The 48,593-nt window shown below is 43.4% G+C and carries 51 protein-coding genes and 2 tRNA genes; 27 read left to right on the forward strand and 26 right to left on the reverse strand.

What is annotated here, in order from left to right; genetic code table 11:
- Positions 1-1,698 (reverse strand): glycosyl hydrolase (locus NZ952_07000; GenBank protein MCS7120926.1); only part of this gene is annotated, 1,698 nt, incomplete at its 3' end.
- A 136-nt stretch (positions 1,699-1,834) separates the two neighbouring features.
- On the opposite strand from NZ952_07000, the gene pheA reads away from it, so the two are divergent.
- Positions 1,835-2,713 (forward strand): prephenate dehydratase, encoded by an 879-nt coding sequence (gene pheA, locus NZ952_07005; GenBank protein MCS7120927.1) that lies wholly within the window; start codon positions 1,835-1,837, stop codon positions 2,711-2,713.
- Positions 2,714-2,725: 12 nt separating this feature from the next.
- Here pheA and NZ952_07010 read toward each other — a convergent pair whose 3' ends face one another.
- The 3 genes from NZ952_07010 to NZ952_07020 all read right to left on the reverse strand — a co-directional run bounded on the left by NZ952_07010 (position 2,726) and on the right by NZ952_07020 (position 5,402).
- The gene (locus NZ952_07010; GenBank protein ID MCS7120928.1) at positions 2,726-3,439 is read right to left on the reverse strand and encodes a UPF0280 family protein; all 714 of its coding nucleotides are present in this window, start codon (positions 3,437-3,439) and stop codon (positions 2,726-2,728) included.
- Between the two features lie 69 nt (positions 3,440-3,508).
- Complete coding sequence (locus NZ952_07015) at positions 3,509-3,901, reverse strand: 4Fe-4S binding protein (GenBank protein ID MCS7120929.1); 393 nt, start codon at positions 3,899-3,901, stop codon at positions 3,509-3,511.
- Positions 3,891-5,402 carry a homocysteine biosynthesis protein gene (locus NZ952_07020; protein ID MCS7120930.1) on the reverse strand — a complete coding sequence of 504 codons (1,512 nt, stop codon included), beginning with the start codon at positions 5,400-5,402 and terminating at the stop codon, positions 3,891-3,893. Before NZ952_07020 ends, NZ952_07015 begins: the two co-directional genes overlap by 11 nt.
- Positions 5,403-5,573: 171 nt before the next feature.
- Here NZ952_07020 and NZ952_07025 point away from each other — a divergent pair, with 171 nt between their 5' ends.
- Together NZ952_07025 and NZ952_07030 are read left to right on the forward strand one after the other, a co-directional pair.
- Positions 5,574-6,191 (forward strand): MarC family protein, encoded by a 618-nt coding sequence (locus NZ952_07025; protein MCS7120931.1) that lies wholly within the window; start codon positions 5,574-5,576, stop codon positions 6,189-6,191.
- Positions 6,192-6,309: 118 nt separating this feature from the next.
- Positions 6,310-7,647 carry a serine hydroxymethyltransferase gene (locus NZ952_07030; protein MCS7120932.1) on the forward strand — a complete coding sequence of 446 codons (1,338 nt, stop codon included), beginning with the start codon at positions 6,310-6,312 and terminating at the stop codon, positions 7,645-7,647.
- A gap of 16 nt (positions 7,648-7,663) precedes the next feature.
- On the opposite strand, the gene aroC is transcribed toward NZ952_07030, so the two are convergent.
- From aroC to NZ952_07060, 6 genes are read right to left on the reverse strand one after another with little or no spacing between them, the layout of a single operon-like run.
- Positions 7,664-8,764, reverse strand: a complete 1,101-nt coding sequence (gene aroC, locus NZ952_07035; GenBank protein MCS7120933.1) for a chorismate synthase — start codon at positions 8,762-8,764, stop codon at positions 7,664-7,666.
- A complete protein-coding gene (aroA, locus tag NZ952_07040) occupies positions 8,754-10,049 on the reverse strand; it encodes a 3-phosphoshikimate 1-carboxyvinyltransferase (GenBank protein ID MCS7120934.1) in 1,296 nt (431 codons plus the stop codon). The genes aroC and aroA overlap by 11 nt, the downstream gene beginning before the upstream one ends.
- Positions 10,050-10,055: 6 nt before the next feature.
- Positions 10,056-10,925, reverse strand: coding sequence for a shikimate kinase (locus NZ952_07045; GenBank protein MCS7120935.1), 870 nt, complete (start codon positions 10,923-10,925; stop codon positions 10,056-10,058).
- Positions 10,922-11,797 (reverse strand): shikimate dehydrogenase, encoded by an 876-nt coding sequence (locus NZ952_07050; protein ID MCS7120936.1) that lies wholly within the window; start codon positions 11,795-11,797, stop codon positions 10,922-10,924. The genes NZ952_07045 and NZ952_07050 overlap by 4 nt, the downstream gene beginning before the upstream one ends.
- Positions 11,797-12,498, reverse strand: coding sequence for a type I 3-dehydroquinate dehydratase (gene aroD, locus NZ952_07055; protein MCS7120937.1), 702 nt, complete (start codon positions 12,496-12,498; stop codon positions 11,797-11,799). The genes NZ952_07050 and aroD overlap by 1 nt, the downstream gene beginning before the upstream one ends.
- A complete protein-coding gene (locus NZ952_07060) occupies positions 12,495-13,589 on the reverse strand; it encodes a 3-dehydroquinate synthase II (GenBank protein MCS7120938.1) in 1,095 nt (364 codons plus the stop codon). Before NZ952_07060 ends, aroD begins: the two co-directional genes overlap by 4 nt.
- A 355-nt stretch (positions 13,590-13,944) precedes the next feature.
- Between NZ952_07060 and NZ952_07065 the strand changes: the two genes are divergently transcribed.
- From NZ952_07065 to NZ952_07110, 10 genes are all read left to right on the forward strand, one after another.
- Positions 13,945-14,745, forward strand: a complete 801-nt coding sequence (locus tag NZ952_07065) for a 2-amino-3,7-dideoxy-D-threo-hept-6-ulosonate synthase (protein ID MCS7120939.1) — start codon at positions 13,945-13,947, stop codon at positions 14,743-14,745.
- Between the two features lie 250 nt (positions 14,746-14,995).
- Positions 14,996-15,973, forward strand: coding sequence for an ATP phosphoribosyltransferase (gene hisG / locus NZ952_07070; protein MCS7120940.1), 978 nt, complete (start codon positions 14,996-14,998; stop codon positions 15,971-15,973).
- Position 15,974: 1 nt separating this feature from the next.
- On the forward strand, positions 15,975-17,282 hold the full coding sequence (gene hisD, locus NZ952_07075) for a histidinol dehydrogenase (GenBank protein MCS7120941.1): 1,308 nt from the start codon (positions 15,975-15,977) through the stop codon (positions 17,280-17,282).
- Positions 17,275-18,405 carry a histidinol-phosphate transaminase gene (gene hisC, locus NZ952_07080; GenBank protein ID MCS7120942.1) on the forward strand — a complete coding sequence of 377 codons (1,131 nt, stop codon included), beginning with the start codon at positions 17,275-17,277 and terminating at the stop codon, positions 18,403-18,405. Before hisD ends, hisC begins: the two co-directional genes overlap by 8 nt.
- Positions 18,398-19,591 (forward strand): hypothetical protein, encoded by a 1,194-nt coding sequence (locus NZ952_07085; protein ID MCS7120943.1) that lies wholly within the window; start codon positions 18,398-18,400, stop codon positions 19,589-19,591. The genes hisC and NZ952_07085 overlap by 8 nt, the downstream gene beginning before the upstream one ends.
- Complete coding sequence (hisB, locus tag NZ952_07090) at positions 19,588-20,163, forward strand: imidazoleglycerol-phosphate dehydratase HisB (protein ID MCS7120944.1); 576 nt, start codon at positions 19,588-19,590, stop codon at positions 20,161-20,163. The genes NZ952_07085 and hisB overlap by 4 nt, the downstream gene beginning before the upstream one ends.
- A 20-nt stretch (positions 20,164-20,183) precedes the next feature.
- Positions 20,184-20,774, forward strand: a complete 591-nt coding sequence (gene hisH / locus NZ952_07095; protein ID MCS7120945.1) for an imidazole glycerol phosphate synthase subunit HisH — start codon at positions 20,184-20,186, stop codon at positions 20,772-20,774.
- Between the two features lie 18 nt (positions 20,775-20,792).
- The gene (gene hisA, locus NZ952_07100) at positions 20,793-21,512 is read left to right on the forward strand and encodes a 1-(5-phosphoribosyl)-5-[(5-phosphoribosylamino)methylideneamino]imidazole-4-carboxamide isomerase (GenBank protein MCS7120946.1); all 720 of its coding nucleotides are present in this window, start codon (positions 20,793-20,795) and stop codon (positions 21,510-21,512) included.
- Positions 21,513-21,536: 24 nt separating this feature from the next.
- On the forward strand, positions 21,537-22,340 hold the full coding sequence (gene hisF / locus NZ952_07105) for an imidazole glycerol phosphate synthase subunit HisF (GenBank protein ID MCS7120947.1): 804 nt from the start codon (positions 21,537-21,539) through the stop codon (positions 22,338-22,340).
- A complete protein-coding gene (locus NZ952_07110; GenBank protein ID MCS7120948.1) occupies positions 22,337-22,699 on the forward strand; it encodes a phosphoribosyl-AMP cyclohydrolase in 363 nt (120 codons plus the stop codon). The genes hisF and NZ952_07110 overlap by 4 nt, the downstream gene beginning before the upstream one ends.
- A 39-nt stretch (positions 22,700-22,738) precedes the next feature.
- Here NZ952_07110 and NZ952_07115 read toward each other — a convergent pair whose 3' ends face one another.
- On the reverse strand, positions 22,739-23,446 hold the full coding sequence (locus NZ952_07115) for a hypothetical protein (GenBank protein ID MCS7120949.1): 708 nt from the start codon (positions 23,444-23,446) through the stop codon (positions 22,739-22,741).
- A gap of 126 nt (positions 23,447-23,572) precedes the next feature.
- Between NZ952_07115 and NZ952_07120 the strand changes: the two genes are divergently transcribed.
- A complete protein-coding gene (locus tag NZ952_07120; GenBank protein MCS7120950.1) occupies positions 23,573-23,908 on the forward strand; it encodes a hypothetical protein in 336 nt (111 codons plus the stop codon).
- A gap of 14 nt (positions 23,909-23,922) precedes the next feature.
- On the opposite strand, the gene NZ952_07125 is transcribed toward NZ952_07120, so the two are convergent.
- Positions 23,923-24,768 carry a deoxyribonuclease IV gene (locus tag NZ952_07125; GenBank protein MCS7120951.1) on the reverse strand — a complete coding sequence of 282 codons (846 nt, stop codon included), beginning with the start codon at positions 24,766-24,768 and terminating at the stop codon, positions 23,923-23,925.
- A gap of 92 nt (positions 24,769-24,860) precedes the next feature.
- On the opposite strand from NZ952_07125, the gene NZ952_07130 reads away from it, so the two are divergent.
- Complete coding sequence (locus NZ952_07130; GenBank protein MCS7120952.1) at positions 24,861-25,805, forward strand: LLM class flavin-dependent oxidoreductase; 945 nt, start codon at positions 24,861-24,863, stop codon at positions 25,803-25,805.
- Between the two features lie 28 nt (positions 25,806-25,833).
- On the opposite strand, the gene NZ952_07135 is transcribed toward NZ952_07130, so the two are convergent.
- From NZ952_07135 to dph5, 3 genes are read right to left on the reverse strand one after another with little or no spacing between them, the layout of a single operon-like run.
- On the reverse strand, positions 25,834-26,295 hold the full coding sequence (locus NZ952_07135; GenBank protein MCS7120953.1) for an FAD synthase: 462 nt from the start codon (positions 26,293-26,295) through the stop codon (positions 25,834-25,836).
- Between the two features lie 16 nt (positions 26,296-26,311).
- Complete coding sequence (locus tag NZ952_07140) at positions 26,312-26,569, reverse strand: DUF357 domain-containing protein (protein ID MCS7120954.1); 258 nt, start codon at positions 26,567-26,569, stop codon at positions 26,312-26,314.
- Positions 26,566-27,372, reverse strand: coding sequence for a diphthine synthase (gene dph5, locus NZ952_07145; GenBank protein ID MCS7120955.1), 807 nt, complete (start codon positions 27,370-27,372; stop codon positions 26,566-26,568). The genes NZ952_07140 and dph5 overlap by 4 nt, the downstream gene beginning before the upstream one ends.
- A gap of 72 nt (positions 27,373-27,444) precedes the next feature.
- On the opposite strand from dph5, the gene NZ952_07150 reads away from it, so the two are divergent.
- Together NZ952_07150 and NZ952_07155 are read left to right on the forward strand one after the other, a co-directional pair.
- Positions 27,445-27,602: transfer RNA gene (locus NZ952_07150), tRNA-Lys, on the forward strand.
- Positions 27,603-27,780: 178 nt separating this feature from the next.
- Positions 27,781-28,443 carry a GDSL-type esterase/lipase family protein gene (locus tag NZ952_07155; GenBank protein ID MCS7120956.1) on the forward strand — a complete coding sequence of 221 codons (663 nt, stop codon included), beginning with the start codon at positions 27,781-27,783 and terminating at the stop codon, positions 28,441-28,443.
- A gap of 183 nt (positions 28,444-28,626) precedes the next feature.
- Here the strand turns inward: NZ952_07155 and NZ952_07160 are convergent, their stop codons facing one another.
- The gene (locus NZ952_07160; protein MCS7120957.1) at positions 28,627-29,619 is read right to left on the reverse strand and encodes a D-glycerate dehydrogenase; all 993 of its coding nucleotides are present in this window, start codon (positions 29,617-29,619) and stop codon (positions 28,627-28,629) included.
- A 189-nt stretch (positions 29,620-29,808) separates the two neighbouring features.
- Here NZ952_07160 and NZ952_07165 point away from each other — a divergent pair, with 189 nt between their 5' ends.
- Positions 29,809-30,702, forward strand: coding sequence for an NAD-dependent epimerase/dehydratase family protein (locus tag NZ952_07165; GenBank protein ID MCS7120958.1), 894 nt, complete (start codon positions 29,809-29,811; stop codon positions 30,700-30,702).
- Between the two features lie 15 nt (positions 30,703-30,717).
- Here the strand turns inward: NZ952_07165 and NZ952_07170 are convergent, their stop codons facing one another.
- Positions 30,718-32,022 (reverse strand): ABC transporter permease, encoded by a 1,305-nt coding sequence (locus tag NZ952_07170; protein MCS7120959.1) that lies wholly within the window; start codon positions 32,020-32,022, stop codon positions 30,718-30,720.
- The gene (locus NZ952_07175) at positions 32,015-32,752 is read right to left on the reverse strand and encodes an ABC transporter ATP-binding protein (protein MCS7120960.1); all 738 of its coding nucleotides are present in this window, start codon (positions 32,750-32,752) and stop codon (positions 32,015-32,017) included. Before NZ952_07175 ends, NZ952_07170 begins: the two co-directional genes overlap by 8 nt.
- A 256-nt stretch (positions 32,753-33,008) precedes the next feature.
- Between NZ952_07175 and NZ952_07180 the strand changes: the two genes are divergently transcribed.
- Positions 33,009-34,064 carry a class I SAM-dependent methyltransferase family protein gene (locus NZ952_07180; protein MCS7120961.1) on the forward strand — a complete coding sequence of 352 codons (1,056 nt, stop codon included), beginning with the start codon at positions 33,009-33,011 and terminating at the stop codon, positions 34,062-34,064.
- Here NZ952_07180 and NZ952_07185 read toward each other — a convergent pair.
- Entirely contained in the window at positions 34,061-34,492 is a 432-nt protein-coding gene (locus NZ952_07185; protein MCS7120962.1) for a DUF371 domain-containing protein, read from the reverse strand. The genes NZ952_07180 and NZ952_07185 overlap by 4 nt on opposite strands.
- 79 nt (positions 34,493-34,571) lie before the next feature.
- Here NZ952_07185 and NZ952_07190 point away from each other — a divergent pair, with 79 nt between their 5' ends.
- A complete protein-coding gene (locus tag NZ952_07190) occupies positions 34,572-35,936 on the forward strand; it encodes a phosphomannomutase/phosphoglucomutase (protein ID MCS7120963.1) in 1,365 nt (454 codons plus the stop codon).
- Here the strand turns inward: NZ952_07190 and NZ952_07195 are convergent, their stop codons facing one another.
- Positions 35,937-37,022 (reverse strand): mRNA surveillance protein pelota, encoded by a 1,086-nt coding sequence (locus NZ952_07195; GenBank protein ID MCS7120964.1) that lies wholly within the window; start codon positions 37,020-37,022, stop codon positions 35,937-35,939.
- A 303-nt stretch (positions 37,023-37,325) separates the two neighbouring features.
- Here NZ952_07195 and NZ952_07200 point away from each other — a divergent pair, with 303 nt between their 5' ends.
- Positions 37,326-37,658, forward strand: a complete 333-nt coding sequence (locus tag NZ952_07200; GenBank protein ID MCS7120965.1) for a hypothetical protein — start codon at positions 37,326-37,328, stop codon at positions 37,656-37,658.
- Positions 37,659-37,856: 198 nt separating this feature from the next.
- On the opposite strand, the gene NZ952_07205 is transcribed toward NZ952_07200, so the two are convergent.
- Both NZ952_07205 and NZ952_07210 read right to left on the reverse strand, forming a co-directional pair.
- On the reverse strand, positions 37,857-38,399 hold the full coding sequence (locus NZ952_07205) for a hypothetical protein (GenBank protein ID MCS7120966.1): 543 nt from the start codon (positions 38,397-38,399) through the stop codon (positions 37,857-37,859).
- Positions 38,383-39,246, reverse strand: coding sequence for an NAD(+)/NADH kinase (locus NZ952_07210; GenBank protein ID MCS7120967.1), 864 nt, complete (start codon positions 39,244-39,246; stop codon positions 38,383-38,385). Before NZ952_07210 ends, NZ952_07205 begins: the two co-directional genes overlap by 17 nt.
- A gap of 99 nt (positions 39,247-39,345) precedes the next feature.
- Between NZ952_07210 and NZ952_07215 the strand changes: the two genes are divergently transcribed.
- On the forward strand, positions 39,346-39,738 hold the full coding sequence (locus tag NZ952_07215; GenBank protein MCS7120968.1) for a translation initiation factor IF-5A: 393 nt from the start codon (positions 39,346-39,348) through the stop codon (positions 39,736-39,738).
- Positions 39,739-39,759: 21 nt separating this feature from the next.
- Here the strand turns inward: NZ952_07215 and NZ952_07220 are convergent, their stop codons facing one another.
- Positions 39,760-40,824: an aminotransferase class I/II-fold pyridoxal phosphate-dependent enzyme gene (locus tag NZ952_07220; protein ID MCS7120969.1), complete on the reverse strand. Its 1,065-nt coding sequence runs from the start codon at positions 40,822-40,824 to the stop codon at positions 39,760-39,762.
- Positions 40,825-40,976: 152 nt separating this feature from the next.
- On the opposite strand from NZ952_07220, the gene NZ952_07225 reads away from it, so the two are divergent.
- The gene (locus tag NZ952_07225) at positions 40,977-42,299 is read left to right on the forward strand and encodes a signal recognition particle protein Srp54 (GenBank protein MCS7120970.1); all 1,323 of its coding nucleotides are present in this window, start codon (positions 40,977-40,979) and stop codon (positions 42,297-42,299) included.
- Positions 42,300-42,422: 123 nt separating this feature from the next.
- Positions 42,423-43,613: an MFS transporter gene (locus tag NZ952_07230; protein ID MCS7120971.1), complete on the forward strand. Its 1,191-nt coding sequence runs from the start codon at positions 42,423-42,425 to the stop codon at positions 43,611-43,613.
- A 29-nt stretch (positions 43,614-43,642) separates the two neighbouring features.
- Here NZ952_07230 and NZ952_07235 read toward each other — a convergent pair whose 3' ends face one another.
- Entirely contained in the window at positions 43,643-45,478 is a 1,836-nt protein-coding gene (locus NZ952_07235) for a hypothetical protein (GenBank protein MCS7120972.1), read from the reverse strand.
- A gap of 194 nt (positions 45,479-45,672) precedes the next feature.
- Between NZ952_07235 and NZ952_07240 the strand changes: the two genes are divergently transcribed.
- Positions 45,673-46,035: a hypothetical protein gene (locus NZ952_07240; protein MCS7120973.1), complete on the forward strand. Its 363-nt coding sequence runs from the start codon at positions 45,673-45,675 to the stop codon at positions 46,033-46,035.
- On the opposite strand, the gene NZ952_07245 is transcribed toward NZ952_07240, so the two are convergent.
- On the reverse strand, positions 46,027-46,752 hold the full coding sequence (locus NZ952_07245) for a 16S rRNA methyltransferase (protein MCS7120974.1): 726 nt from the start codon (positions 46,750-46,752) through the stop codon (positions 46,027-46,029). The two genes, NZ952_07240 and NZ952_07245, sit on opposite strands and share 9 nt — an antisense overlap.
- A 68-nt stretch (positions 46,753-46,820) precedes the next feature.
- Between NZ952_07245 and NZ952_07250 the strand changes: the two genes are divergently transcribed.
- Entirely contained in the window at positions 46,821-47,483 is a 663-nt protein-coding gene (locus NZ952_07250) for an HAD family hydrolase (GenBank protein MCS7120975.1), read from the forward strand.
- A gap of 1 nt (position 47,484) precedes the next feature.
- Here NZ952_07250 and psmB read toward each other — a convergent pair whose 3' ends face one another.
- Positions 47,485-48,135, reverse strand: a complete 651-nt coding sequence (psmB, locus tag NZ952_07255) for an archaeal proteasome endopeptidase complex subunit beta (protein MCS7120976.1) — start codon at positions 48,133-48,135, stop codon at positions 47,485-47,487.
- Between the two features lie 125 nt (positions 48,136-48,260).
- Here psmB and NZ952_07260 point away from each other — a divergent pair.
- Positions 48,261-48,338: transfer RNA gene (locus tag NZ952_07260), tRNA-Ile, on the forward strand.
- Positions 48,339-48,593 lie beyond the last annotated feature (255 nt).

A 48,593-nucleotide genomic window follows, 5' to 3' on the forward strand; every position in this document is an offset into this window, starting at 1 on the left:
CGAAGAAGCCTCGAGGAAAGATTTGTTAACAATAATATTAGGCTTTTTCCCTAAGAATATTACGCGACCACCTGATTTCGAAAATGTTTTTAGCCGATTTAATGCCGCTTTCGAAATCGCCGTGGACGATGGCACAATAACTGCTCTATAGGCCTGACCACTGAGATTGCGAAAGCATCCTTTCTCAAGTCTTAGTATAGAAGCAAGCGTGTAATCGTCGACGAAATCAAAATCTATCTGATGCTCAAGAAGTTGTTTAGAAATATGCCAAACGCTTTTGTTCGCCTTCTCATCACCCAGCCATAGACTCATCGTCGGAAAATAAACAGCAATTTGAGCAGCTGGTTTTCCTAGAGAGAGTAAATAGGACACGCGGTTTACATACTTAATCAAGGTGGGCAAATAAATGAATTGGGGATGGCTTCTTTTTCCACCATTAAAGAAGCCTGACATGATAAGGTTAACTCCTCGAACAAACTGATAATCAATTACCCATTTAGCTTGCTCTAGCGATAAGCCATGCCCATATACGGCGAAACTCTCAGTAAAAACTCGTTTTCTTCCAAAAAGATGCGCAACTGAAGAGGCAAGTTTCGGAAAATCTGAAACCTTATCCATCCATATCTGACGCCAAATAGCATCGATGGCTGGAACATGCACATGGCGCATGCATTTAAAAAAGTCGCCCTCAGATCTGACGAGGAGCATCATCTGATCTTCATGGTTAAGATGCACCACATACCGAAGTCTATTCTTTTCGCACCACTCTGCTTGTATCTTGAAAAAGTTATCCCCAAAAAGGTCGGACCAAACATCCCAATAGTCAGCTTTCGCTCTGCGAGCTTCCTCTGGCATTGATCGAGAAAAGAACCAAGGTATATAGAGCTTAGGGTCATAACCTTTTCGACGTCTAAATTCTTCCAAGATTTTATCAGTATAAGGAATGCCCTGGATAGAATAGTCTGGTTCATCTCCAAAAAATCCTATCACGGTCTTGCCGAACTCATGGCCAATATATTTCTTGTATTCTTCATGCACATACTTTATGAATGTCATAGTAGCCTCCGGATTTAGATAATCGCAGAGAGAATAAGTAGTATCTTTGACTTTCATTGGATGATGCACATATCTTGTGGGTGAGGTTCGAAAGTCGGCTTTAATGAGCCATATCTGCCAGTTTCCTTCAGGAGCGATCCAATTCAAAGTGCCTGAACGTGTATCTAGATTTATACTATCTCCCGTGGAGATGTCTACTGCGAGCGCACCTAGAGTATCCCCAGGAAGTCTCATTGAAATGACTTGTCCTGACTGAACATCTATCCGCTCTCCAACGACTAAGGCCTTCATTCTAAGTTCAGGACTGTCGCTGTTGAACTTGCCACCTGCAAATCCGCTTGGATAAGTACCTTCATCCGCAATCCAGACATAAATATTTCTTTGCCTCGCTTGCTCAATTGCGAAACGAATCCTCTCAAACCAGCCAGCAGAAAGATATTGTGGATTTACATCATATCCAGCGCCTATGAGAACATTAAATATTCCAAGTGAAACAAACTCCTCAAGTTCCCTTATTATTCTATCTTCTGACATCTCCCCAGACCAGCTCCACCATAAAACTACACCATACTCGGTTGGCGGTGTTAGAAAATTATTTGAGATCTCTAATATACTGGGTTGCTCTATTCTTATTTTTATCATTCTTCAGCCCGTAAATAGATCATGAGAACTTGCTGAATATAACTTTCTTGCCCGCTGGGCTTTCGCACTCCACTAACCAAAAAATATTAATGTGACAAGGCATATGGGAAGAACCCGGATTAAAGGAGCTACTTTAATGCTAAACAAAGAAAACCAAGGATCCGGTGAAATATCAAAGAAAAAAGTGAGGGTAGCGTTTCAAGGCGAGCCGGGAGCATATAGTGAGAGCGCAGTCTACTCTTACTTTGGGCAGTCATGCCAACCCGTTCCATGCGTCGGGTTCTCCGACGTCTTTAGAAGCGTAGAGATTGGTGAGGCTGAATTTGGAGTTGTTCCAATAGAGAACTCCATAGAAGGAAGCGTTAATCAGGTTTATGATCTTTTTCTAATGTATGACCATAAAGTCTGCGGCGAAGTGATCCTTAAGATTTCCCATTGTCTTATTGCTAACCCAGGAACGCGAATAGAAGATATTGATGTTATATATTCGCACCCTCAAGCCCTAGCTCAATGCAGAAGTTTTCTGGAAAGCAGAAAATGGGAGATGATTTCCACATACGATACAGCGGGAAGCGTTAAGATGATTAAGGAGAAACATTTAACAAACGCAGGCGCGATAGCTGGGGAAAGAGCTGCAAAAATTTATGGTATGACCATCATTGCAAGGGATATTTCAGATACTCCTAACAATTATACACGATTTTTTGTTCTATCACATCAGGATTCGCCGCCAACAGGTAATGATAAGACATCGGTAATATTTTCTACAAAGCATATTCCAGGAGCGCTGTATCAAGCGCTAGGAGAATTTGCACTCAGGGAGATAAACCTGACGAAGATAGAGTCACGACCCACAAAACGTGTACCTTGGGAATACAATTTTTACCTTGACTTCGAAGGGCATAGAACCGAAAAGAGATGCGCTGAGGCACTTGAGGGTCTTAGAAGAAAAGCGGTCTTCGTTAAGGTTCTGGGCTCTTACCCTAAAGCTCCAGAAATATCTAATTCCATTTAGTTAAGAGATCAATCACTGTTTGATTTTTACGATCCTAGGTATTCTGCCCCATACTCCAACAAGCCCCTCGCGAATGATGATGACACCTCTGACTCCCTTTATTTCTTGAGCCTTCTTCAACCCATTTAGAATTGACTCGCTGGGATATGTTCCTAATACTTCATTACATATCGCGGTGGCTGCCGCGTCTGCCAAGGCTGCGTCACGCGCAACAACTGTTACTGAATCAGCATCACCTAAGCTTAAAACTCGACCAGTCTTACTTGAGCTCGTAGATATTCCGAGTGGAGAATCCTCTTTAGATATTAGGAAGCCGATTTTTCCAGATAGTGAGTAGTCCTCAGACAAGATGGAAATTGTTATCTCAGATTCTGATGATATGGAGACTTCACCGCCATCCTCAACAATTGCCGTTCTAGCTGAAGAATTGAGCATTGCCTCCACACCGATGTCTGCTATGGCTCCACCGACTGAGGCCATTGGACCAACATTTGCTACCATGGAAGCCTCAATCATTTTCTGGACGATCTTTGGAGCGACATCCGTTTCTTCTACTGGTGTCAGCGAATATAGGAACTCGGGGTGTCTTCTCACGTAGTCCTTAAGTTCTCGTCTCTGACGCTTGATCTCCTTCAAGGCTGATAGAATAGCATCTCTACGGTCACTTTTCATGTGAATTTTTGATTCGCCTATTATGAATCCTCTTTCGAATAGAGTCCGAGACAAATTTTGTTTTTCCTCCAGGAGGAGCTAGAATTTGGAATGGAAATTGTTTTCGTGACCCTAAATTGCCGCTTAGATCCTGATTCTAATTGCTTTGACAGGACATGCGTTAATGCAAGTTTTGCAAGCAATACATTTTTCCTCGTCATATTCTAGTCTCCAGTCGGACCCAAGCCATAATGCTCTAGTTGGACATGGTGATATACATGCCCCGCAAGAGATGCATCTTTCACGATCTACATTTAAGATTTCAGTGAATTTCTGAACCTGAACCCCTGCCTCTCTGAACATTTGTAAAGTCTGCTCTAGCTTATCGCCTGAGGCTGGTATAGCAACCACCATCTCACCTTTCTGTGCATTAATCTTTGCTTCGAGTATGTTAATTGCTAATCCTGTATTCAATATTATCCGTGCTAGAACCGGTTGCTCTACGACTTCAGGAGAATAGATCAGCCTAACTCTCATGTTTTCTGTCTCCTATAATTGCTCTAGAAAGATCATCCGTTGTTAATATGCCAATGACGCGGTTTGCTTCGTCAACAACCGGAACGCCGGATATGTTATGCTTAGCCATTCTTCTGGCAACAACATCGATCGTTTCATGTTTCGATGCTACAATAACATGCCGAGTCATGATCTCATCCAGCCTGTGTTTATCATTTGCAATGGCTCGGGCTAGATCCCATGAAGTAACAATTCCTACAACTCTGTTTTCATTATCTACAACTGGCAAATGGTCAATTCCTCTATCAACAAGTCGTTTAGCCACGGATTTTATGTCTTCATCAGGCTTAGCGGTGATAACATTCTTCCTCATTACATCTTCTACTATCGGCTCCCTTCTTCTAATCACTAAAGGTTTGACTTCCCCGCTTTTAGGTAATGGCTCAACCGGTCTCGTGAGCAAAAATGTTCCCTCGAGGATCATCCTTTTTAGGTCCTCCGCTATTTCCCTTGCAACCTTATAGCTTGATAGCGGCGATGATGGCACTTCCTTATCCCCAATTACTACCTTCCCCGACCTAAGCTCGGCATATGAAGCTTTTTTTACAATAGGTCTTAAGTCGGGTCGGGAAGGAACACCATAATCACGTATATTCACAAATATTTCATCATCTCTCAGTGCTGCTGTCCGCGCGACTCTTTCATTAATTATAGGTATTGGAACACCAATCCCAACATAAAGTGTGACACCGTATCGGTAAAATGAAGCGCCCCTCAGATACTTTTTGCTCATCTTCCTCAGGTCGCCTTTCACCATTAAAGTTCCGAAACCCGAGTTCGGGTTATGCTGGGTTCCTTCACCAATTATGTACCCAACTGCCCCGCCCAAAAAGATCCTAGAACCAACACCTAAAGTTTCATAATATGGATCTTTGCACAAGGGATTTAGCTGGCCTGCGCCTGAAAACGTTACATTTCCGTAGTTCGGTAAAAGCGTGCCCATATAAGTGTATAGAACCCTGTCTGTACTGTTTGTCGCTGCGTCATATTTCTGATAGCAATTCCTAGGATTAACTAACATGGCGTAGTTTAGGTCGTGAATTGTGATAACGGTTTCCACATGTCTGCGCGGGTAACAGTCAGTTCCATACGACTCAGCTCTTAACTCGACTCCTTCCCCTGAAACAAGGTCTTCTATCACATGTCCGCCGCCATATTCAAATCCACGGGTCTCACTCAATGCTGTTGCACCAAGATATCCATCTACGGCTGCAAGCCCCTTGTAAACTGGAACATCATTTAGCCAGCATCTACTCATTTTTATTGGGGGGTCAGTATGCCCAAAATTCAGGAAAGCGCCTGAACTACACATTGCCCCGAATGTTCCCGAAGTTACTACATCAACCTCTTTAGCGGCAACTTCTATCCCGCTGCTTTCTGCAAGTTTTATCATCTCCTCAGCAGTCAGCACAACTGCGTCTCCTTTCCTTATCTTATTATTGATCTCTTCTATTGTTCTGATCGTTTCCAAATTTTGTTTCTCCATAGTTTGTTTGATTGATAAGTCAACAGTTAATTATTCCATATTTTATATATTTCGATGCGTTAACATGCATTATGGTAAATATTTAAGCATGAATATCGTGCTCGCCTTCCTATAGTCTCATATACTCGAACAACAGATGATGAATTTATGTCGGAATTGCAGGCATTCCTGTTGCCACTGGTGTTGGATATAGCCAAGGCAACTATCGCCTTGTTCATAATAGTTGATCCGCTTGGGAACATCCCGATCTTCATAAGCTTGACGGAGAGCATGAAGGAAAAAGAAAGGAAAAAGGTTTTCCGAACCGCGACTTTGACTGGCTTCTTCCTTCTTCTAGCCTTTGCTCTGGCTGGGCAGTGGATATTGACACTTTTTGGGATCACCCTGCCTAGCTTCATGATTGCGGGGGGATTGCTCCTGCTTATTGTCGCAGTCAGAATTCTAATTTCAGGAGGACTCCGCGAATATTTATCACACCCTGAAAGTATTGGCGCCGTTCCAATCGCCTGTCCGCTTCTTGTAGGACCCGGCGCAATAACAACGACGATACTAAATCTTCAATATTTCGGGATAGTCACAACAGTAACGTCGGTAATAATAACCTTCATCCTCGTATGGCTAAATTTGAGATTTATCGACCCCATATATCGTTTTCTCGGAAGAACTGGCTCCCAAGTGATTGCGCGAGTAATGGCCCTCTTGATAGCATCCATAGCCGTACAATTCATTATTGAAGGCATTAGACATTATGTCGTGTTAAAATAGCTCTTTCTTGGCCGATTATCTGAATCATACCGAGAAAATACGGTAAAAAATATATATTCGACACCCTTCTCTATGAAAAGGTCCCGGTTGCATCTTGTAAATTGAGGTAGAGGTTGAGATGAAGGAGTTTTGGGAGCTAGCATTAGATCTGATCGAGGCAACGGAAAAGCATGAGCAGTACAGAGAATTAGAATGTATAAATCTGATAGCAAGTGAAGGAGTAAAGTCGCCAGCCGTTAGAGAGATGTTAAAGATATCTATGGATCTTGAGAGTAGGTATGCCGAAGGTGAAAATGACCCAGAAGGACATGTTAGGAAAAGGTATTATCAGGGACAAAAATACATGAGTGTAATAGAAGACTGCGTAACAGACCTAATGAAAGATCTCTATAAATGTAACTGGGCTGATGTGCGCCTTGTCTCAGGTACACATGCCAATCTAGCAGCTTTCAAAGGCTTATCGATGACAACACGAAATCATAAGATGGTTGTGACACCACTAAGTTGTGGCGCGCACATCTCTCACGATTATGCTGGCTTAGCTGGAATGGTACTAGGGCTTGTAAATATTGACCACGCATTTGATTTGAAAGAGATGAATATTGATCCGGATAAGTCTGCAAGCATAATAAGGGCAGCAAAGCCCGGTATTGTAACCTTTGGAGGAAGCCTCTTCTTATTTCCCCATCCGGTGAATGAGCTAAGATCTGTTGCTGATGAAGTCGGCGCATTTATTGTATACGACGCCGCTCATGTATTTGGTCTAATCGCGGGTGGAATGTTTCAAGATCCGCTGAGAGAGGGAGCTGACTTCATAACCTCCTCAACACATAAAACCTTTCCCGGACCGCAAGGTGGAGTAATTCTGGGAGAAAGAAAAAACAGCCGCACGGAAAAGGCAATAAAAGATATTCAGTACGCTATTTTTCCGCTCAGCACATCAAACACTCACTTAGGCAGATTGCCTGCAACCGGCATAGCAGCTCTAGAAATGAAAATTTTCGGTCAAGAACTGGCTAGACAGACGATTAAAAACGCTCAGACAGCAGGTCAGTATCTTTTCGAGCATGGGATGGAAGTTCTAGGCGAATCTAAAGGTTTCACACAGTCACATCAGCTTGCAGTGGATGTCAGAAAGTATGGCGGCGGAAAAAAGGTTGCAGAGGATCTAGAAGCGGCAAACATTATCTTAAATCGAAATCTATTACCATATGATGACCAAAATAACCGTGATAACCCTTCAGGTATAAGAATAGGCTTTCAAGATGTGACAAGAAGAGGCTTCAAAGAGGGTGACATAAAGTATCTATGTGATCTTATGTTGGACGTCATCACTGGAAGGCGAAAACCCCAAGATGTTAGGGAAGACGTTATCGCCCTGAGAAAAGAATTCAACAGGATAGAATATGGATTCCAAAGCGTTGAAGAAGCCTTAAAGTATCTGAGGAAAGTATGAAGAGCCCCGCAACTGATCACTCTCCAATCACTTTTGTAATCATGCCTGAACGAATAATGTGATCTGCCAGCACAATAGCAAGGCATGATTCTACGACAGGCACAGCACGTGGGACAATGCATGGATCAAATCTGCCGTGCAATTTCAGTTCAGCTTCTTCCATCAGCTTCAGATCTACAGTCCTTTGAGTCTTCGAGATTGATGGAGTCGGCTTAAAAGCAACTCTAACAACAATCGGCATACCTGTGGATATTCCGCCTAATATTCCCCCCGCGTTATTTGTCATCGTAATTATCTTTCCGTCCCGCAAGATGTATGGATCATTGTTTTCTGAACCCCTCAGTAAAGTACAATTGAAGCCCGCCCCGAACTCCACACCTTTAACAGCAGGTATATTGAACATCATCTTCGCAATATCCGAGTCTAGCGAATCAAAAATAGGTTCGCCAATCCCGCATGGCACATTCAAGGCGACTCCCTCCACGACTCCGCCAACACTGTCCCCATCGTTTGCAGCCTCTATAACCTCTTTTTCCATGAGCGCAGCATATTCGGGAAGAGCGCACCTCACGGGGTTTGAATAAACATTCCTGCGAATATCCTCGTAGGAGATTTTTTCCTTCACCCTGACTCTACCAATCTGCACTACGTGCGCCAACACCTCTATTCCGAGGGTGCCGATTAATTTCTTAGCAATTGCTCCCGCAGCAACAAGACATGCGGTGATTCTGCCCGAAAATCTTCCTCCTCCCCTATGATCATTGTAACCTCCGTATTTGATGTATGCGGGGTAGTCGGCATGACCTGGGCGAGGCTTCCGCTTTATCTCCTCATAGGATTCAGAGTTGACGTCAATATTTCTTATGAGCAGGCAAATAGGAGCGCCAGTTGTACGTCCCCGATATAGACCGGATAAGATTTCAATTTTATCCTCCTCCCTTCTTTGCGTGCTTACGAAAGTTGAACCGGGCCTCCTCTTATCCAATTCTCTTTGTATGTCATCCTCGTTTAGGGATAGGCCTGGAGGACAGCCATCAACAATTACACCTATACAAGGACCGTGACTTTCACCGAAACTCGTAATTACGAATGCTTTACCTATCGAGTTACCGTTCAATTATTTCCCCTCCAACCGAAGACAGATCTCTAAGGAAATTTGGGTACGATTTATTAATACATTCGGCTCCATGCACAATAGTGGCTCCCTCAGCTCTTAGTCCAGCAACGATGCATGCCATGGCGATTCTATGATCGCCGTGAGAATTAACTTCTGCGCCACGAATTTTCTCATCTCCAAAAATGACGAATGAATCATCAACTAAACTCATCTTTACGCCCATCTTTGAAAGTTCATCCATTAATGAGACTATTCTATTCGATTCCTTGTACCTTAGCCTAGTGACACCTCTAATCCTTGACTTCCCACGAATGAATGATGATAGGACAACAAGTGGTGGAACGAGGTCGGGATGGTCTTCGGCATTAATATCCAACGGTTTTAGCCTCTTCTCAGCACCTAAAATTCTCACATGATCGTCGCCGACCTCAATTTGTACACCTATTTCTTGAAGGATATCGACGATGACTCGGTCCCCCTGTAACGAGTCTTTCCTAAGATTTTCAACTTTGAGATCCGAGCCTGTGATAGCCGCTGCTACAAAAAGAAATGCTGCAGAAGAATAATCCCCTTCAATTTTATGGTTAAAAGGTATATATGTCTGAGGAGCATGAATCTCAAACTTCTCATATTTCCCGTCAGCGTCAACTTTAACTCCATGCTTCTTAAGAATGTCCAATGTCATACTGACATATGGCTTAGATTCTAACGGAGAAGAAATAATTATCTGGGTTTGACCTTTGGCAAGGGGGGTTGCAAAGAGGAGACCCGACACGAATTGCGAGCTTATGTCACCCGGAAGTGATGTTGCTCCCCCTCTGATTCCTCCCCCAAAAACAATTAAGGGTGGATAACCGTCGCCCCGAGCAGAATAGCAAGGAACGCCAAGCCGACTAAGAGCATCCAAAATTGGTTTCATTGGTCTCTTACGTAAACTAGGTCCGCCTGTAAGTATTGAAATCCCGTCCGCCAAGGCGCAGACTGGGGTCAGAAAGCGAATAGTCGACGCCGATTCTCTACAATTTATGACATTTTCAGGCGTGTCGGGTTTAGCTCGACCAATGACGAGGAACCTGTTTTCATGATCATTTGCGATTCTGGCTCCCAACATTTTGCATGCTTCTATTGTGGCTAAAGTGTCCTCACAGATTAGTGGATCTTCAATCGTTGAGAGCCCATCCGAAAGTGATGCTGCTATAAAGGCTCTGTGCGTAAGAGATTTTGATGGCGGGGCTCGCAGTGCCCCCCGGAGGCATTCCGTCTTTTTGACAATAACATCAGCCAAAGTTTTTCACACCGCATGAGCTTTTTCACGATTTATTTTCGACTCAATAATTTTTCCATCATATTTTCTCAAAGCCTCTTTGACGCTGCTTACATTTTCATGTGGAACTACTGCTGCTACAGATGGGCCCTTACCTGACAATCCAGCCGCTATGGCACCTGCCTCTAAAGCGTCTAATGGAATCTTGGGGTCGTATCCAAGCGCAGCAGCGTAAAGGAAACCGTTCACCGTCATAGCGGTCCAATAATCACCTTGCAAGGCTAGTTTGTGGATTGCCTTTACTTGGCTCGCAATTATCTTCATTCTCTTTATATCTGACGTCGCAGTATATGATTTCCTCTCAGGAACATAAACCAAAACGATGTATCCTTCTTCGGGAATGAACTGCCTAAGGATCTTTCTTTCCATGTTATCCGTTATGACGACATTGCCAAAATAGGAAGCGCAAGCATCATCGAAGGCTCCTGTTACTGTAACGCCGGCTTCAATTGCGGCGTCGACGCCTAGACCAATAACCTCAAGATCGCTAATGTCTTCATTAAGAGCGTCAAGGACAGCAAGCGCAACTGCGTTTGCAGCCGCACTACTACTCTTCAATCCGCGTGCTACTGGAATGTTTGATCTGGTTTCCACATAAGCCCCGTATTCCTCCTCTAGGTTGAAGTGTCTCAGCACTCGGCTAACGGTCTTCTGAATGAGAATAATGCTTTCGTTAGGATCAGAGAGGATGCGTCCTTCTATCTTTCCAGGCTCATTGGTCAATCTTACTGAGGCCTCCGTTTGTAGGTCGATGCCTAGAGCTGCTCCGAGACCGCATGAGATGGCATTAACAATTGTTACCGCGCCATATGCAACTGCTCTTCCCCGAGGAGTCATCTATTTATCCCGCCTTTTTCCAATTGTAACATTCTCCTCTTGGCAACCTTGAGCATTAGATCTATTGGAGCCTTGATGCCTGTCCATATTTCGAATGATGCTGCTCCTTGATGGACAAGCATAGACAATCCGTCGATAGTCTTGGCTCCGGCTAGCTTAGCATCTCTAAGCAACCTTGTCTCAATAGGCTCATAGACAAGGTCGAATACGACCAGGTTGCGTCTCAGCAGATTTGGGGGAACTGGTGTTTCAGTATCGGAATTCATGCCTATGGAAGTCGCATTTATCAAAATGTCAGAGTCAGATAACATAGCTTCCAGATTCTCCTTATTCAGTTCAAAGGCTAAAACCTCCGAGGCGACCCCGCTGTTCATTAAGTTCCCGGCAAGCATCTCAGCTTTTTTAACTGTTCTGTTAAGTATAACAATTTTTTTTGCCACTTTGGCCAAGGTGAATGAAATCGACCGTGAAGCTCCGCCAGCCCCCAAAATTAGGATTCTTTTACCGAAAGGATCCACGTTATTGTATTTCATCGCCATAAGCGCGCCTGCACCATCAGTTGTATATCCTATTAGCTTTCCGTTATCATTGAGGATCGTGTTGACAGAGCAGGCGGTCTTCGCCGACTCATCCAGCTCATCCAAGTATCGAATAACATCGATCTTATGAGGCATAGTCACGTTTATACCATGTATACCTAAACCCTTTATGCCGATAATAGCTTTTCCTAGATCTTCACTTTTAACACGAAAAACTACGTAGACATAGTCCAATCCAAGATGCTCAAACGCTGCGTTATGAATAAAAGGGCTGAGACTATGCTCTACTGGATCACCTATCAAAGCGCATACTCTGGTTTTTCCAGAAATAATCATTCAAGAACACCTAGCTTGGCATACAGATTTCTGATCTCAACGATATCGATCTGGCCTGGTGCGGTCTCTAAACCTACTTGTAACGAAGCATAGGTGAAAAGGGCTCCATAAATTGGTGATAGTAGTCGAGAGACGATCCCCTTTCTACCCATTGCGAAACACACGATCTTAAACTTTCTACTAAATTTCTTCGTCAAATCTAAACATCTAATATTATCCGATAGATTATTTGCGGTTGTTATCAATTTGCAAACGTCAGCTCCTGCTTCGATTTGCGATCTCAGAATCTCCTCCATCTCATTCTCTTCCGGAGTTCTTTCATAGTCATGGTGAGAGATTATGCAGGCCGCACCAGCATCTTTAATTTTTTGAACTGCGTCATGAATGTTTTCCGATGTCAGATCGACATCTACATACTGAAACCCTATCTGGGCAGCTGTGATCAGGGTTCCGATTCTATAATTTTCATCTTGGTACTTCCATCCTCCTTGCGTATGTTGTCTATTTGTCGCTATTAGCGGGATATTTGCCTGTTTTACAATTTCTTCTAATGTTTTTAGAGAGAAAGCCTCTTCCATATTCATGAAGTCTAAACGAACCTCTACCAAGTCTGCTCCTAAACGTTCAGCCTTCCTAATCATATAACCTAAGTCTTTAAGATTGCTTGCGGGAATAGAAACGCAGACCCGGGGGATCACCTTTCGATCACTCTCTCTTCCTTCACAAGTGTCCCGAAGTGTCTCCCTCCCTCTTCCAGATGTACCAGAACTTTTTCTCCTTCCTTGATTTCTCTGACTGATCTGCTACCATCTTCTGTAACAAGCCTTATGGTTTCAGCGTCCTGTAATATCACCTTGATTCTCCTACCCTCACATTCTGCATCAACAAGCAGTAACGGTCTCCATTCAATCTTGACGCGGCAGATGTTCGTTACTCTAGTTTTCCCCTCACGGTCGACTATTAGAACTTCATCCCCAGCCCTTAATTCTGAGAGATACTTAGTCTTTCCTCCTGGAACCAGAACATAGAGGGCGATAGATCCTGCGTTCACTCTGAACGGGCGAGGGGCAACAAATTGAGTTTCATGAACTTCAGCCTCCACCAAGAAGAAGCCGGAAGATTGGCATCCTAATAAAAGTCCTTCACCCGCTTTCATAATGTCGCAAGTGTCTATACATACCCTTGCGCCGGATCCGAGCGGTTTCGTCTCTACTACTTTAGCTTGCTGAAGTAATATCCTCTCTCCCTTTTCAATCTCCTCTGCCCTTGTCTTAACGTTCTTTACGATCCCATTGATTTCATATATCTCCTTAACGTTATGACTATTTGTTACAATTCCATCCGCACCAATCTCCAATGTTTCAAGAATAAGCTTTGCCTCATGTATGTTAGAGACGGTCGCCAGAAGTAATGTTTTATCATGGATCTCCGCTATCAGGTTCTCTAATGGAATAACTTTCCAGTCTGGGCATTCGATCACTACATAATCGGCGTGAGCATGTGCCGCTTCAATAACTTTCTTTTCGTCAGCCTTTGACTTGACAATAACCTCCATACAGGCTTTTTTACCCTTCATCTTAGTCTCCCTTAGAGATTCAAGATCTCCTACAAGTTTAATGTCGGAATTATCCGAAGGGCTGACAATAATCTTTCCACTCAAATCTCTGACCAACTGAGTGTCTCCGGAATCGACAACAAAAGCAGAGACCAAGCTGGCGGTCTTCTTGATTAACTCTATCTTTTCGTCCTTATTAAGGGATGGGTCAACTCTCACCCAAAATTCTCTCAATATTCGCTAACCTCCTTTCTATGATGTGTTTACCCATCTTTTTAGGATTACCCCAAAAATGAAAATTATGTTTCGACTTAATACGCGAAAAGATGATGGCAAATCTTAGGCTGGGGACTGTCCGTTAAAGAAGCGCATCCTAGACCCCTTGCTCCACATCAATAGGTCGGCACTTTGCCTTCTAGAACATTGTAAAATATATAAGTTATAAGTCTTGTTTAATCTAAAAATCAGTGCATTGCTTATTGTAAATTTCTGACTTGAGATGATTAAGCTAAACTTTTTATCTTTAAACAGGATCATAATTCGCATGTAAATAGTAGTGGTTAATAAAAGAGTGTTTGGGTGTCATGCCGTGACAGAGATTGGCAAAAGAATAAGGCTTGACCGCATAATGAACAGGGATACGAAAAGAACAGTAATAATACCAATGGATCATGGGTTGACGGTTGGTCCGATTAAGGGATTAGAGGATATGCGAACAACGGTTAATCAGGTCGCGGAAGGTGGAGCAAACGCTGTCCTCCTCCACAAGGGGATCATAAGGGCCGGCTATAGAGGTTATGGTAAAGACATAGGTCTCATACTTCACCTTTCGGGGAGTAGTGCGCTTGGACCTGACCCAAATAATAAGGTGCTCGTAGCAGATGTGATCGAAGCAATAAAATTGGGTGCTGACGCGGTCTCTGTACACATCAACGTCGGCTCCAATACTGAGCCGGAGCAATTGAAGACATTGGGCAAGGTTGCTAAAATATGCGAAGATTGGGGGATGCCATTGTTAGCGATGATGTATCCAAGGGGCGAGAAAATCAAGAATGAATTTGACGTTGATGTTGTGAAGCACGCGGCTAGAATAGGTGCCGAGCTTGGAGCGGACATAGTAAAGACTAATTACACTGGAAACCCGGAAACGTTCCGAGAAGTCGTGAAAGGATGCCCGGTTCCAGTTGTCATGGCTGGAGGACCTAAGACGAAGACTGACGAAGAGTTCTGCCAAATGGTATACGACTGTATAAGGGCTGGAGGGGCTGGTGTAGCCGCCGGAAGAAACGTTTTCCAACATGAAAAACCAGCGAATATGGTTCGAGTTCTATGCGGAATTGTGCATGAAGGCTTAGATGTCAAAAACGCCCTTGAAAAATACATGAAATAGCGCCATATTGATAGAAAAGTATTTATTAGTAATTATCAGCGATTATCTCTTCGAGTGATATGAAGTGAGGGGTCAAATTCACAGTGGGCGGTCGTCTTCATCTCTCTATTATCTGAAGAAATGCTAAGCTATGGAAGGGGAAGACCGCTACCAAACACTGAACCTGTGGTTTCCTGCCTTTTGCTCAGTCTGATGGTAATGGTGCCCAAGAAATCAAGAAAAGTAAAAAACAGAAATGGAGATGAAAATTTTGAATAAAGTTAAATTTGCCATTCCAAAAGGCCACTTAGCAGAAGCAACATTAGAAACTCTAAGGAGAGCTGGATACATAGTCTCCGATATAGAGAACACTTATCGTCCCGCAATAAATGATCCTTCAATAGAGTTAAAAATTCTCAGACCTCAAGAGATCCCAGTTTTTGTCGGGGAAGGGCTCCAAGACATTGGAATTACCGGTCTTGATTGGTTGAAGGAGACAAAAGCAGATGTCGAGATTCTACTGGATCTAGAGTACTCTAGAGTGAAAATTGTTCTGGCAGTTCCCAAATACTGGGAAGACATAAACTCTTTGTCAGATCTCTTGAAAGAATTCTATAATGAAAGAAGAGTCTTGAGAATATCCACCGAATATCTAAACCTTTCAGCTGATTATATCAAGGAGAACCTAGTGTACAAAGAACTTTACGGTGATGCCGACCCGTTATTGGTGACTCCATGGTGGAGAAAGGGCAATAACGATGCAGTCGCCCTCTTTCTATCATTTGGAGCGACTGAAGCTAAACCACCGGATAACGCCGATGCCATTGTTGATGTCATGGAGACGGGAACGACTCTTGAGAAGAATGACCTGAAGCCACTCGATACTATTCTCGAGTCTTCGGCAATCCTTATCGCAAACAGAGAGTCATTGAAGGATCCTATCAAGGGAGAGAAAATATGCGACATATTAACGCTTCTCAAGGGAGTTGTGGACGGAAGAAAAAAGCTGCACATCTTCGTTAATGTGAATGAAAAGAATTTAGAAGAGTTGCTGAAGAAATTGCCTGCTCTCAAACGCCCTACCATCGCGCCTCTTTCTGAGAAGGGATGGTACTCTGTTAACACAGTGATCGAGAAAGAAAAATTCTTGCAGCTATTGCCAGTGATCAGGAAGCTGGCTCAGGGCTTAGTGGTCTACGAACCCAGGCAAGTTTTGCCGCTTGACGAGATCTCTAAGAGGTCGGATTGAATTGGACGCATTGCAATTAAGTGTGCAACGAATCTCAAGCGCGTATACAAAGATTATGGCGCAGAGATGGCCTAAAGCTAAGTTTGGAGATTTTGAGGCAGCCGATTATGTAAGGCGAATAATAGAAGATGTGAGGATGCGTGGTGATAAGGCTCTCTTAGAATATACTGCAAAATTCGACAATGTGGAGCTTCCGCGGAGTTCAATTAAGGTGGAACGCTCAGATGTAGAAAAAGCATATTCAAATATCAGCGGTGAGCTGGTCAGAGCGATAGAGTTTGCGAAGAAACGCATTGAGCGATTTCAGAATGAGATATTAGCTAGGCTTAACTTTGAATATTTAGATCAAGGCACAAGGATTAGGAGCTGCCTTAGACCTATTCAAAGAGTAGGTTGCTACATCCCTGGTGGACAAGCTGCATATCCAAGTAGTGTTGTGATGACGGTTGCTCCAGCCAAAATTGCAGGAGTAAACGATATAATATTATGTTCACCTCCAAGAAAGAACGGTGAGATTGATCCGGCAATCCTGGTTGCAGCAGACATCTGCGGCTCAACTGAAATTTATAGGGTCGGAGGTGTTGCGGCGATCGCTGCCATGGCTTATGGAACAGAGACTATCAGGCCAGTCGAGAAAATAGTTGGCCCAGGCGGCAAATATGTAACCTTGGCAAAAATGCTAGTGTCGAAGGATGTTCCAATCGATTTTCCAGCAGGGCCAAGTGAGATCGTCATTTATGCAGATGAGACTGCTGACGCAAAGATCGTGGCTTCAGATATGATATCTCAGGTCGAACATTCGGATGGTATAGCCATTTTGGTTACTATTTCCAGAAGATTTGCCGAATCCGTTGCGGAAGAGATTAACAGTCTAATATTATCATTGAAGGGGGACTTCGAAACTATTTATCAGAATCTTTCGAAGAATTGTATGTTATTGGTAGGCGACAGCGTTGATGAAGCTGTTAGGTTCATAAATGATTTTGCGCCAGAACATCTAGAGCTGATGACAGAGGATGCTTGGAGTTTATCAGAAAAAATAAGATCTTCAGGTCTAGTCACGATTGGAAAATACACACCTGTTGCTGCCACCGATTACTGCTTAGGAACAAATCATATTCTGCCTACAGGCGGTTTTAGCCGCGTCTATTCAGGCTTGTCCATCCTAAACTTTATGAGGCATCTTACAATTATCGAGGCAAATAAGGAAACTTTATTGAAGTGTCTAGAGAATGTAAGAGTTCTTGCTGAGGCCGAAGGTTTAATAAACCATGCTTTAGCCATCTCTAGGAGATTTGACATTGACTGAGAGGAAACCAGGAATAATCGAAGACATAATCGAAGAATGCAAATTTTTGGAGAGCTACGATTTAGGAGAAAGCGTTGAAATATTAGCTAGAAGATTGAACAAAAGTCCGCGAGATATACTGAAACTAAACTCAAATGAAAACCTCTTTGTCCCATTGGATTTTCTGCGGCATATCCTGCATGAGGTTGCCGAGGAAGTTGATCCGAGAGTATATCCGAGAAGTGAGATAGAAGAGATTAGGGAAGTCTTAGGACGCAACCTAAAAGTTCCACCTGAATGTATAGTTATAGGCGCTGGAAGCGATCAACTTATCGACCTTATAATGAGAATGAGTGTAAGATGCGGGGAGGAGATACTCTCAATCTCTCCTACATTCTCAATGTATAAGGTCTTCTCATCAATACTGAGGGCTAATTATAAATCAGTTAGTCTTAAAGACGATTTTTCGCTGGATGTAGAAAAGATATTCGCATCCTTCACGCCGAAGACTAAACTGTTAATACTTTGCTCGCCCAACAATCCCACAGCCAACAAATTCAGACTTGAAGATATCGATTTTCTAGCCGAGAATTTTGAAGGATTGACCATTATAGACGAAGCATACGTAGATTTCTCTGATGGTTCTGCGCTCAGTCTACTTAAAAATAATGAAAGAATAATTATTCTTAGGAGCTTCTCCAAAGTCTTCGGTATAGCAGGGTTAAGGTTGGGATACGCTGTCGCATCTCCTAGATTGGCAGAAGTTATGATAAGAAAGTTTCAGACACCGTTTCCAGTCGCCTCTGTGGCTGTTAAGACTTGTCTCAGGATCTTAAACAGAATTGATGTCATAGAAAACGCTGTCAAAAAAGTAAAGATTGAAAGACGTAGGATAACAGAAGGCCTTAATAAGATCGAAGGAGTCCAGGCGTTCAATTCAGAAACGAATTTTGTTCTCTATAGAACCGGAAAGAGCTCCTCGAAAGTTTACAGAGATCTTCTTAAGAGAGGTATAATTGTAAGAGAAATGGGACGCGTATTAAGCTTTCAGAACTGTCTAAGGGTTACTGTTCCCCCCTCGCCAATGAGCGACTATTTCCTATCATCCATGGAAGAGGTTATGCAACAAGATGATAATGAATGAATATGTTGCTTTTGAAGGAGATAGTGGGACATTATACATTAAAGAAGACAGAATCGAAGATCTAAAAAAGATAGGGGCAGCCATATTCGATTGTGACGGCGTTCTTTTGGATGTGAGAGGCTCATATAATAGAGCCATTTCCACTAGTTTCGCCTTTATCTTCCAGAGCTTGACTGGGTCAAGCATACCAGCAGATCTAATCACTGATGAAATCATCTACTGCTTCAGAAGAACCGGCGGCTTCAATAACGACTGGGACACCGTATACGGTATAATTATGTTCTTTCTATGCAATCTACCAAGTACTATCAAAAGCAGTCTTAAAGAATGCCTAAGCAATATTGAACTAAAAAAGGATCCTTATGAAAGATTATCGCTTGCTGCAAGCATGATGAAGGGAAGAGGGAGATTAGATATGTCATTTTTCAAAAAAATGCTGCGCGAGATCAAAGATTTTACAGATCTGTTAGACTATACAGGTGTTCGCGCTGTTGATGCAGCACTGCAAAAAATAACTGATTCATCTGAAGATCTCGACTTCATAACTCTTGTAAAAACCTTCTTGAATCACCCGTCAGGCGTAAGGGAGGGCATAATCTCAAGGGTATTTGAGGAATTCTTCTGTGGAGGTGAATTATTTCGAGAAACCTATGGTGCTGAACCAAAATTCAATAAGGGTCATGGCATGATCAATAATGAAAAGTCCATAATAGAAATGAAGACTTTAAACTGGCTTGAGACCACATTCGGCAAGGAGAATCTCGGTATAGCTTCAGGAAGTAGGCTGAAGCCGGCGAAATATGCTTTGGGAAGCATCCTAGAAAAATTCAATCCAAAAGCAACAATCTTCCTTGATGATATTGAGATGATGGAGGACAAAATTAGGGTTGGAGCTGACTTCAAAGTTGACCTTAAGAAGCCAAACCCTTTTCCATTACTTAAGGCCTCCGAAGCCTTCGGATCCAATGTAATAGTCCTGTATGTTGGAGACTCAATGGAGGATGCGTTGATGGTGAGGAGAGCAAATGAAGTTAGCAACCGTTTCTACTTTGCAGGCGTATACAAGTATTCTGGGGTGGAGAGAGCCGCCCTAAACAGTTTCCTTGAAACGAAATGTGAAATCGTAATGCCGTCCGTTAATGAATTACCAGTTGTGTACCAAATATTGAGTGAGGGAAAATCATGAGAGTCGGCGAAACGTCTAGGAGGACCAAAGAAACCGAGGTCTCCGTGAAGGTCAACTTGGATGGAACGGGCAACGCCAAGGTCAAAACAGGATACGGTTTTCTTGATCATATGCTCTCCATATTTGCAATGCATAGTCTAATTGATCTAGAGGTAATAGCTTCTGGGGACTTAATTCACCATGTGGTTGAAGATGTTGCCATATGCCTAGGTGAGGCCATACTGAAGGCTCTAGGCGCAGCGGAGGGAATAAAGAGATTTGGTCACGCTATTGTGCCTATGGACTGTTCATTAGCAGTTGCAGCCGTAGACTTGGCGAAAAGACCATATTGTAAGATAGAGATGAAAATGAGAGGCAAAAAGATAGAGGATATGCCTTGCGAGAATATACAGCATTTTCTAGAAACGCTTGCCTCCGCGATGCGCGCAAATGTTCACCTCATCGTGCACTATGGCTCTAATGATCACCACAAGGTTGAAGCCTCCTTCAAAGCGCTTGCCTTATCGCTTAGGGAAGCCGCATCCATAGATTCAAGAAGAATTGGAGTGCCAAGTTCTAAGGGGGTACTTTAGAAATCCCAAAAGTTGCAATAATCGACTATGGAATAGGCAATCTTTTCAGTATTTCATGTGCTCTAATTAGGGCAGGTATTGAGCCTAAGATTATTTCAAGCGAAATTATGAGCCTAAATGACGCAGATGCTATTATATTGCCAGGTGTGGGAAACTTTAGGAAGGCCTCTCGTAGCCTAGAGGCGCAACAAACTGTCATAATGGAGGCTATCTCGTCTGGTGTTCCGGTATTTGGGATATGTCTTGGTATGCAACTTTTTTTCGAAGAGAGCGAGGAGAGTGAGGGGAGAGGATTAGGCATTTTCGAAGGGAAGGTTGTGAGGCTGCCTAATTATGTGAAGAGGCCTCATATGGGATGGAATACGCTTCTGATATCTCAGCCGGACGGAATTCTATCCGGGATAGATGAAAATGATTACTTTTATTTCGTTCACAGCTACTATGTGAATCCTAGATCTAGGGAGATTGTAATTGCAGAAACGGAGCATGGTGTTAGATTTGCCTCTGTGATAAGGAGAAAGAACATCATAGGAGTGCAGTTTCATCCGGAAAAATCTGGCAGGCCAGGTAAACGTGTTATTCAGAATTTTGCGCGCATAATAAAAAGATAGAGGGAATGGTGGGGGATAATGGATATTATCCCGGCTGTGGACATTATGGATTCCAGAATTGTCAGGCTTGAGAGAGGAGACATTAAACTCATCAGATTCTATGAAATGTTGGGTGACCCTGTCTCTCTTGCAAAGAGGTGGGAAAGCGAGGGAGCTCGCATTATACATGTTGTAGATCTGGACGCCGCGCTGGGAAGGGGAAATAACCTCAAAATCATCGAGCAGATAATTAACCGAGTGAAGATTCCGATTCAGTTAGGAGGTGGTATACGAACAGAGGCATACGCTGAAATGCTGCTCAGGAAAGGTGTATATAGGATTATTTTGGGCTCACTTGCATTTGAGCAGCCGCACGCTGCAAAAAGTCTTCTTCAAAGATTTGGAGACGAACGTGTAATAGTATCACTGGACTATTCAGGTCAACAGGTTATGGTAAAAGGATGGCAATCATCAACTGGAATTAAATTAACTCATGCTATAAAAATGTTTAAAGAAATCGGTTTTAAGACCTTTTTTATAACATCTATTGATCGTGACGGCACAGTAGCGGGGCCGGATGTAAAAACTCTGAGCAGAATTTGTCGATTCGGCGTGAAAGTAATAGCTGCAGGCGGAGTAAGGAGCTTAGACGATATAATTGCATTAAAGCGTTTAGGCGTGTACGGAGTTGTTATTGGGAGAGCCCTCTATGATGGTCTAATCACTTTAAGTAAAGCCTTAAGTGTCGCAGAGGAATGATAAAATTTTGGGGTCTGCTCATTTATGGGTCTAGCGAAGAGAATAATACCATGCCTAGACGTTGATCATGGTAGAGTTGTCAAGGGAATTAACTTTATGAACCTAAGGGACGCTGGTGATCCTGTAGAGTTGGGCAAGCGATACAGCGATGATGGCGCCGATGAACTCGTTTTTCTAGATGTATCTGCGTCTATCGAGGATAGAAAAATATTGATTAATGTTGTAAGATCAGTTGCCGCAGAGATAGATATTCCATTCACGGTTGGTGGCGGGATTAGAAGCGTTGATGACGCTCGCTCAATTCTCTGTAACGGTGCGGACAAAGTTGCCGTTAACACTGCAGCAGTCCAGAATCCAAAACTAATAAGTGAGCTTGCAGAAACCTTCGGAACACAATGCGTTGTCGTTGCTATTGATGCAAAAAGAGATTATACGCTGCAAGAAGGCAAAATAATTGTGGAAACTGGTGACGGGGCCTGTTGGTATGAGGTATACATCTATGATGGGAGAAGGGCTACTGGAATAGACGCACTTCGATGGGCGATGGAAGTTGCAGATCTTGGCGCTGGAGAGATTCTTGTGACATCAATGGACCGGGATGGCACGGAGGATGGATATGATCTTGATCTCACAAGAAGAATCGCCGAAAGCGTAGAAATCCCCGTAATAGCAAGCGGCGGCGCTGGAAATCCAAGACATTTCCTAGAAGCGTTAACAATTGGAAAAGCTGATGCCGCATTAGCGGCATCGGTCTTCCATTACGACAAATATCCAGTCCGCGTTGTAAAACGGTTTCTAGCCGAGAATGGGGTGAACGTTAGGCTTTGAATGAAACCAAAGAGATTTTGGATCTGGATGATATAGACTTTAAGAAAGGAGGGGGTCTAGTTCCAGTTGTTGTACAGGATACCAAAACCCTCAAGGTCTTATCACTTGCATATGCGAACCGTGAAGCTTTAGAGAAGACGATTAAGACCGGGTATGCACACTTCTTTAGACGCTCGCTTGGTAGAGTAATGAAGAAGGGAGAAACATCTGGGCATGTTATGAGAGTTAAGGAAATACTAATCGATTGCGATCGGGATGCCATACTATATCTCGTTGAGCCGTCTGGCCCGGCATGCCACCTGGGTGAGGAGACGTGCTTCCATAATTTGCTTAAGCATAATGAGAAGATAGGAGTCTGATAATGAGAAAGACGGTAATGATCCCTGTAGGCTGATACTCTATTCTATAAGACGCAATATATCCTCCTGAATATATTTTATGAATTCATCAACTGTGCTCTTACTAAAGAGTGTTACTACACAGTTCCTAGTTATGCCAACTACGATCCCCCGTTTCTGGACCTCAAAAACGACGTACCAGATCCTTCCATGCTTCAAATATTCATGGTATAATTCTGTATCAGCTATGTCTGATCCTGCAAGACAGAGCTTTTGGACACCTGGAATGTCAACTTCATCGAACCATATGAGCTTCGTCGCGGCTGGATTGGATTCATGGAGCACCTTCAGCGTTTCATGAGTAATCCTGGATTCTACAATGGCTCCGATCTTTATGAAGAGTATTTTACTAAGCTTATTTGCTACGGCTCCCGTGAGAAGTTTCTTGATGCCACGTGCAACTGAGGGTGCTAATATGATAAGGAATAATCTGTTGCCGAAGGGTTTTATCCAGAAAGGCGCTTCCTCAGTAACCGGCGTCTCTATCGGCTCTCTCCGAAAGAATCTAGTTCCAACAAAGTCTTGCGTGAAGACACCGGATAATAGGTCTCCTTGAAGTTTGAGATCAAGTATTTCTGTCCTCAAGTTTATTTGATGACCTGTTTCCGTGTGATATGGTTCCTCCTCACGGAAGTTTTTGAGTTTTTGAGCGATGAATACTAGGTCAACCTTTTCCTTGATTTCAAAGATTTTTGCTGGTAAAACCATGCTGGAATCCCGCCGAAAAGATTGTTTTAATTCACTTAATTATTTTTCGTTGATAAAAGATTAAATCCAATCTTGGCTTAGTTATGCACGTGTTGAAGGGTAATGCCGCTGGGGGAGAAGAGACGCATGGAGAGCTGCACTTTTAATAGGGCTAAACTGTTGGTTAGAAAGCTAGTGGCTGAGAAAGGTTTTCCAGACGATCGATCCGCGCTTGCGCAGAAGTTGCTATGGGCATTCGTTGAGCTCGGGGAGGCAGCAGACGCGTATAAGAAGGGTGAGGCATGGGAAGTTGTGAGCGAGGAGTTAATAGATGTTATTTTTTATATACTGGACTTTATAGGGATCGTAGAGAAGACTGAAGGTGTTGAAATCGACGTCGATAGGCTCTTCATAAAGAAATGGATGAAGAACATGGAAAGGCCTGAAAGATACGGTCAAAAAAGGGATCTGCCCATAGAATAGTACTTTTCTCCTTTCTATGTGAGCCCGGCTAACTTCAATACAACCATCAAATTTTCCTCATCACTTCTCCTGTAATCCTTAGGTGTCTCCATTATTATGGGAAGACGGGAAAATTCGCTTAGTATAATACTCCTGAATCCCTCCTCCCCTATCATGCCTAGACCTATATGTTCATGTCGGTCAATTTTCGAGCCTAATCCGCCTGCAGAATCGTTAAGGTGAACTAGCTTTATTTTCTCAAAGCCGAGGGTATGTGAGATTTCACTTATAGTCTTCGCGACGGCATCTTTAGATCTCAGATCATATCCGGCCGCAAAACCATGTGAGGTATCGAAACAGACTCCGACGTATTCAGGGTGATTAAGGTTATCAATTATCCTATTTATTTCTTCAAATCTGCTCCCGATGCTATTCCTTGTACCTGCAGTGTTCTCCAGCAACAAAGTTACTCCGCATTCACCATGCTCAAACGCCTCATTTATACCTCTAACTATTCTATCAAACCCTATTTTGGATCCAAAACCTAAATGGCTCCCCAAATGCGTAACTAAGTAAGGGATTTCGAGTCTTCTACATCTTTCAAGCTCATCTTTCAGGGTCTTAATTGATTTTGAATGGACATCGTTTCTTGGAGATGCTAGATTGGAGAGATAAGGCATATGGCTGAAGATGGGGTTCAGCCCATATGTTTGAACTTGATCAATGAATGATCTTACTTCCTCATCTGTTAACTTTTTAGCCCTCCACGATCTTGGATTCCTAGTGAAGATCTGAAAGGTATTGCATCCAATATCCGCGGCTCGCTTCGCCGCAAGGGCGATGTTTCCATAAATGGATATATGAAATCCAATCTTGAGCATGCAATTTCACTATAATTATTTCCAAATTAATTATTCTATTCATTATTGAATACAAATTCAATGGTATCGATAGCTGCAAGGGATGTGAATGCATGAAGAAGATAAAATTTGGACTAAGAGTTCCAAGTTTTCCCGTTGATGGAAGTTCAGGAAAGATATTCATAGATCAGATTTCAGTGTTCATCAGTGATGTTGAGGGCTTCTTTGACTCTGCGTGGATTGACGATCATTTTGTTCCTTGGGCGGAATCAGTTCCAAGAAGCACCCCGAATCTTGAATGTTTTACCACAATTAGCTTTCTTTCCGGAGTTTTCAGAAAACTTGAATTCGGCACTCTTGTGCTCTGCGTCTCATATAGGCATCCCTCAATCGTCGCTAAGATGGGGGCAACACTCCATTCTTTGACTGGTGGCAGGTTCATTCTAGGCCTTGGCGCCGGGTGGAAGCAAGATGAATATCTTTCTTTCGGCTTTGAGTTTCCACCCCCAAAAGTGAGAATTAAGCAGCTTGAAGAGGCGGCCCAAATAATAAGGAGACTGTGGACTGAAGATGTTGTTTCCTTCAGAGGTGATTATTACCATCTTGAGGAGGCGGTCTGCTCTCCAAAACCTGTCCCTCCGCCTCCTATAATGATTGGTGGAGGAGGAGAAAAATTGACCTTAAGGGTTGTTGCGCGTAATGCTGATTGGTGGAATATACCTAATGCGTCAATTGAAACTTATAGGCATAAATCAGGTGTTCTTGAGAGGTACTGCTTGGAATGTGGAAGAGATCCTTCTTCAATCGTCAAGACCCTTGCAAGTATAGTTGCCATTCGACCAGATGAAAATGATGCTTTGGTCTTGGCTTCTAAATGCCCTTTGATAAATATGGATTACAGGGACAATTATATTATCGGTGATGTATCAAAAATCATTGAAAGGATTGATAGATACGTAGGGTTAGGTGTTCAGCATTTCATTTTGCGTTTTATAGACTTCCCAGGAACTGAGGGGGCAAGGCTATTCGCTGAGGAGGTTATGCCATCCTTCTCCTAAAACAGATCCTATTATTATTTCTGGCAGGTTATGGTTTGTCTCCTCTATATTCCTCTAGGATTTTCTGCTTTATCTTTGATGAGCTGACAAGATCTTTCTCTTCAAATCGACCAATTCTTACGACTTCGAATTTAATTTTCCCTTCACTTGCAATCTTTTTCAATTTTTCCTCGAGTTTTTCTTCGTCGTAGCCTACTGCTATGATGTCCGGCTTGACCATTTCTATTATCTTTGCCATGTCTACCTCCTCATAGCCTAGTACGGCCTCGTCAACGACCTTCAAGGATTCTACAAGCGCCCTTCTCTGTTCTTCTGGGATTATAGGTTTTTTACCCTTAGACTTCTCTACGGTCCTATCCCGTGATACCACTACGATAAGCCTAGCGCCTTCCCCACCTACCTTCTTGGCGTTCGTTAGATAGTACACGTGACCATAATGGAGGAGATCAAAGGTTCCTGCGGCAAGCACAATTTTTCCCTTTTTCGCCATTTCCATCCTTATCACGCTACCATGAGAATTCTGCGAGGCCGATCATCCTCAAGGCATCCAATAGCCCCTCACAGTATGAGACGGAAGCCAAACTTACTTCAAACCTTTCACATTTATAGTAGTACTTTGCATCCTCAAGATATCTTCTAGCCTCTTCAAATACATTTCTTATCCTAGCCTCTTCTATAGGCTGAGGAACGTTAACAAGTTTTATCTCTTTCAGGACTTTTTCGGTTTTTTCAATGTATTTTGAGGTCAAATCTTTAAGTCTCATCCAATCCTCTCCTTAATGGATTCAGGTGCATCTGCGAATCTCATTAAGGCCTCTGCCTCCATAAAATGGAGCTTATCCGCGATGAAGATTAGAGTGTATGGTGGTGGACCGAAGTTCATGGTTAGAAGTTCGCTGATCCTTCCCGCCTTCATGAGGGCATCCTTTGACCCAGCCCTAGCAATTACCACGGCAATGGCATCCATATTAATTATGCCCTTACGTTTTCTTTCTTCAACAGTCAAAAGCATCTTAAACGCTTCGTCTATGCTCAAGTACCTTTGCTTCTCCACGTCTATGTCGAGAAAGCATAGTGTGTGAAGGTTTCTAGCCTTATTTTCCGAGATCACCTCATATGGGGTCTCGGATATTATCCCTTGCTCACTGAATGGGATGGTGACGGTCCTGCCGAAGCGATAGTTTTGTAGGCCTGAAAGCCCGATAGCCGCTGAGATTATGGATACGCCGTGTATCACCCTTGTCTTTATTCCTCTTTTTTCAGCCTCAATCCTTAGCGCAACATGCGTTGTCGCAATCAGCGGGTCCCCAGGAACCAGGAGAGCAACATTTGCTCTTCCTGCTTTTGAAAGTATGCATTCTCCGTTCTCATCTTCTAAAGTCTTTCTTGAAACCACAGTGACCCTCTTGCCGATAATGCGTTCAAGATTCTTTAATGATATTGAGGGCATAACGCTAGTATAGAACTCTGCGAATACATGATCTGTTTTCCTCAATTCTTCAACTGCACGGAGAGATAAGTCTAGCTCATCGGATAATCCTAAACCTATGAAGATGAGCTCGCCCAACCCTCTGTCACACTCAGATAAGAAAAGGTTATTAGCAATATCTATAAGTTACCTATTCAGCGGTGGAAGTGCGGGCCCGTAGCTTAGCAAGGCAGAGCGGCGGTCCACCCCTAACCTGGGGATGGGTTGAAGCTCTTAAGCCTGACCCGATGTTAGGAGAAACCCGTAAAAATCTTGGGTAGCCCAGGATTTCGGGAAGGTCGAGGGTTCAACTCCCTCCGGGCCCGCCACTTTTTGGACGCCGACCCCCCATGATATCATGGAGGCTGCTGAGTTACGGATCTCGGTCAGGTTGGATGTTTCAAGAGTGTTAGTAGTTCGGTTCCAGCCGATCAGCCTATTGCATACACAGATCAGAATTCAAAGATCGCCCACGAACAATTATTAGAAAAGGCTAGGAAAGGCCGCATTGATGTCTATTTCTTAGGCGATTCCATCACGCGCCGCTGGGGAGCATTGGACTATCCGGATTTCTTGGCTCATTGGAAACAGAACTTTTTTGGTTGGAACGCTGCGAATTTCGGCTGGGGCGGAGACACAACCCAGAACATTCTCTGGCGCCTTGAAAATGGGGAATTGGATAACGTGCATCCTAAGGTCATCGTTTTAATGGCTGGCACAAACAACATCGGTAATATTCCCTACCAAGGAGAGAACGACCCTAGAATCGCAGACGTAACAAGGGGCATAAAGGCTATTCTGAACCTCTGCCGGAAGAAGGCTCCAGAGGCTACGATCATCCTTATGGGCATCACGCCTCGTAACGACAATCCCGACGATCCTACTGGTGTAATGCCAGTGATAAATAAGATTAATGAGAACATAGCCAAACTTGCCGACGGCGAGAAGATTCGATACCTCAACATTAATGACAAGCTTGCGGATAAGGAAGGTAAACTGTACGATGGGATGACTGTTGACAAGCTGCATCTCTCACTTAAAGGCTATCAGGCGTGGGCCGACGCTCTCAGGCCAATCTTAATGGAACTGCTTGGTCCACCAGCCGAGGAAGACCACGCGCCACCCCCGACTGGTGACCCCCGCGCATTGAGTAAACCTACGAAAAGTTAACTGCCGTTTCCATAGCAGAACAGAAAATCCCCTATATTAATCCAACATAATCAACCCGCCGACAAGAAGAATACTCATAATGTGGATTGCGAATATCTATATGACTCTAGATGCTGCTGCAACTAAACCTCAAATGGGACGGTCGCTGGAATTTGAATATACTCATCGATGCTTATGGCTCTTTTAGCTTCTCCTTACGCTTATTTCTGGGTTAACAGCGTATCGAGGCGGGTTACCGTCAAGCACTCTAAGAACCTCCTCCGCTGCGGTAATCGCCATCCTTCTTCTGCATTCCCAGGTGCTTGAAGCCAGATGCGGCGTCAACACTACATTGTCCAGTTCGAGTAGGGGGTCATCTGCTGGTAATGGCTCCCTGTTAAAGACGTCTAGACCTGCTCCAGCTATCCATCCTTCACGTAGAGCTTTGACTAGGGCGCCATGATTGACTATCGGACCCCTTGCGACATTTATTAGGAACGCGGATTTCTTCATTCTGGATAATTCTTCTTCATCTAACAGGTTTCGAGTCTCATCTGTTAACGGGCATGAAATGAATATGATGTCCGATTCCGCGAGTAATGCATCAAGAGATCGATATTCAGCCAGTAATTTATCCTCAATATCACTTTTTCTTACCGTGTCATAGTAGAGTATCCTCATTTTGAATCCTATTGCTCTCTCAGCAATTCTTGTCCCTATTCTCCCCAAGCCTATAATGCCCGCGGTCTTCCCCCAAACGTCTGTCCCCATGAATATTGATGGAGTTCTAGCGGTCCAGCCTTTAGACATCACATAATTGTGCCCTTTACACACGTTCCTCGCTAGAGATAAGAGAAGAGCAAATGCATGGTCAGCGACTGTCTCGTCGAGGACGGGTGTAATGGTGACGTAGACCCCCCTCTCGGATGCCGCCTTGACATCCACATTATCATAGCCGACGCCATAACGGGCGATAATTTTCAGGGATGGTATGCCTTCAATGACTTCCCTAGTGATCTTCTCAACATTTGTAACAACAATCATGCCGTCAGAATTCTGCCCAAATCTGATAAAATCTTCAACAGTTAAGGAATCCGCTGACTTATCTGGAAAGACCACTTCGGCCTGCCGCTCAAGAAGTTTTAAGCCATCCTCATGTATCCTAGCGGTAACAAAGACTTTAAATCTATTCTTCATATTGCATCATCTAGACAACATAATTGTATCTTGGCATAATTAAGCCCTTTCACCTTTCCACTCTACCTATAGCGTAAAATAATTTAATTAACGGCTAAACCATGAGTTTGATGTTGCTAAAATTTCCGATTCTATGACAAATTATAAAAAACATGAGACCATCTCTATTATCCTAGAGGCTGTCATAATTTGGAAGTTATTGTTACAGGCGGATGCGGCTTCATAGGCAGCAACCTTGTTGAGAGACTCGTGAGAGAGGACCACTCAGTTACAGTCATTGATAACTTGCACACAGGGAGTCTGAAGAATATTGAGGGATTGGACGTGAAATTCTATAATGAGCCCTATAGTAGGCTTCGTGAGATCGTTGGCGGCGCGGACGTAATATTCCATCTTGGCATTCCCTCATCATCGCCCATGTATAGGAGGAACCCGCGCTTGGTAGGTGAGGCGATAAATGACGCGATCGAAATATTCGAGTTCGCGAAGGATAAAAAGTGTAAGGTTGTATATGCAAGCAGCAGCAGCATATATAATGGCAATCCAGTTCCATATAGGGAAGATATGCCAATATATGTGACTGATTATTATACGGAATGTAGATACCTCATTGAAAGGTTAGCAAATCTCTATAATACGCTCTTCGGCGTCAAGAGCGTCGGATTGAGACTCTTCAGCATCTATGGACCTAAAGAGGAGTTTAAGGGAACCTACGCAAACATCGTTTCCCAGTTTCTATGGTCGATGAAGAAGGATGAGCCGCCAGTAATCTTCGGTGATGGAACTCAGACCCGTGATTTTACCTATGTCGGCGATGTTGTTGAGGCTTTTCTGCTGGCTTGGAAGAAAGAATTTGAATGTGAGATCTTTAATGTTGGAACTGGAAAGGCGTATAGTTTCAATGAGGTAGTAGAGATCTTGAATAGACTGCTTGGTAAAAACTTGAAACCGATTTACAAGCCGAATCCTATAAAAAATTATGTTGAAAGGACGCTTGCAGATACAACAAAGGCGGAGAAACTCTTGGGTTTCAAAGCAAAAGTGTCCTTGGAGGAAGGGTTGAGATCATTGATTAATGCGTAAACTTGTAGGATGCCGCTACTTCTCTGTTTTAGGTTTCTTGAACGATATCCTCGCAGTCACTATCCTTTCAGTTGTAAAGATCTTGGCTGCAAAATAGAGCAACGCGAAAGTAAACAATGATATGTAAAGTATGCTGCGGAGCATTACGAAATAATCTCCTAGAAAAGCCGCCTTGTACGCGAGTAATGAGTGTGTATAAGGTATGGCGTAAAGGATCATCTGGAACGGCAGTGGAAGAATTTCAATATCGGCAATCATGAGAATGATGCTTGGAATAACAACTATGAAGCTGATAGGAGTTACCATCGTTTGAGCGCTTCTAACGTTCTCAGAAAATGCAGCAATGCATACTGCAAGAGCTAAGGCTGAGACTAAGGTTACGAATACCGTAGCTGCCAGAAAACCATAGGCTATAGGCGAAATAGTGAAGCCGATTTCTTCCAGATTTAAACCTGCCGCTACAACTTGGCCCAGCAATGAACCCGTATAATAATTGACACCGATTATGGATGTGATAGCTCCTGCTATTGCAACAACAACGGATCCTCCAAGTTTTCCTAAGAGTATGCTCATTCTTCCTATTGGTAGGGTGAGAAGCGTCTCGAGGGTTTTTTCCTCCTTTTCGATGGATATAGAGGTTGCAGCCACCGACATGGCTACAAGTAAGAGTAGCATCATTGCCATTGGAAAACCGAGTGATTGCGTCATCAGAATATTCGTGAAGAGCTGAGGTGAGGCTCTAATGACCTTATTCCTGAAGAATACATAGTTTTCTATTAAGATTGGATCAAGTATGTTTTCTGGTTGCATATTAGGAAAAGCTTGCGCAATCATCTGTCTAATAAAGAGGTTTTCATAAACCCTTATAGGTGTTGCAACTACTTCAGACTTAGCGATTTCAGTAACGCTGAAACTCCCAAATATGGAGTAGGCCTCTATGCTCGCCCTAAGGCCTGAGGTAATGTTTTTGCTAAAACCTTCAGGTATTACAATAAGACCAGATATGTTGCCATATGAAAGATTCTTTAATACGACTTCAACGCTTGATCCGTTTACCTCAATAATTGTAGCGTTAAACGCCCTTAGGCTTGACACTAAGCTCTCGGTAACAGGACCTGGATCCTTGTTCAACAGTGCTAATGTTATACCCCTTAATGTTTCTTGAACAGCGGTCTCCATTGCTGTAGTCGAGACATTCATCACACCACCCATCACCAAGAAGGATATGAGCGGCATTAATACGACGCCGACAAGGATCCTAGGATCTCTAAGCATCTCTTTTGTCTCTTTCATCATTAAGTTTGCCAGTCCTCTAACCAATCTTTGTCGCCTCCATGAATGCTTCTTCTAAGTTTCCAGCATTATAAGTGGACTTCACCTGTTCTGGGGTTCCTTCCATAACGATCTTGCCCTCGTTTATGAGAGCAACCCGGTCGCAGAGAAACTCGACTTCTAGCATATTGTGACTTGAAAGGAGAACCGTTAGCCTCTTCTCCACCACATATTCTCTTATTATTCTCCTCACATGGAATGCATGAACGACGTCTAGGCCGCTTGTAGGCTCATCCAAAATTGCCAACTTCGGCTTTGTCATCAGTGCTCTGGCAATGAGCAGACGCCTATTCATACCTTTACTATAAGTCTTTACTTTGTCCTTCAATCTTGAACTGAGCCCAGAGATTTTAGAAGCAGTCTCAACCATCTCTTGTATCTCATCTCTGCTGGAACTGTAAAATTTAGCCATAAACTCAAGGTACTCCCCTCCGGACAAATTCTTGTAGGCGCCAGCATCTTCAGGTAGGTAACTAATAATCTTTCTAACCTCTTGGGCTTCCTTCACTACGTCCAAGCCAAAGATCTTGGCCGAGCCGCTGGAAGGCTTTAGCAAAGTTGCCAAGATGCGTAGAGTTGTAGTCTTTCCCGCACCATTCGGGCCTATCAAACCGTATATCTCACCAGTCTTAACAGCGAAACTTAGACCCTGCACTGCTCTAATTTGCCCAAAGTTCTTGACCAAGTTTTTAACATCGATGGCCTGCTCGTTCGCCATTTATCATCTACTCAACCCATGTGAATTTTTTATCCTTACCTCCTTATTCATATTTAAAATGATTTTGTTAATAGCCAATGCCTTGGTATATTCTTTTTTTTACCGTTGCCCGCCATCTTTTCAGCTATTGTTGTCTCTTCTTAAAGCGGTGTCACCTTCTTATTATTGCTAGCTGTGTGGATTTAAACATGTGATCGCAGGTCTGGAGAGCCTTCTATAAGCAAAAATTTATGGATCCGTCGCTAGCTGATTTCTCGTGGTTAGAGCCTATTGCCTAAAGGTTCCAAAGGAGTTCGGCGAGAATTGCATTTTACTGGCCAAGTATTTAGGGATTTTAAATGCTAGTCTTAAAATTAGAGCGGACAATAACTTTCTTTATGTGCCGCTAATCAGTAAGCCAGATGAATCTCAATTGAAAGATATTGGCAAGCGAATCGAAAATTTTCAGATTCAAACCGAAGACTTCTCAGTTCGGAAGAGACAAAAATGGGAACCCAGCGAGATAGCCGCAGAACACTTACCTCCACATCTTCTTAATAAGTTTCCAAGATCCATCGATTTTATCGGCTCAATAGCTATAGTTGAAATTCCCCCAGAACTTAAGGGTTTCAAGGAGGTGATAGGCGAATCTATCCTCCAGGCAAATAAACATATTCACACGGTTCTGGCAAAGTCAAGTGAAGTTAAAGGTGTACATAGAGTCAGAGATTTAGAGCTAGTCGCAGGGGAACCTAAAACGGAGACGGTTCATCGAGAGAACGGTTGCCTCTACGTTCTCGACGTCAAGACGGTTTACTTCTCACCTAGACTCTCATACGAGCATGGGAGAGTGGCTGAACAAGTTAAGGAGAACGAAGTAGTCATAGACATGTTTGCCGGGATCGGCCCATTCTCCATTCTAATTGCCAAGACTCATCATAATGTCACAGTCTACGCGATAGACATTAATCCAGAGGCAATAAGGTTCCTCGAACGAAACATTTTTCTGAACAGGGTTGTCGGTAAAGTGATGCCACTCCTGGGCGACGCAAGATCTGTCATCAAGGAGAGACTTAGAGGTACAGCGGACAGAGTGATTATGAATCTGCCTGAAAAGGCTAGAGAATATCTTGACTGCGCCATTGAGGCAATAAAACCTGGAGGGGGAGTAATACATTATTATGATTTCGTTAAAGGGAAAAATCCATTGACAAGAGCGGAAGCCAATATTATGGGTGTGCTTAAAAGAAATGGGAAAATTTTACAGGCTAGGGTTGTTAGGGAAGTAGCCCCTTTTAAGTGGCAAATCGTTCTTGATATACTTATAGGCTAATCTGGGCATGATGCGATTATAGTTACTTTTATTATACAATTAGGGTTACGCAATTTCTTCACGAACCTCCGCGAGAGATCAGCAGCCGATTTATCAGCCCATATGGTTAGCGTTCTATCGCATATGTATCCGCTTTTTCTAACCACCATGTCTTGAGGATGTGCGAATGTTAGTCTTGGATCACCTTTTCCAGTAATTATCTCTTTCTCCCCTTCAATCTCCAGAATGATTGTGATTCTGGCATCCGACCTCTTTGCAATCGCCTTGATGTCTGGATTTAGATCTACACAAGCCTTCTCTGATTTGACCGCAACTATACAGTCACCCTTCTCTGTAATCTCAGAGTCTTTCGTAATCTCTAGGGTAGTTCTATGCGTAGACCTGATTAACTTGTGACCATAGGCAATGAAATTTTCGGATTTTTCCATCTATAGCATCTCACAGATATCAATTCACTTTGGAAAAAAATTTAACAGTCAATCTATTTTTCTTATTTTGGTTTGCATAATGGTCTGCGAGCGAATTTTTAGAGCATATGACATTCGCGGGGTATATGGCGTTGAGCTAACCGAGGAAATTGTTGAGAGAATCGGAAGGGCGCTTTCCTCTTATCTGAGTGATGAAGGCAAAACTGTGCTCTTAGGTAGGGATGTTCGCCTCAGCAGTAAACCTTTAAGTGATGCCGTTGCTAGAGGGATGCTTTCAGGTGGTCTAAACGTTGAGGATATTGGCTTGGTGACGACTCCTATCCTCTACTTTTCATCCGTGCACCACAGAAAGAACGCAGGAGTAATGGTTACAGCATCTCATAACCCGCCTGAATGGAATGGTTTGAAAATATGGACTGAAAACGGCTTTGTAACGATGGGTAAAGGAATGGAAGAATTAAAGGAGCTCGTCCTGAATGGTCGATTTGAAATGGCAAGGACACGGGGAAAATTAAAGTTTAACCCAAATGTTCTGAAGGATTACGAGGAGTATGTGGCAGGAAAGATAAGCATAGAGAAGCGTCTAAAAGTTGTTGTGGATCCGGGAAACGGCTCAGCTTCACTCTTAACACCAAGGGTCTTCGAGAAGGTTGGTTTGGAGGCTATCGCCATAAATAATGTGCCGGATGGATCATTTCCCGCCCATCCGCCACTCCCATCTATGGAGACATTGTCATATGCTAGGAGCCTCGTTATAGAATCTGAGGCGGATTTCGGTGTAGGCTTCGACGGCGATGGCGACAGAGCCCTGTTTATAGACGATAGAGGAAGGATCGTTCCAAGCGCAGCGATATTCATAACTCTGGCGGAGCATTATCTGGAGAGGCATAAGGGAGCCTCCATAGTTTATGAGGTTAGCGCCCCCATGTGCATTGAGGAGACTATAAGGAATAAGGGTGGAAAACCCGTTGTCAGCCGGGTCGGTCACACATTCATTGTTGAGAGGATGTTAGAGGAGAAGGCGCCCTTTGGAGGCGAGATGAGCGGGCACTATTACTTTATGGACCTCTACGGATTTGATGACGCAGTCTACGCAAGTTTGAAGGTGGCTGAAATACTTTCTGAAAGGAGAGAAAACCTCTCAAAAATTGTAGATTCTCTGCCAAAATATCCCTCTACTCCCTCAATAAACTTTTACTGTCCAGACGAGAAGAAATTCAGGGTTGTGGATGAGCTGGCGGAAGAGTTCAAATCCGAGGGTTTCACTGTGATTTTGCTGGACGGTGTAAAAGTGATTGAGGATGATGGATGGTTCTTAGTACGTGCATCCAATACAGAGCCTATTATAAGGTTGACGGTGGAGGCTAGGAATGAGGAGGCCCTAAGGAGACTGACACTCTTTGCGGAAGAACGGATAAAGAAGGAGATGCAAGAGGGCGCTTGATTACTCCTGAACTAGCGGGAACCTAAGCAGTGCAGCTATGCCGCCGAATGAATTAAGTTTTTCACCCGCCTCATGTCCAGTGCTTATTATTGTGACCCTGCCGCCTTTCTGTTCAACATCTCTCATAAGCCGTTCGATGAGTTGTTTTTCCTCGCCGGATCCCTGCCCGAGGTAAACGTCGGTTACTAACATGTTTTCAACTGCCCCTAAAGCTGCGGCTTTTTCGATTTCTAGTAAACCGTAAGTTGCATATGGATTTTCCTTGACTATTCGTTCAAGAAACTCCTCAACTGCACGATTTTCCTCAAAAATTCTAAGTTTCTGTATCGCTTTACTAAGGATACCTGAACGCACGGCCTCGTATATTCCCGCTTCTCCGACACTGTTAACGCTTTTCACGTCTATCACTTTCCTAAATATCTCGGGTTTTTTCTCCTCAAGATACTTTATGAAATAATTTTTGATGAATCCAAGTCCCACTATGGCTATTGGAAGTTTCTCTTCAATTAGTATGTTCTCTAGACATTTAGAGGCTGATTTGAAGAGTTCATTCAGAGCTTTTTGTCTTCCGCTTGAGTCAAGTTTTCCAGGTAAATTGATCTTTTCTTCGCTTTTTAGGTCCAGTCCAAAGCCTCGTAGGACAGCGACGCAATATCCCTCATCATCAATTGCAATTATGATTAACGGGGAAACGCCTTTCTCTGTAGATTTCTTTAATTGGTCGATCTGATACTGCATCCACTTATTCTTCACGATTCTAAGAGGCCTGTCTAATGTTATGTTCAGCGTATGATGGGAACCAAGAGCGCCAATATCTTCAGGGCACTCGCATACTATTCCGTGAACTCTCAACCTATTCAAATATCGGTCCCAAATTATCGAATCGACCAATACGCCTAACTGTATGGAAATTCTCCTCCCCTTCTCAGGTCTCTCATAACGATCGCCTAATTTCACCTCCCGCGTCGTCTTCGCGTAGACCCTGTCACCCTTCTGGATTATATTGTACAATACCCATAGGTCATCTAGAACCTCTGGTAACACTGATATGGAATCATGCTTAATATCCATTTGAAGTATTCTCATAGAGATCCGTTGCGTTGCCCTTCATCAGACTGAATACAATAATACAATTGAAATATTGTTAAACATATCGATCAGTTGATATGATTTTGAACCCGGTTCTGTTAACTCTTAGTGTGTTAACTTTTGGTTGTTAATTTTTGTGGGATGGTTTTAAAGGCTTCTAATGAATTGTTTATACTCCTCCTCCCCCATCTTTTTTGCAATTTTTTCTCCAACTCATAAAACTGGTCTTGAATATAAGAAACTTCGCTGGCGAACTTTTTTATAATGTTTGAAACTGCTGGTTGAGTTAACCCAAGGAGTTTGCCAGCCTACCATGACGCCTTCAAAAAAGAGTTCTTCACGTTAAGAAAGCCTAGAACGGAGCACGTCAGCGCCGTAAGGCTCAGGGGAGACCTAAACACAAACATCATGGAAAGGCTGCATGGAACAAGAAGGGATAGAGAAAAGGTTGTAAGGAGGTTGAAAAAGGAAGAGTCGCCGTTCGTGAATGGACAGGACATATTCTACAACTTCATAAGGAAACACATGGGATTGAAAGGATTGACGCCAGCCCAAGCATCTAACGTAGGCTTTGGATTGGGAAGAAACAAGTGGCTGGGACTAATCAAAAAAGCTTTATCCCACAAAAATTAACAACCAAAAGTTAACACACTAAGAGTTAACAGAACCTTGAACCCAAAAATTTATAAAAATCAATCTCTTGTATTTAACATGCCGAGAAACCCAACCTGTCTAAGAAAAAGAAACCCCCTTCTCATCTCCCAGACAGCTTGGGCTTCTCGGTTTCTTCCTTATTCCTATGTTTAGAAAAGCCGCCAAAATACGTCAGTCTCACTCCATTCTTCTCTGCAAAAGTGTTTTCTGTAAAGGTTTTCTCTTCAATTGTGTTCCGCAAATCTCGCATACTGGTTTTCTGTAATCTGGCTGGTATTTCTTGCGGCATCCTGGGCAGTATAAAAGCCACTTAAAGTGAAAACGTATGCCAAACGTTAGAAGTGGTTCAAAGCAGATGCCCATCTGTCTTGCGACGTTTTGAATTGAGTAATCATCAGTTATGATTGTGGGTAAGTATCCATCAGATTTGAGTTTTGCAGCCAAGGCGAGAATCTGCACATCCGAATCAGAAAGATGAGTTAAATCTCCAATCTCTTCCGATATTTCTTTTACCATCTCAATAAAAATCACATCTGGCTGCATTATATTGATCTTTCTTTTCTGCACCGACGCATCAAATCTTATTTTAGGTAGAGACCCCTCTGTAAGTTCATTCCCAACTGCTGGGACGGAATAAATTGGCAAATTGGTATTCATCGGATCAAATCCCGCAATGAATGCGGAGGTATCAAGTATTATCACTTTATTTCTCTTTTTCACTTTCGTATCCTTCTTCTCTGGAAAACAGTAACCTAGTATTCAGACGCTTGTAGAAGTCTCCTCTAAATCTGATGAATGAGGATTCCCATTCGGACTTTTTAACCAAAATGCTGGAGCCCCTACCATTTATCCTTTTCTGATAATCTCCGTCAATCACAAGCATTGCGGTCTCCGGCTTTATCAATTCTATTCTTACCTCTAAATCGGACGGAAATACAAATGGCCTAGCGAGGGTTGCTGGGCATACTGGAGTGAGGACAAAAGCATCAAGGCTTGGATCCAAAACCGGACCTCCCGCTGAGAAAGCGTAGGCGGTTGAACCAACCCTTGAAGATATGATAATACCATCTGCCCTGCAGTCCATAACCATTAAATCGTCTCTCCATATGCGAACATAGAGAAGCTTAGCGAGATGTCTTGAAGTTATGAAAACTTCGTTAAGCGCGTCTGGCAGTCTTGCTCTTCCAATGAAAGATGCAAGTTTGCCATAACGTTCAATAAAATACCTGCCACCAAGATAATTCTCGATGGCCTCCATTGCCTCATTAGGTTGAACTTCTGTTAAAAAGCCTCGAGCCCCCATATCAATTGCAAGGATGGGAGGTTCAGGTTTAGGGAGCCTTAGGCACGTCCTAAGAATGGTTCCATCTCCACCAATCGTTACCACTAAATCAGTCTTCATCTTCCGTATTGTCATTGATTTTTCTGTCTGACCTAGATTTGTTGCGAGACTGGGTTCCAGAAAAACCTTTATCCCTCTATCTTCAAGATCATCCACTACCTTGGATGCAAGATCAATGGATTCTTTTCTGTCTGTCCGAGCGATGATGCCTACGGTTCTTGTCAAGATTTCACACGCCGATTGGTCAATAGGTATGAAGCATTAAAGTTATAAAAGCATTCATAGGTAAAAGATATGCGATAATTTGGGAAGAGGTTAGCATAATTGAGCAAGCCTGTTGACGTAGGAAGTTTGAAGCCTGGCACATATGTGATCATAGATGATGAACCCTGCCGAATAGTCGATCTGGCCAAATCCAAGCCTGGAAAACATGGCTCCGCTAAGGCGCGTGTTGTTGCAATCGGGGTTTTTGACGGTGTAAAAAGAACTTTCGTTAAACCAGTTGACGCGAAGGTTGATGTTCCAATGATAGATAAGAGAAGCGGACAAGTGATCGCTGCTTTACCGACAGGAGTGCAGATTATGGACTTAGAAACCTATGAGGTATTCGAGGCCTCATACCCACAAGAAGAGGACGTGAAGTCCAGGATAACTCAAGGAGTTGAGGTTGAATACTGGAGGATACTTGGCAGGACCAAGATAATGCGTGTGAAATAATGGAATAGGCTGGAGAGTTATTCATCTTTTAAATTCCTTCACCACTTCATCTACTGCGCCGAGTGTTATGTCAATATCCTCACTACTGACGCCGCGATGGGTCACCATGCGGACTTTGGTCTGACCGAACTTTAATGCGAGAACGCCTCTCTCGCGAAGATTATCCACAAATTTTTCTGCTTCAACACCGAGCCCGCGCACGTCAAATATGACTATGTTTGTTTGCACTCTCCTAAGGTCAATATATATTCCCTCAATTTTCGCCAGTCCTTCGGCAAGTTTGCGAGCGTTCCTATGATCCTCCTCCAAACGGTCAATCATCTTTTCAAGGGCTATAATTCCTGGTGCTGCAATCACTCCAGCCTGTCTCATCCCACCTCCAATCATCTTCCTAATCTTTCTCGCCCTTTCTATGAACTCTTCATCACCAACTATTATTGAACCGACTGGGCAACTCAGCCCCTTCGACAGGCAGAACATGAGATTATCCACATACTTCGTGAACTCCCTGACATCGGTCTTTAGAGCAACTGCAGCGTTAAAGATCCTAGCTCCGTCCATGTATAGGGTTAGACCATGGCTTTTGGCGGCTCTGCTGACATCACGTATCTGAGATGGAGTAATTATTGTGCCGCCAGCCCTATTATGTGTATTTTCTATGCAGACAAGAGTCGTCTCGGCTGTATGAATCTCTTTCTCCCTAATAGCCTCCTCAATATCCTTTGGCCTCATAAAACCGAATTCACCTTTGACCGGGATTGGAAGTACACCGGCGATTGAAGAGATTCCGCCAACCTCATACCAGTAGATGTGAGATTCGGCCTCCAATATGATGCTGTCCCCCCTTTTCGTGTTGCTCATCACAGAAACAAGATTTGCCATAGTTCCGCTTGGAACAAGTAGAGCTGCTTCTTTACCCATCTTCTTCGCAGCCATTTCTTGAAGCTTCTCAACTGTCGGATCTTCTCTAAAGACATCGTCTCCAAGCTCGGCATTCCGGATTGCTTCAAGCATTTCCTCTGTCGGCAGAGTTACCGTGTCGCTTCTTAAATCAATCAATCTTTGCGAAAAACCCGCTTTACGCATTTTTTCCACCATGTAGCCAACTATGTTATGTTCGAGGTGATAAAGATTAGCGATCCGCAGCCTTCTTAGGAGATATAGATTTAAGGAAACCGCATTATAAATAGCTCAATTAAATCTACCTTTCATGAAGACCACTAAATGGAGATAACTCGTTGGCTCTTGAGAAACTAGGATCAGCAATCTATGAATCTTTGAAGAAAATATTGCGATCCTCAGTAGTAGATGAGATGGCGGTTAAGGAACTTGTCCGTGACCTGCAAAGGTCTCTTTTACAGGCCGACGTAAACGTAAGGCTTGTTCTTGAGCTTTCCAAACGTGTTGAAGAAAGAGCCCTAAAGGAGAAGATACCCCCAGGGATTCCTAGGAAAGAGCATGTAATAAAAGTTGTCTATGAAGAGCTGGCTCGTTTCTTAGGCGAGAAACCTATTCCTCTATCGGTGAAGCCTGGAAATAGAAATGTCTTTATGCTTGTAGGAATACAGGGTTCGGGAAAGACGACTACTGCAGCGAAACTTGCAAAGTATTTTCAGAAAAGAGGATTTAGGACTGCTCTAATCTGCGCAGACACTTTTCGGCCTGGAGCTTTCGCGCAGCTCAAGCAGTTGGCAGATCAGATTAACGTGCCAATTTATGGGGATGAAGGGGAGAAGGATGCAGTAAAGATCGCTATTGATGGCTTGAGGAAATTTGAGGATTACGAGGTAGTTATCGTTGATACGGCAGGGAGACATAAAGATGAGCACAGCCTGATTGAGGAGATGAGAATGCTTGAAAAAGCCATAAAGCCAGATGAGATCATAATGGTCATTGATGGGACGATTGGACAGCTAGCTTCCGCCCAAGCTGAAGCCTTCAACAAGGCAACTACGATAGGATCAATCATAGTGGCGAAGCTTGACGGTTCTGCTAAGGGAGGCGGGGCCCTCTCGGCGGTTGCATCCACTGGTGCACCGATAAAATTTATTGGTGTTGGGGAAAAAATTGATGCATTGGAGCCTTTCGACCCTCCAAGATTTGTCGGTAGACTTCTAGGGATGGGAGACCTACAGAGTCTAATAGAGAAGGTTCGCGAGGCAGAGGTAAAGATACCGGAGAAGAAGGCAAAAGACTTCCTCAGCGGAAAATTCACTCTCTCAGACATGTATGAACAGTTTGAAGCAGTCAAAAAGATGGGTCCCTTAGACCGCATATTCAGGATGATTCCCGGTTTGGGGTATGAAATTCCACAAGATAAGCTCGATGTTGCAGAAGAGCAGCTCGGTAAATGGAGAGTCATAATACAATCGATGACCCCTGAGGAGAGAGAAAACCCTAAGATAGTGAATTCCTCTAGAATCCGTCGAATTGCAAGGGGATCTGGCACAACGGAAAAGGATGTTAAGAGTTTGATTCAGCAGTATTTCATGCTGAGAAAGATGATGAAGTCTTTGAAGAGGAAGAGACTTCCCTTTTTTGGAAGGAAAATTGGCCTTTAGCATCTGGGAAATATATGGCTTATCAATCTCCGCTGGTATGATGCTGCAAGACAATGAAAACTGTTTTTAAGGTGTTTCCCTGACTTGTTAGCATTGGATCCGGTGTAATGCTGGAGAAAAAAAATGGGGACGGAAAGTAGGAGGGAAAGTGAAGGCTCCGATTACAAGAACGTGTTTGCCCTAGGTTTTGTGAGTTTCTTCACAGATATTTCAACGGAGATGGTTCTAAGTTTACTACCAAACTTTATCGTCAATCTTCCCGGTTCAAATGAAGCCATCTTAGGATTAATTGAGGGATTCGCCGAGGCTGTTAGCTATGGATTGAGGGCGATTTCAGGCGTTTTCTCCGACAGGTTCAGAAGAAGAAAGGCGATTGTTCTCTTGGGATACACGATCTCCAACATCGTCAAGCCTCTGTTCTACATTGTACAGACGGCATCTGAGGCATTTGCAATCCGCGTGGCTGATCGTGTCGGTAAGGCGGTCCGAACGGCTCCCAGAGATGCTTTAATAAGTGAGTCTATTTCTGAAAAGCATAGAGGCACGGCGTTCGGTCTTCACAGAACTCTTGATCAGGCTGGAGCTATAATAGGGCCGCTTATCGCTTTAGGATGCATATTATTCCTCGGATTGTCCCAAAGAGATGTCTTTCTACTCTCTTTCTTACCTGGCATAGTTGCTGTGCTTATTCTACTGATCGGGGTTAAGGAACGAGTTGCCGCGTCAACAAGAAAGCTGAGTCTCCTCCGCGATATAGGAACAGCTGTGAAAGGCAATTTCCTATTTCTCCTCATAATAGTTGCAATTTTTTCCTTAGGCTCATTCAACTATTCATTCGTACTCATATATGCCGAGGAATCGGGCATTCCCATATATATGGTCCCTCTATTCTACACGATCATTAATATAGCCCACACCATAATCGCCATTCCGATCGGCGTTCTCTCTGATAGGATTGGAAAGGAGAAGGCGCTCCTAATTGGTTATGGAGCCTTTCTTTCTGCTGCGGGATTAATGGCCGCGGGCCCACACTTTCTCTTTAGCCCGATCCTTGTATCAGCCGCATTCGGTCTTTATGCAGGCATCGTTGAGACCGTCCAGAGGGCTATGGTACCGGAATATGTAGATAGGGAATTGATAGGGACCGCCTACGGAGTTTACTATTTGGTAGTCGGAATTGCCATGCTTTTCGCAAATACCATTTTCGGATCTTTGTGGCTTCAATTCGGCTCTCGATCAGCTGCTCTCTATAGCATATCCTTCGCTTTATTCGCAATGATTGGAATAATGATCTTTATGCTGCGTAAAAAGTAATCGGTGTCGCTGAGTTCTTACTGTTTTAATTAATTTATTTTTAATTCTGAGATTCCGTTCTCTAATGCCCAGGATGTGATGAATTTCCAGTATTGCCGGTATCTTCTATCCATTAGGAAGAAGTGGCACCAGTCATCTCTGTGGCGGATCCCCCTTCCCATGGCTTGGTTTGAAGCCCTGAAGGCATCCATGATATACCATAAATCTCCAAGTTTCGGATGCTTTTTATTGAAGTAGTTTATTTGAGCCCTTACAAGCGGGTCCCGATAATCAGCGTATGGAAGACCGATATTGAATATTGCCCTTGCTTCCTCGTATGGGAAGTTTGAGCCTTCAGCGTTACGTCCTCTAAATACAGCAAATAGAACGGCGCCTTCTCTTGTCTTTGCCCTTTTCTTGTATTCATCAACTATCTTCGAGTTTTCTGAAGCTCTCAGTCCCTCTATAAAAATAGGCTTGCCATTCAAATAGAGTTCTCCATTCCACTCTTTTATGAAACCGTTTTCACGCCATAATTGAAGGGCATCCATCATAAGCTTTCTTTGCGGGAAAAAGATTAATGCGCCATTCGGTACCTCCGCTAATATCTTGAATATATGCTCTCCATATAGCTTCAGCATCTCCGGATTTCTCTCGGCGTATCGGGTTGTAACCCCCACATCAATGAAGGTTCGTATGTTCTTTTTGGCCATTGTGGCAGAGTACGTCCTGGTTTCAGCCTCTTTTAAGCCTAATACCTCAGTGAAAAGAGCCAGCGGTGAGAGGGTTCCGGACATTATCAACGTTGCATAGACCTCATCCAGGACTGGTTTTATTGCTAGACTAAGGTCTAAACAGCGGTATTCAATTAGATTGATCCCTGAAGATGATTTCCGATAGATTGCAGCATAGCTATCCTTGTTGCTTGATTGTACGAGCATTAGAAAGCTGAGTATCCCATTTAGGTGGCAAATCGGGGGCTCTCCACGCCTAATTTTGTAGTCTCGAATATCATCTACCATAGGCTGATATGAGTCTACAATTTTTGGTATGTCGCCGCCAAGTACATCTTCAAGGTCTTGATGAAGTTCAGAGCCGTCTTTAACCTGAGGCTCCTCTGAGACGCTGCGGCTTAAATAGCCAATTAGCTCGTTAATGAAGAATGATGAGACCCCAAGCCGCTCAAGTTCTCTTCTTGCATTATTTAACCCCCTTTCAGAGAGAGTATCGCTTAAAGCATCCTGACCGATTTTATCAGCGTTATGTGCCTCGTCAAAGATCAAGATTTTCCCATTCATATTGATTTTCGTGGAGGATCGAATTGCCTCGTTGAAGACATACTGGTAAGGCGAAACTATCACCGTACATCTTTCAGAAATCTTTCTAGCGAGAAAATATGGGCATAACCTTTCGGATTTCCCAAACTTGATGAGCCGTTTAATTGAGAGTATTATTGGTATGTCAAGACCGTAAAGGCTGAATTCGGACTTGTACGGGCATCTTCTACCCTTCCTTAAAGACCTACATACTTCGGCGGCTTCGACTGGAGGCAGTCGAACACATACCTTGTTGAGGCAGAGGATCTGCCTGCTAGCCAAAGCAACTCCAGTGAACTCCTCCCCGGTCTTCTTATTAATCTCTTCAACCTCCTGGAGAACCTGCCGAACCTGCTCATGTGTTCTTGTTGCATAGATTATTTTTCGACCCAATGAGAGGGCTACAGACAAGGCGCAAGCAGTTTTTCCAAAGCCATTACAGGCTTCAGCAATTAGGATTCCCCCTGAAGATAAGACTCTTTGGGCATCCCTCATAAAGTCAAGTTGCTGAGGATATGGCTCGTATGGGAAGAAATCCGTGAAGAGGTCGTGATTTTCAGTAACTTTCATTCCCTTATCTTACCCTCAACCTATAATGTTTAAGTTTCAATGAGATTCCTTACAACAACATGAGCTTGCTAAAACGTTAAAAATATTATTCTCGCCAAGGCAGAAAGCATTTTTTAGATTCGTATGTAAAGGTGTTCTAAAAATTAGACATAAATAATTGCCTCTCCTCCTATTTATTGGGCAGGCACTAGAAGATGGCGAAAATCATAACAGTTGCTGTAGCTGCAACTATTCTAGGTTTTTTCTTAATGTTACTTCCTCCTGCGCTAATGACTTTTTATGGAGCGTTTAGGGCTGGAATTGAGGATGGGGCTCAGCAGGCATTGGGAAAGGATGTAAATCAGACGAGAACAGTTGCCGAAGACATGAGTTATGGAGATCTAAGTAGCGGGCTGCGGGTCTTCGAAGAGATTAGGAAGGAAGCTCTAATTCTCGGTCAGACTGACGCAACACCTGTGATTTTCCCACATAATCTAGCCTACATTGTACCTATTATCATTGTAAGCACGATTGCAGCGGCTGTTGTCTCCCTCTGTTACAGGTATAGGCTACTGTAGCCTAGACTTTGATGTGGATTTGATTTTCGATAGCCTCTTACTTGGAAGCAAAATTCTCCTTTCATATTCGTAGACGAGCCTTGAGGTGACGGTCCAAGCTTCTAACGTCTCTGGATCTATGCATATACTCCTGTGTGCTAGTGAAAGTGTTTCGCTTGAGAAGTGACCGGATGGGAAGCCTCCTATGATCGTAGCAAGGTTGGACGCTTCATCTATCTCGGATAGCGTTTCCTCAAGTGTTAAGGGTTGTCCCATCCTAGTAAATGCAATGAGAGATGATGGTTTTATGGTGTTGAGAAGGTTGCGAAGCGTCATTTTCTCAAGGATGAGTAGAGGCGAGCCTTCTATTGGAACTTTCCCATACTCGAAAAGTTGCTCCATGAGTCCTATGAATCGGTTCTGGTTTCTTGGGAGTCTTACATGTGGCGTAATGTGTATTATATAATCATTATAGGTGTGAACGTAAATCTTGAGTAAGCCTTCCCTGTTTAGCGGTGAATTCAATGCTTCCAAAAGGCAGAAGTGAACGATGTCCGGTCTCCCCCTCTTTTCGTTGTTCGCAAGTCTCTTCATAGCTGAGTGATGATATGACCTGTCGAGGATTATGCGGCTTGGATGTTTTCCACGTTTCTTAGAATATCGCCTTATCCCCGGATGGTCCCAAAGTTCTTCTGGAACCGGCTCCAAAGCCGACTCTGCCAGAATTATCGTCAGCATCTCCTAATCCCTTCATAACTCTTCCATAACCTTCATATTAAATAGGAGCTCGTATCTTAGATCATCATATGATAGAGGCTATTCTCTTCGATCTCGGAGGCACCTTGATAAAGACTGCATCGCCTCACATAATCCTTGAAAAGATTCTAGCCGCCCATGGGATTCAAAGTCAGCCGGAGAGAATCTTTAAGGCATATGAGGAATCAAGCTTGGAGATTAAACCTGAGGAATACCTTCTGCCCTATGAAGATTTCTGGAGACTATTCAATGGAAGAATACTCCGCAAGATTGGCGTACAGGATGACGGCAGGCTAGCTGACGCGATAACCACCGAATGGTGGGACAATGCTGACCTCTCACTTTATCCAGATGTTAGGGAAACGCTGAAGGAGATCAGAAAATTAGGTCTTAAAACAGGGATAGTAACAAACGGATACTCAGACGACATCACCGAGGTTCTCCGAAGGACTTACTTGGATGGGCAGTTCGAGGTTCTTATAGGAGCCGATTCGGTAGGGGCGCGGAAACCGAGCCCCGCAATATTCTTGTATGCAACCGATAAGCTTAGAGTGTATCCCTCAAATGTCCTCTTTGTCGGAGATGATCTTAAGATGGATTATAATGGTGCTGAGAAGGCTGGTCTCAAACCGCTTTTGATCGACAGAGAAGGCTTGGTGAGGGCTAGTGTCAGAAAGGTTAGCAGTTTAAGAGAGATATTAAACCATATCTGAGTTAGCGAGTTTCCTTCTTTAGTAGATTTTTTTTCTCCTCCTCGCTCAACTCGACGAAGCCTTTCTCTTCCGTTATGATTGCGATATCAAAGTTGTCCCCTGTATAGACATCCCTCTTCATAGCCGACATTATAGCTCTTGCCGCCAATTCTAAACCATCCTTTAACTGGATCTTCTCGTTATAGCCGCTTTCGAGAACACCATAGGCCACTGGTGATCCTGAACCGGTCGCGATAAGGTTGTCCTCAATTGTGCTTCCAAAAGGGTCCAAATTGAAGAGGTGGTAACCTTCAGAGTCATATCCTCCGAGAATAACCTGAATCATGTAGGGGTAGTATCTCTGAGAGAAGAGCAGCGTTGAGGCTAGACTTGCCACAGCCCTTACAGGAACAATTCTCTTCCTCTGATATTGATAGATTGAGGCGTTAGCCCTAAGAATATCGAGCAGATTAATAGCTTCAGCTGGAACCCCCGCAATCGTCATGCCAATATTCCTAGTCACCATATAAAGTTTCTTCACCCTCTTATGCGCAACAAAGCCTGGAAGCATCGTCGCCCTCGTATCAGTCGCCATAATCACACCATCAGCGCATTTGAGGGCCAATGTAGTCGTCGCCTTCAACTTCCACCCATCAGGATTATTAAGATACATGTAAACTCCCCGGGCAAGCATGAAAAATAGAAGCACAATATATAAACTTTTGGAAGTTGAGGGACGATTAGAAGTTTAGGGAAAAACTCTTATAGCGAAAGGAGAAACAGAAATAACTAGTTGAAGGGCCGGTGGCTCAGCATGGCTAGAGCGTTCGGCTGATAACCGAAAGGTCGCCGGTTCAAATCCGGCCCGGCCCACCATATTTTTTAAGTGAATCCTTAAATATCAGAACATGGTCCCCCTCTAATTGATGAGTATGAAGGCTAAGTACGCGCATCTGCTTGGGGATGTGGATGTTAGGCGTTGGTTTGAGAATTTTGCATTTCAAATCGAGATGCAAAAGAATATGCCAACTTAATCGTAAGTATAACCGTTTATGGAATTAAGCCGAATAAACCGCGGCGGTGCTAAACGTTATGGCCTTTGAAAACTATTTTCAGAATTTGCAGCTTGAA

It is taken from the genome of Candidatus Bathyarchaeota archaeon, assembly GCA_025059045.1.
Classification (GTDB): domain Archaea; phylum Thermoproteota; class Bathyarchaeia; order Bathyarchaeales; family DTEX01; genus JANXEA01.

Bases quoted from the DNA above. Each gene is read 5' to 3' on its own strand.
- pheA (MCS7120927.1), top strand. From the start codon at position 1,835: ATGCTAAACAAAGAAAACCAAGGATCCGGTGAAATATCAAAGAAAAAA.
- NZ952_07015 (MCS7120929.1), bottom strand. From the start codon at position 3,901: ATGAGAGTTAGGCTGATCTATTCTCCTGAAGTCGTAGAGCAACCGGTT.
- NZ952_07025 (MCS7120931.1), top strand. From the start codon at position 5,574: ATGTCGGAATTGCAGGCATTCCTGTTGCCACTGGTGTTGGATATAGCC.
- NZ952_07030 (MCS7120932.1), top strand. From the start codon at position 6,310: ATGAAGGAGTTTTGGGAGCTAGCATTAGATCTGATCGAGGCAACGGAA.
- NZ952_07045 (MCS7120935.1), bottom strand. From the start codon at position 10,925: ATGACTCCTCGGGGAAGAGCAGTTGCATATGGCGCGGTAACAATTGTT.
- NZ952_07085 (MCS7120943.1), top strand. From the start codon at position 18,398: ATGAATGAATATGTTGCTTTTGAAGGAGATAGTGGGACATTATACATT.
- hisB (MCS7120944.1), top strand. From the start codon at position 19,588: ATGAGAGTCGGCGAAACGTCTAGGAGGACCAAAGAAACCGAGGTCTCC.
- hisA (MCS7120946.1), top strand. From the start codon at position 20,793: ATGGATATTATCCCGGCTGTGGACATTATGGATTCCAGAATTGTCAGG.
- hisF (MCS7120947.1), top strand. From the start codon at position 21,537: ATGGGTCTAGCGAAGAGAATAATACCATGCCTAGACGTTGATCATGGT.
- NZ952_07115 (MCS7120949.1), bottom strand. From the start codon at position 23,446: ATGGTTTTACCAGCAAAAATCTTTGAAATCAAGGAAAAGGTTGACCTA.
- NZ952_07120 (MCS7120950.1), top strand. From the start codon at position 23,573: ATGGAGAGCTGCACTTTTAATAGGGCTAAACTGTTGGTTAGAAAGCTA.
- NZ952_07125 (MCS7120951.1), bottom strand. From the start codon at position 24,768: ATGCTCAAGATTGGATTTCATATATCCATTTATGGAAACATCGCCCTT.
- NZ952_07130 (MCS7120952.1), top strand. From the start codon at position 24,861: ATGAAGAAGATAAAATTTGGACTAAGAGTTCCAAGTTTTCCCGTTGAT.
- NZ952_07135 (MCS7120953.1), bottom strand. From the start codon at position 26,295: ATGGCGAAAAAGGGAAAAATTGTGCTTGCCGCAGGAACCTTTGATCTC.
- NZ952_07140 (MCS7120954.1), bottom strand. From the start codon at position 26,569: ATGAGACTTAAAGATTTGACCTCAAAATACATTGAAAAAACCGAAAAA.
- NZ952_07160 (MCS7120957.1), bottom strand. From the start codon at position 29,619: ATGAAGAATAGATTTAAAGTCTTTGTTACCGCTAGGATACATGAGGAT.
- NZ952_07175 (MCS7120960.1), bottom strand. From the start codon at position 32,752: ATGGCGAACGAGCAGGCCATCGATGTTAAAAACTTGGTCAAGAACTTT.
- NZ952_07185 (MCS7120962.1), bottom strand. From the start codon at position 34,492: ATGGAAAAATCCGAAAATTTCATTGCCTATGGTCACAAGTTAATCAGG.
- NZ952_07190 (MCS7120963.1), top strand. From the start codon at position 34,572: ATGGTCTGCGAGCGAATTTTTAGAGCATATGACATTCGCGGGGTATAT.
- NZ952_07195 (MCS7120964.1), bottom strand. From the start codon at position 37,022: ATGAGAATACTTCAAATGGATATTAAGCATGATTCCATATCAGTGTTA.
- NZ952_07220 (MCS7120969.1), bottom strand. From the start codon at position 40,824: ATGCGTAAAGCGGGTTTTTCGCAAAGATTGATTGATTTAAGAAGCGAC.
- NZ952_07230 (MCS7120971.1), top strand. From the start codon at position 42,423: ATGGGGACGGAAAGTAGGAGGGAAAGTGAAGGCTCCGATTACAAGAAC.
- NZ952_07235 (MCS7120972.1), bottom strand. From the start codon at position 45,478: ATGAAAGTTACTGAAAATCACGACCTCTTCACGGATTTCTTCCCATAC.
- NZ952_07240 (MCS7120973.1), top strand. From the start codon at position 45,673: ATGGCGAAAATCATAACAGTTGCTGTAGCTGCAACTATTCTAGGTTTT.
- NZ952_07245 (MCS7120974.1), bottom strand. From the start codon at position 46,752: ATGCTGACGATAATTCTGGCAGAGTCGGCTTTGGAGCCGGTTCCAGAA.
- NZ952_07250 (MCS7120975.1), top strand. From the start codon at position 46,821: ATGATAGAGGCTATTCTCTTCGATCTCGGAGGCACCTTGATAAAGACT.
- psmB (MCS7120976.1), bottom strand. From the start codon at position 48,135: ATGTATCTTAATAATCCTGATGGGTGGAAGTTGAAGGCGACGACTACA.